General features: G+C 62.7%; 48 protein-coding genes, 1 tRNA gene and 2 pseudogenes (2 of these 51 only partly in view). 21 read left to right on the top strand and 30 right to left on the bottom strand.

The window, feature by feature from the left end:
• Positions 1 to 432, bottom strand: the beginning of a protein-coding gene (locus WOC76_RS05995; RefSeq protein ID WP_341431326.1) for a peptidoglycan-binding protein. The gene continues 3765 nt to the left of window position 1, outside the view; only the first 432 of its 4197 coding nucleotides appear in the window; it begins with the start codon at positions 430 to 432; the stop codon falls past the left edge of the window.
• 389 nt (positions 433 to 821) lie between these two features.
• On the opposite strand from WOC76_RS05995, the gene WOC76_RS05990 reads away from it, so the two are divergent.
• The 6 genes from WOC76_RS05990 to WOC76_RS05965 all read left to right on the top strand — a co-directional run bounded on the left by WOC76_RS05990 (position 822) and on the right by WOC76_RS05965 (position 9072).
• Positions 822 to 2615 (top strand): acyl-CoA dehydrogenase C-terminal domain-containing protein, encoded by a 1794-nt coding sequence (locus tag WOC76_RS05990; RefSeq protein WP_341108297.1) that lies wholly within the window; start codon positions 822 to 824, stop codon positions 2613 to 2615.
• Positions 2616 to 2702: 87 nt separating this feature from the next.
• Positions 2703 to 3911: an acetyl-CoA C-acetyltransferase gene (locus tag WOC76_RS05985; protein ID WP_341108298.1), complete on the top strand. Its 1209-nt coding sequence runs from the start codon at positions 2703 to 2705 to the stop codon at positions 3909 to 3911.
• 76 nt (positions 3912 to 3987) lie between these two features.
• Positions 3988 to 6195, top strand: a complete 2208-nt coding sequence (locus WOC76_RS05980) for a 3-hydroxyacyl-CoA dehydrogenase NAD-binding domain-containing protein (RefSeq protein ID WP_341108300.1) — start codon at positions 3988 to 3990, stop codon at positions 6193 to 6195.
• 176 nt (positions 6196 to 6371) lie between these two features.
• Positions 6372 to 7196: a prolipoprotein diacylglyceryl transferase gene (lgt, locus tag WOC76_RS05975; RefSeq protein ID WP_341108301.1), complete on the top strand. Its 825-nt coding sequence runs from the start codon at positions 6372 to 6374 to the stop codon at positions 7194 to 7196.
• A complete protein-coding gene (locus WOC76_RS05970; protein ID WP_341108302.1) occupies positions 7193 to 8275 on the top strand; it encodes a class I SAM-dependent methyltransferase in 1083 nt (360 codons plus the stop codon). Before lgt ends, WOC76_RS05970 begins: the two co-directional genes overlap by 4 nt.
• Before the next feature lie 17 nt (positions 8276 to 8292).
• The gene (locus tag WOC76_RS05965; protein WP_341108304.1) at positions 8293 to 9072 is read left to right on the top strand and encodes a polyphenol oxidase family protein; all 780 of its coding nucleotides are present in this window, start codon (positions 8293 to 8295) and stop codon (positions 9070 to 9072) included.
• A 6-nt stretch (positions 9073 to 9078) separates the two neighbouring features.
• Here the strand turns inward: WOC76_RS05965 and WOC76_RS05960 are convergent, their stop codons facing one another.
• On the bottom strand, positions 9079 to 10212 hold the full coding sequence (locus WOC76_RS05960; RefSeq protein WP_341431325.1) for a TonB family protein: 1134 nt from the start codon (positions 10210 to 10212) through the stop codon (positions 9079 to 9081).
• 152 nt (positions 10213 to 10364) lie between these two features.
• Between WOC76_RS05960 and WOC76_RS05955 the strand changes: the two genes are divergently transcribed.
• Positions 10365 to 12020, top strand: a complete 1656-nt coding sequence (locus WOC76_RS05955; protein WP_341387635.1) for a multicopper oxidase family protein — start codon at positions 10365 to 10367, stop codon at positions 12018 to 12020.
• A gap of 88 nt (positions 12021 to 12108) precedes the next feature.
• Here WOC76_RS05955 and WOC76_RS05950 read toward each other — a convergent pair whose 3' ends face one another.
• From WOC76_RS05950 to WOC76_RS05940, 3 genes are all read right to left on the bottom strand, one after another.
• Complete coding sequence (locus tag WOC76_RS05950) at positions 12109 to 12978, bottom strand: Spy/CpxP family protein refolding chaperone (RefSeq protein ID WP_341108309.1); 870 nt, start codon at positions 12976 to 12978, stop codon at positions 12109 to 12111.
• Positions 12979 to 13122: 144 nt separating this feature from the next.
• Positions 13123 to 16677: a transcription-repair coupling factor gene (mfd, locus tag WOC76_RS05945; protein ID WP_341108310.1), complete on the bottom strand. Its 3555-nt coding sequence runs from the start codon at positions 16675 to 16677 to the stop codon at positions 13123 to 13125.
• Positions 16674 to 16946 (bottom strand): FAD assembly factor SdhE, encoded by a 273-nt coding sequence (locus WOC76_RS05940; RefSeq protein ID WP_341108312.1) that lies wholly within the window; start codon positions 16944 to 16946, stop codon positions 16674 to 16676. Before WOC76_RS05940 ends, mfd begins: the two co-directional genes overlap by 4 nt.
• 292 nt (positions 16947 to 17238) lie before the next feature.
• On the opposite strand from WOC76_RS05940, the gene WOC76_RS05935 reads away from it, so the two are divergent.
• Positions 17239 to 17315 (top strand) — tRNA-Asp (locus WOC76_RS05935).
• 71 nt (positions 17316 to 17386) lie between these two features.
• Here the strand turns inward: WOC76_RS05935 and WOC76_RS05930 are convergent.
• The 5 genes from WOC76_RS05930 to WOC76_RS05910 all read right to left on the bottom strand — a co-directional run bounded on the left by WOC76_RS05930 (position 17387) and on the right by WOC76_RS05910 (position 20158).
• The gene (locus WOC76_RS05930) at positions 17387 to 17845 is read right to left on the bottom strand and encodes a hypothetical protein (RefSeq protein WP_341108313.1); all 459 of its coding nucleotides are present in this window, start codon (positions 17843 to 17845) and stop codon (positions 17387 to 17389) included.
• Between the two features lie 10 nt (positions 17846 to 17855).
• On the bottom strand, positions 17856 to 18116 hold the full coding sequence (locus WOC76_RS05925; protein ID WP_341108314.1) for a hypothetical protein: 261 nt from the start codon (positions 18114 to 18116) through the stop codon (positions 17856 to 17858).
• 359 nt (positions 18117 to 18475) lie between these two features.
• Entirely contained in the window at positions 18476 to 18691 is a 216-nt protein-coding gene (locus tag WOC76_RS05920; protein WP_341108315.1) for a hypothetical protein, read from the bottom strand.
• 198 nt (positions 18692 to 18889) lie between these two features.
• Entirely contained in the window at positions 18890 to 19342 is a 453-nt protein-coding gene (locus tag WOC76_RS05915; protein ID WP_341387630.1) for a hypothetical protein, read from the bottom strand.
• 591 nt (positions 19343 to 19933) lie between these two features.
• Positions 19934 to 20158, bottom strand: a complete 225-nt coding sequence (locus WOC76_RS05910; protein WP_341108320.1) for a hypothetical protein — start codon at positions 20156 to 20158, stop codon at positions 19934 to 19936.
• Between the two features lie 349 nt (positions 20159 to 20507).
• Between WOC76_RS05910 and WOC76_RS05905 the strand changes: the two genes are divergently transcribed.
• The 5 genes from WOC76_RS05905 to WOC76_RS05885 all read left to right on the top strand — a co-directional run bounded on the left by WOC76_RS05905 (position 20508) and on the right by WOC76_RS05885 (position 27107).
• On the top strand, positions 20508 to 20765 hold the full coding sequence (locus WOC76_RS05905) for a hypothetical protein (protein WP_341387628.1): 258 nt from the start codon (positions 20508 to 20510) through the stop codon (positions 20763 to 20765).
• 141 nt (positions 20766 to 20906) lie between these two features.
• A complete protein-coding gene (locus tag WOC76_RS05900; RefSeq protein ID WP_341108321.1) occupies positions 20907 to 21308 on the top strand; it encodes a FixH family protein in 402 nt (133 codons plus the stop codon).
• Positions 21305 to 22534, top strand: coding sequence for a TolC family protein (locus WOC76_RS05895; protein WP_341108322.1), 1230 nt, complete (start codon positions 21305 to 21307; stop codon positions 22532 to 22534). Before WOC76_RS05900 ends, WOC76_RS05895 begins: the two co-directional genes overlap by 4 nt.
• On the top strand, positions 22531 to 23919 hold the full coding sequence (locus WOC76_RS05890) for an efflux RND transporter periplasmic adaptor subunit (RefSeq protein ID WP_341108324.1): 1389 nt from the start codon (positions 22531 to 22533) through the stop codon (positions 23917 to 23919). Before WOC76_RS05895 ends, WOC76_RS05890 begins: the two co-directional genes overlap by 4 nt.
• Positions 23916 to 27107, top strand: a complete 3192-nt coding sequence (locus WOC76_RS05885) for an efflux RND transporter permease subunit (protein ID WP_341108325.1) — start codon at positions 23916 to 23918, stop codon at positions 27105 to 27107. Before WOC76_RS05890 ends, WOC76_RS05885 begins: the two co-directional genes overlap by 4 nt.
• Positions 27108 to 27155: 48 nt before the next feature.
• On the opposite strand, the gene ppk2 is transcribed toward WOC76_RS05885, so the two are convergent.
• The 5 genes from ppk2 to WOC76_RS05860 all read right to left on the bottom strand — a co-directional run bounded on the left by ppk2 (position 27156) and on the right by WOC76_RS05860 (position 33159).
• Positions 27156 to 27929, bottom strand: a complete 774-nt coding sequence (gene ppk2 / locus WOC76_RS05880; RefSeq protein ID WP_341108327.1) for a polyphosphate kinase 2 — start codon at positions 27927 to 27929, stop codon at positions 27156 to 27158.
• A 591-nt stretch (positions 27930 to 28520) separates the two neighbouring features.
• Entirely contained in the window at positions 28521 to 30797 is a 2277-nt protein-coding gene (locus WOC76_RS05875; RefSeq protein WP_341108329.1) for a copper-transporting P-type ATPase, read from the bottom strand.
• Positions 30798 to 30823: 26 nt separating this feature from the next.
• Positions 30824 to 31024 (bottom strand): DUF2933 domain-containing protein, encoded by a 201-nt coding sequence (locus tag WOC76_RS05870; protein ID WP_341108331.1) that lies wholly within the window; start codon positions 31022 to 31024, stop codon positions 30824 to 30826.
• A 505-nt stretch (positions 31025 to 31529) separates the two neighbouring features.
• A complete protein-coding gene (locus WOC76_RS05865; RefSeq protein WP_341108332.1) occupies positions 31530 to 32219 on the bottom strand; it encodes a LysR substrate-binding domain-containing protein in 690 nt (229 codons plus the stop codon).
• Between the two features lie 277 nt (positions 32220 to 32496).
• Complete coding sequence (locus tag WOC76_RS05860; protein WP_341108333.1) at positions 32497 to 33159, bottom strand: lipo-like protein; 663 nt, start codon at positions 33157 to 33159, stop codon at positions 32497 to 32499.
• A gap of 478 nt (positions 33160 to 33637) precedes the next feature.
• On the opposite strand from WOC76_RS05860, the gene WOC76_RS05855 reads away from it, so the two are divergent.
• The 4 genes and pseudogenes from WOC76_RS05855 to WOC76_RS24255 all read left to right on the top strand — a co-directional run bounded on the left by WOC76_RS05855 (position 33638) and on the right by WOC76_RS24255 (position 37715).
• Complete coding sequence (locus WOC76_RS05855; RefSeq protein ID WP_341431324.1) at positions 33638 to 35614, top strand: aconitate hydratase; 1977 nt, start codon at positions 33638 to 33640, stop codon at positions 35612 to 35614.
• Between the two features lie 129 nt (positions 35615 to 35743).
• Positions 35744 to 36076, top strand: a complete 333-nt coding sequence (locus WOC76_RS05850) for a hypothetical protein (protein WP_341108337.1) — start codon at positions 35744 to 35746, stop codon at positions 36074 to 36076.
• Between the two features lie 99 nt (positions 36077 to 36175).
• Positions 36176 to 36457, top strand: coding sequence for a PLP-dependent transferase (locus WOC76_RS05845; protein ID WP_341108339.1), 282 nt, complete (start codon positions 36176 to 36178; stop codon positions 36455 to 36457).
• A gap of 308 nt (positions 36458 to 36765) precedes the next feature.
• Positions 36766 to 37715: pseudogene (locus tag WOC76_RS24255) on the top strand (slipin family protein).
• A gap of 287 nt (positions 37716 to 38002) precedes the next feature.
• Here WOC76_RS24255 and WOC76_RS05830 read toward each other — a convergent pair.
• The 4 genes from WOC76_RS05830 to WOC76_RS05815 form a co-directional block, all read right to left on the bottom strand.
• Positions 38003 to 38350 (bottom strand): c-type cytochrome, encoded by a 348-nt coding sequence (locus WOC76_RS05830; RefSeq protein WP_341108340.1) that lies wholly within the window; start codon positions 38348 to 38350, stop codon positions 38003 to 38005.
• Positions 38351 to 38360: 10 nt separating this feature from the next.
• On the bottom strand, positions 38361 to 40478 hold the full coding sequence (locus tag WOC76_RS05825; protein WP_341108341.1) for an ABC transporter permease: 2118 nt from the start codon (positions 40476 to 40478) through the stop codon (positions 38361 to 38363).
• Positions 40479 to 40501: 23 nt separating this feature from the next.
• Entirely contained in the window at positions 40502 to 41716 is a 1215-nt protein-coding gene (locus tag WOC76_RS05820) for an efflux RND transporter periplasmic adaptor subunit (RefSeq protein WP_341108343.1), read from the bottom strand.
• A 152-nt stretch (positions 41717 to 41868) separates the two neighbouring features.
• Positions 41869 to 42399, bottom strand: a complete 531-nt coding sequence (locus WOC76_RS05815) for a flavin reductase family protein (protein WP_341108344.1) — start codon at positions 42397 to 42399, stop codon at positions 41869 to 41871.
• Between the two features lie 404 nt (positions 42400 to 42803).
• On the opposite strand from WOC76_RS05815, the gene WOC76_RS05810 reads away from it, so the two are divergent.
• The 4 genes and pseudogenes from WOC76_RS05810 (at position 42804) to WOC76_RS05795 (ending at position 44480) form a co-directional block, all read left to right on the top strand.
• Positions 42804 to 42974 (top strand): hypothetical protein, encoded by a 171-nt coding sequence (locus WOC76_RS05810; protein WP_341431322.1) that lies wholly within the window; start codon positions 42804 to 42806, stop codon positions 42972 to 42974.
• Between the two features lie 37 nt (positions 42975 to 43011).
• Entirely contained in the window at positions 43012 to 43353 is a 342-nt protein-coding gene (locus WOC76_RS05805) for a zinc ribbon domain-containing protein YjdM (protein ID WP_341108842.1), read from the top strand.
• Positions 43354 to 43475: 122 nt separating this feature from the next.
• A pseudogene (locus tag WOC76_RS05800) lies at positions 43476 to 44004 on the top strand (integrase); the annotation flags it as partial.
• 26 nt (positions 44005 to 44030) lie between these two features.
• Positions 44031 to 44480 carry a protein tyrosine phosphatase family protein gene (locus WOC76_RS05795; RefSeq protein ID WP_341108347.1) on the top strand — a complete coding sequence of 150 codons (450 nt, stop codon included), beginning with the start codon at positions 44031 to 44033 and terminating at the stop codon, positions 44478 to 44480.
• Positions 44481 to 44724: 244 nt separating this feature from the next.
• Here the strand turns inward: WOC76_RS05795 and WOC76_RS05790 are convergent, their stop codons facing one another.
• The 11 genes from WOC76_RS05790 to WOC76_RS05740 form a co-directional block, all read right to left on the bottom strand.
• Entirely contained in the window at positions 44725 to 45330 is a 606-nt protein-coding gene (locus tag WOC76_RS05790) for a hypothetical protein (RefSeq protein WP_341108348.1), read from the bottom strand.
• Positions 45331 to 45469: 139 nt separating this feature from the next.
• Complete coding sequence (locus WOC76_RS05785) at positions 45470 to 46648, bottom strand: hypothetical protein (protein ID WP_341108349.1); 1179 nt, start codon at positions 46646 to 46648, stop codon at positions 45470 to 45472.
• On the bottom strand, positions 46645 to 46962 hold the full coding sequence (locus WOC76_RS05780) for a winged helix-turn-helix domain-containing protein (protein WP_341108350.1): 318 nt from the start codon (positions 46960 to 46962) through the stop codon (positions 46645 to 46647). Before WOC76_RS05780 ends, WOC76_RS05785 begins: the two co-directional genes overlap by 4 nt.
• Positions 46963 to 47489: 527 nt before the next feature.
• Positions 47490 to 48686 (bottom strand): acyltransferase family protein, encoded by a 1197-nt coding sequence (locus tag WOC76_RS05775; RefSeq protein WP_341431321.1) that lies wholly within the window; start codon positions 48684 to 48686, stop codon positions 47490 to 47492.
• A 151-nt stretch (positions 48687 to 48837) separates the two neighbouring features.
• Entirely contained in the window at positions 48838 to 49335 is a 498-nt protein-coding gene (locus WOC76_RS05770) for a YaiI/YqxD family protein (protein ID WP_341108352.1), read from the bottom strand.
• 22 nt (positions 49336 to 49357) lie between these two features.
• Positions 49358 to 50035 carry a MotA/TolQ/ExbB proton channel family protein gene (locus tag WOC76_RS05765; protein ID WP_341108353.1) on the bottom strand — a complete coding sequence of 226 codons (678 nt, stop codon included), beginning with the start codon at positions 50033 to 50035 and terminating at the stop codon, positions 49358 to 49360.
• A 24-nt stretch (positions 50036 to 50059) separates the two neighbouring features.
• Positions 50060 to 50785 (bottom strand): energy transducer TonB, encoded by a 726-nt coding sequence (locus WOC76_RS05760; protein ID WP_341108354.1) that lies wholly within the window; start codon positions 50783 to 50785, stop codon positions 50060 to 50062.
• A 72-nt stretch (positions 50786 to 50857) separates the two neighbouring features.
• On the bottom strand, positions 50858 to 53383 hold the full coding sequence (locus WOC76_RS05755) for a TonB-dependent receptor (RefSeq protein ID WP_341108355.1): 2526 nt from the start codon (positions 53381 to 53383) through the stop codon (positions 50858 to 50860).
• An 85-nt stretch (positions 53384 to 53468) separates the two neighbouring features.
• On the bottom strand, positions 53469 to 53858 hold the full coding sequence (locus WOC76_RS05750) for a hypothetical protein (RefSeq protein WP_341431320.1): 390 nt from the start codon (positions 53856 to 53858) through the stop codon (positions 53469 to 53471).
• A gap of 153 nt (positions 53859 to 54011) precedes the next feature.
• Complete coding sequence (locus WOC76_RS05745) at positions 54012 to 54500, bottom strand: hypothetical protein (RefSeq protein WP_341108357.1); 489 nt, start codon at positions 54498 to 54500, stop codon at positions 54012 to 54014.
• A gap of 140 nt (positions 54501 to 54640) precedes the next feature.
• On the bottom strand, positions 54641 to 57671 hold the 3' portion of the coding sequence (locus WOC76_RS05740) for a PAS domain S-box protein (protein ID WP_341431319.1). The gene runs 71 nt beyond the window's last position; 3031 of the gene's 3102 nt are visible here — the last part of the coding sequence; its start codon lies beyond the right edge, outside the window; its stop codon occupies positions 54641 to 54643.

Genomic DNA, 57671 nt, shown 5'->3' with positions numbered 1-57671 from the left:
CCGGTCGAGGCGCGTCGTCCGCTCCCGGCGCGGCCGCGCGTCACGGCGCCCCTCATCTTCCGCGCGAAGACGGCGCGCGGGCGGCGCGCGATCTTCATCCTCGCCGGACGGGTCGTCGTTCCGTTTGCGGCGGGATTCTGTCTGGAGCGCCTGCGCGTCGTCGCGCCAGCGGCGCGGCGGATGGCCGTCGTCTCGCTCGCGTCGCCGCTCGTCACGCAAGCCCGCAGGTCCGGCGAGCCGCCTTGCGATGGCTTCGACCTGGTCGTCGTCGTCATCTTCGAAGGGCTCGTCGCGCAAATCCTCCGCCTCGGCGCGAATCGCGTCGTCGAGCCAGGCGCCGAGGCGTTTCCCGGACCGGCGCGCTTCGGCGCGGGCCGCGCCCCTCGCCTCGTCGTCGGCGCCACGGTTTTTGCGGGAAAGAGCCTTGGTCATGTGCGTGTCCGGCAAGCCCGTCTTTGCGGATGGCTCGAGAGAAGAGAGAACGAAAACAACCCGTGGAGACGGCTCGACAACGCCCGCGAATCGGAGCGTTAACCATAAAAGGCCGAGACGGCGCCGGAACCGACTTTCTGCTGTTTGCGGTAAACAAGCGGTTAAGCCGTCCGCCGATCCGGCGGCTTCCGTTCAGGTTTACGAAACAAGCGATTAGCCGAGCAGGAATCTTTCCCTTTTCGGGCAAGGCGCAGCGGTTATGAGCAAACCCACGAGCTACGTTCAAGCCCCTATTGCGCGGGCGATGCGGCCCCTCTACCTAAGACGCGAACGGCGTCTCATCCGGGCCGCGCCGGCCGTTGGATGTCGACCTTCAAAGGGAGAATTCGATGCCGAGCTACAGAGCGCCTGTTGAAGATACGCTTTTTCTGCTCAATGACGTTTTGCAGTTCCAGCGTTTCGGGAATCTGAAAGGATTCGCCGACGTTTCCCTCGACGTTCTCTCGCAAATCCTTTTCGAGGCCGGCAAGCTTTGCGAAGAGGTGCTCGCGCCGCTCAACCAGTCGGGCGACGCCAATGGCTGCAAGCGCGGCGCAGACGGCGCGGTGTCGACGCCCGCGGGCTTCAAATCCGCATTCACCGCCTATGCGAACGGCGGCTGGATCGGCCTGCCCGTGCCCGAGGACTATGGCGGACAAGGCCTGCCCTTCACGCTCTCGACGCCGATGAGCGAATACGCCTCGGCGGCGAATATGGCCTTCGCCATGTATCCCGGCCTGACGCAGGGCGCGCTCGCGGCGCTGCTCACCCATGGCTCAGAGGAGCAGAAGCGCCTTTACGTTCCCAAAATGGCGGAAGGCCGCTGGACCGGCACGATGAATCTCACCGAGCCGCAATGCGGCACGGACCTCGGCCTGTTGACCACCAAGGCCGTCCCGCGCGGCGATGGAAGCTATGCGATCACCGGCCAGAAAATCTTCATTTCCGCCGGCGAGCACGATCTCGCGGAGAACATCATCCATCTCGTGCTCGCCCGCATCGAGGGCGCGCCGGCGGGGGTGAAGGGCATATCTCTCTTCATCGTGCCGAAGATTCTCGTCGAGGCCGACGGTTCGCTCGGCGCGCGAAATGGCGTCTCCTGTGGCTCCATCGAAGAGAAGATGGGCATTCACGGCAACGCCACCTGCGTCATGAACTACGACGGCGCGCAGGGCTTTCTCGTCGGCGAGGCCAATCGCGGCCTCAACGCCATGTTCGTGATGATGAACGAGGCGCGGCTCGGCGTCGCCATCCAGGGCCTCGCGCAATCCGAGGTCGCGTATCAGAATGCGGTCGCCTATGCAAAGGAGCGGCTTCAGGGCCGCGCGCTGTCGGGACCGAAATTTCCCGACAAAAAGGCCGATCCGATCATCGTGCATCCCGACATTCGCCGGATGCTGATGGAGATCAAGGCCTTCAACGAGGCGGCGCGCGCCCTGACGCTTTCCGCCGCGCTCGACAGCGACGTGGCGCACCGCTCGGAGGACGCCGCGGCGCGGCAGGCGGCGGAAGATCGGCTGGGCCTGATGACGCCGGTGCTCAAGGGCGTGCTGACCGACGTCGGCTTCGACAACGCCGTGAAGGCGCAGCAGGTCTTCGGCGGCCATGGCTACATTCGCGAATGGGGCATGGAGCAGTTCGTGCGCGACGCGCGCATCGCCATGATTTACGAGGGCGCGAATGGCATTCAGGCGCTCGACCTCGTCGGCCGCAAACTGCCGCGCGACGGCGGCCGCGCCATCATGGCCTTCTTCAAGGACAGCGCCGAGCTGTTGCAGGCGCATGGCGACAGGGAGGCGATGAAGCCTTTCGTCGCGCCTGCGCAGGCGGCGCTGAACGATCTTCAGAAAGCCACCATGTGGCTCATGCAGAACGCCATGGCGAAGCCCGACAATGCGGGCGCGGCCTCCTATGATTACATGCATCTTCTCGGCCGCGTCGCGATGGGGCTGATGTTCGTGAAGATCGCGGCCGCCGCGATGGAGAAGAAATCGCGCGAGCCGGATCAGGCGGCGCGCATGGATGCAAAGCTTGCCACCGCGCGCTTTTTCATGGAGCGCATGCTGCCGGAGACGGCGCTGCGTCTTGCGCGCATCGTCACAGGGGCCGACACGATGATGTCGCTTCCGGCGGAGATGTTCTAGAGCCGGGCGGCTTCCCGCCCCGATACGGGGCGGCCCCGCAAAACGGGGTCGGATGCAGTCCCGGGCGAGATAGAAAGAGGAAACGCCATGCCCGACGCTTACATTTACGACGCCGTGCGGACGCCGCGCGGGCGCGGCAAGCCGGATGGTTCGCTGCACGAAGTCTCCTCGCTCGGCCTCGCCAATACGGCGCTGAAAGCGATCAAGGCGCGCAACAACATCGCGGGACCGGAGGTCGACGATGTCATCCTCGGTTGCGTCGATCCCGTCGGCGAAGCCGGCGGCGACATTGCGCGCGCTTCCGCCATCGCCTCGGGCTTTTCGTACAAAGTGCCGGGCGTGCAGATCAACCGCTTCTGCGCATCTGGCCTCGATTCCGTGAATTTCGCGGCGGCTGAAATCATGTCCGGCCAGCACGAACTCGCAATCGGCGGCGGCGTCGAGTCGATGAGCCGCGTCGGCATCGGCGCCTCGGGCGGCGCCTGGCCGGTCGATCCGACGATTGCGATCCCCTCCTATTTCATGCCGCAGGGCGTCTCCGCCGATCTCATCGCGACGAAATACGGTTTCTCGCGCGACGATGTCGACGCCTATGCGGTCGAATCGCAGAAGCGGGCGGGGACGGCGTGGCGCGAAGGCCGCTTCGCGAAATCCGTCGTGCCGGTGAAGGACGTAAACGGCCTCACGCTTCTCGACTATGACGAGCACATGCGGCCCGACACCAACATGCAGGCGCTCGCGAGCCTCAAGCCCTCTTTCGCCTTTTACGCCCAGCAGGGCGGTTTCGACGCCGTGGCCATTCAAGCCTATCCGGCGATCGAAAGACTCGATTACGTGCATCACGCCGGCAATTCCTCCGGCATCGTCGACGGCGCCGCGGCGGTGCTCGTCGGCTCGAAGGAAGCCGGGGAGAAGATCGGCGTGAAGCCCCGCGCGCGCATTCGCGCATTCGCCAATATTGGCTCTGAGCCGGCGATCATGCTGACCGGGCCGGTCGATGTGACGCGCAAGCTGCTCGACCGCGCGCGCATGAGCCTCGACGACATCGACCTCATCGAAATTAACGAAGCCTTCGCCGCCGTGGTGCTGCGCTATCTGCAGGCCTTCGATCTCGACCCCGCCAAGGTCAATCCGAATGGCGGCGCCATCGCCATGGGCCATCCGCTCGGCGCCACGGGCGCCATGCTCGTCGGCATCGCGCTCGACGAACTGGAGCGCACCGGCAAATCCACCGCGCTGGTGACGCTTTGCATCGGCGCCGGCATGGGCACGGCGACGATCATCGAACGGGTGTAAGTCCCCTCCCCGGCCCTTTCCGCTGTCGCGGGACAGGGTCTTGAAGATGAAGCTTTCAAGTTTCGGGAGCGAAACAATGAACCTCGCCAATTTCCGCTTCGAGACCGGCGCCGACGGCGTTGCGCTCCTGACATGGGACATGCCGGGCCGCTCGATGAACGTCATCACGCCGGAGGTGATGGACGACCTTCAACAGGTCGTGGACGCGGTCGCGGGAGACGCCGCCATCAAGGGCTGCGTCATCGCCTCCGGCAAGAGCGCCTTTTCCGGCGGCGCCGATCTCTCCATGCTGCAACAGGGCGCGGCGCAGCACGCCAAGGCGATGAAGGAGCAAGGCGAAGACGCCGCCAATCGGCTCTTCTTCGAAACCTCGAGCAGATTGTCGCGGCTTTATCGCAAGCTCGAAATCTGCGGAAAGCCTTTCGCCGTCGCGATCCACGGCGTCTGCCTCGGCGGAGCCTTCGAGCTCGCGCTCGCCTGCCATTACCGCGTGATGGCGGATGACGAGAAAACCAAGGTCGGCCTGCCGGAGATCAAGGTCGGCCTCTTCCCCGGCGCCGGCGGCACGCAACGCGTCTCGCGCCTCATGCAGACGGGCGACGCGCTGCAATTTCTCTTCCGTGGCGATCAGGTAAAGCCGAAAGCCGCGCTGGGCGCGAAGCTCGTCCACGAGATCGCGCCGCGCGACGAAATCGTGTCGCGCGCGCGGGCGTGGATCGCCAATGGCGGCAAGGCGCAGGCGCCATGGGACGCCAAGGACTTCAAGAACCCCTCCGGCAAGGTCTTCTCGCCCACGGGCATGATGATCTGGCCAGCGGCGAACGCCATCTATCGCCGCGAAACCTACGACAATTATCCGGCCGCCAAGGCCATTCTGCATGCGGTCTACGAAGGGCTGCAATTGCCGATGGATCAGGCGCTCGACGTCGAAGCGCGCTGGTTTGCGCATATTCTGCGCTCGAAGGTAGCGGCGGCGATGATCCGTTCGCTGTTCCTCTCCAAGACCGAGCTGGAGAAGGGCGCGCATCGCCCGGCGGAAATCCCGCCGACCACGCTGAAGAAAATCGGCGTGCTCGGCGCCGGCTTCATGGGCGCGGGCGTCGCCTATGTGAGCGCGCTCAATGGAATCGAGGTCGTGCTGATCGACCGCGATCGGGAGAGCGCCGACAAGGGAAAGGCGACGATCGACCGGCTGATGTCCGGCTCCGTCGCCAAGGGGCGCGCCACGCCGGCCGACAAGGAGGCGCTGATGGCGCGAGTGACGGCGACCGCCGATTACGCCGCGCTTGCGGGCTGCGACCTGATTCTCGAAGCCGTCTTCGAGGATCGCGCGGTGAAGGCCGAAGTGACGGCGCGGGCGCAAGGGGTCGTGGGCGGCGATGTGATCTTCGCCTCCAACACCTCGACGCTGCCGATCAGCTCGCTCGCCGAGACCTCGATGAACCCCGAGAACTTCATCGGCATCCACTTCTTCTCGCCGGTCGAGAAGATGCTGCTCGTCGAAGTGATCATGGGCAAGGAAACGGGCGACCGGGCGCTGGCGGCGGCGCTCGACTTCATCCGCATCATCAAGAAGACGCCCATCGTCGTGAATGATTCGCGCGGCTTCTACGCCAATCGCTGCGTGCTGAATTTTGTGCGCGAGGGGCAGATCATGCTGACCGAGGGCGTGCCCCCGGCGATGATCGAGAATGTCGCGCGCATGGCCGGCATGCCGGTCGGGCCGCTCTCGCTCAATGACGAGGTCGCGCTCGATCTCGGCTGGAAGATCCTCAACGCCACCAAGAAGGATCTGGGCGACAAGGCGATCGATCCCCGGCAGGAGCGCGTGCTGCGCTTCATGGTCGAGGAAAACGGCCGCTATGGGCGCAAGAACGGCAAGGGTTTCTACGACTATCATCCCGACGGCTCGAAGAGCCTCTGGCCCGGCCTCTCCGCGCTCGCGGAAGCGATGCTCGATCCGGACACGCTCGACGTGACGGAGTTGAAGGAGCGGTTCCTCGTCGTGCAGGCGGTCGAGGCGGCGCGCACCCTCGCCGAGGGCGTCGTCACCGATCCGCGCGAAGCGGATGTCGGCTCCATTCTCGGCTTCGGCTTCGCGCCCTTCACCGGCGGCGTGCTCTCCTATATCGACGGCATGGGCGCGAAAGCGTTCGTGGCGCTCTGCGACGCGCTCGCCGCCCGGCACGGCCCCCGCTTCGAGCCGCCGCCCTTGCTGCGGGACATGGCGGCGAAGGGCGAAACCTTCTACGGGCGCTTCCTGCCGCAGAAAAAGGCGGCGTAAGAGGCCCCCTCCCTCCCCCGCATCGCGGGAGAGGGGACGCGCCGCGCCTCTCCCGGCGGTTCTCGACCGGGAGGCGCGCGCGGGCGTCTGCGCGCAGGGCATGACATCCCCTTCCGCCGCCGCTAAAAGGTTAACGCGGCGCGGGCCTGAGTCGCGCGCCCGTCCGGACCCTGTTTATGCCCTTCTTCATCCTGCCCTTTCCCCTTATCGATCCGGTCGCGGTCCATCTCGGGCCGTTCCCGATCCGCTGGTATGCGCTGGCCTATATCGGCGGGTTCCTCTGCGCCTGGATGGGCATGCGCCTGCTCGTCGGCAATGACGCGCTCTGGGCGCCTGGACAGCCGCGGCCGAGCCGGGCGGGAATCGACGACCTCATCGTCAATACGGCCTTTGGCGTGATCATCGGCGGCAGGCTCGGCCATGTGCTGATCTACGACCCGGCCTTCTATCTTTCACACCCGCTCGAAATCCTTCAGACATGGAAAGGCGGCATGGCCTTCCATGGCGGATTGATCGGCGCCTTGATCGGCATGGCGCTCTTCGCGCGCAGCCATCGCCTGCCCTTTCTCACGATTTCCGATATTTGCGCCGCGGTTTCTCCGCTCGGCCTGTTCTTTGGCCGGCTGGCCAATTTCATCAAGCCGGAGATGTGGGGGCGCGAGACCGACGTTCCCTGGGCCATGGTCTTCCCGCCCGCCGGCGACGCGCCGCGCCATCCGAGCCAGCTCTATGAAGCGGGGCTGGAGGGAATTGCGCTGTTTGCGGCTTTGTGGCTCGTCGCGCGCGCCGGCGGGCTGAAACATCCCGGCCTCGTCACCGGCCTCTTCGGAGTCGGCTATGGGCTCGCCCGCATTTTCTGCGAATTCTTCCGCGAGCCTGATCCGGTGCAGGAGGCGCTGCCGCATGGGCTGACGATGGGCATGGTGCTCTCCCTGCCGCTGATCGTCGCCGGCGCCGCCCTCCTCCTCTTTTCGATGCGCCGCAGGAGCGCGCCCGCATGAATGCGCTGAAACAGGAAATTGCGGCGATGATCGCCCATGACGGGCCGATGACGCTGGAGCGTTATATGAGCCTGTGCCTTGGCCATCCCCGCCATGGCTATTACATGACGCGCGACCCCTTCGGCGCCGGCGGCGATTTCATCACGGCCCCCGAGATCAGCCAGATGTTCGGCGAATTGCTCGGCGTCTGGGCGACGGAAGCGTGGCGGCTCGCGGGGTCGCCCGCCTCGGCGCGATTGATCGAGCTGGGGCCGGGACGCGGGACGCTGATGGCCGACGTGCTGCGCGTCGCGCGCATCGCGCCGGGGTTCCTCGAGGCGGTTTCGGTCCATCTCGTCGAGATGAGCCCGGCCCTGCGCCGCATTCAGGAACAGACGCTCGCGCGGGCGGCCAAGCCCGTGAGCTGGAGCGCCGATGTGAACGACACGCCGCCCGGCCCCGCGATCATGCTCGCCAATGAGTTTTTCGACGCGCTGCCGGTGCGCCATTACGTCAAGACCATCACCGGCTGGCGCGAGCGGCTCGTGGGGCTCGACGCCGCGGGCGAACTCGTCTTCGGCCTGTCGCACCAGACCGAGCCCTCTTTGCAAATTCCCGCCCGCGAGGGCTCGATCATCGAGGTCAGCGCCGCGGCGCAGCGCATCATGGGCGAGATCGCCGCGCGCCTCGTGCAGGAGGGCGGCGCGCTCCTCGTGATCGACTATGGCTACGCCGAAACCTCGCTCGGCGACAGCCTCCAGGCGGTCGCGCGCCATGCCTATGTCGATCCGCTCGCCGAGCCGGGCGAGGCCGATCTGACCGCCCATGTCGATTTCGCCGCCCTCGCCCGCGCCGCCAGGGCCGAGGGCGCCAAGGTGCTGGGGCCGGTGACGCAAGCGCATTTCCTGTTGCAGCTCGGCATCGAGCGGCGCGCGCAATCGCTGATGAAGAAGGCGACGCCCGAACAGGCTCAGGCGATCGTCGACGCGCTCGACCGCCTGACCGGCGTGAAGGACCCCCGCCGCCATATGGGCGCCTTGTTCAAGGTCATGGCGGTGACGCATCCCGACATGCCCGACATGCCGGGCTTCGTCGTCTGAGGGAAACTGGAAGAAAAATGACCGCGACGCCCGCGCTTCATGCCGCAAATCTCGATCTTCCCGGCGTGCGCCACGCCTTTTTCACGCGGGAGGGCGGCGTCTCGGAGGGCGTCTATGGCTCGCTCAATGGCGGCGTCGGCTCGAAGGACGAGCCGGCGCGCGTGCTCGAAAACCGCGCCCGCATGGCGGGGCGTGTCGGCGTTGCGCCGGAGCGGCTGCTGGTGCCTTTCCAAATCCACTCCGCCGACGCCCTGACCATCCGCGAGCCCTGGGCGCCCGAGGCGCGGCCCCGCTGCGACGGGCTCGTGACGCGCGAGGGCGCGCTGGCGCTCGGCGTCACGGGCGCCGACTGCGGCATGCTGCTCTTCGCCGATGCGCGGGCGGGCGTGATCGGGGCCTGTCACGCGGGCTGGAAAGGCGCGCTGACGGGCATGATCGAGGCAACCGTCGCCGCCATGGAGACGCAAGGGGCGCGTCGCGCGGATATCCATATTGCGCTGGGCCCGGCCATCGGCGCCACGAGCTACGAGGTCGGGCCGGAGTTCTCCGCCCGCTTCCTCGAGGCGGACCGCGCCTACGCGCGCTTCTTCTCGCCCTCGCCGCGGGCGGGCCATTCGCTCTTCGATCTCCAAAGCTTCATCGCCGCCCGCGTCGAGCGCCTGGAGGTCGCCTCCTTCGAGGCGCTCGGCATCGACACCTACGCCGACGAGGCCCGCTGCTTCAGCTACCGGCGCACCGTGCACCGGCAGGAGCCGGATTACGGGCGCCTCGTCTCCGCCATCGCGCTGGCGGGCTGAGGCCCCCTATTTCGTCGCATAGGTGAACAGCATCGCGCGCGGAAGGCCGCGCGGCGGGGCGGGAAAAGGCGCGGCGGCGCGCACGGCGGCCAGCGCCGCGGCGTCGAGATCGGGCAGGCCGCTCGTCTTGTAGACCGCCTGATGGGTCAGATTGCCCATTTCGTCGATGTAGAAGGCCACGACGCCCCGGCTCGACATGGGGATCGCGCGCACGCGCGGCGGAATGCGCATATGCGGCATGATGAGCCCGTAGAGGATCGTCAGATAGGTCGTCTTGGCCTGGCCGCCGCCGATGGGCGAGGTCTTGGGCGGCGCCGCCAGCTTGAAGTCCGGCAGCGGCGCCATCGCCGCCACCATGTCGGCGATCGTCATCCCCTGCCCCTTCTTGGCCGCCTTCGTGTCCTTCGTCTCGGGCTGCTGCGTTGGCGTGGGCGTCTTTTCGGCGCGCTCGATGATCTCGGCGTCCGGCTTGTCCTCGATCTCCTTTTGAGGCGCGGGCTCGGGCGTCTTGTCGCCGTCGGCCTCGTCAGTCGCGTCCTTGAGCCCCTCGGGCTTCTCGTCCTTGGGCGTGACCTTCTCCGTCGGCGGCTCGTTGCGCGGCGTCTTGGCCTCCTTCTGCTCCTCGGGCGAATCCTGCTCGCTCTTCTCCTTGCTCTCGAGCTTGGGCGCGTCGGTCGCGGGCTTCTCCTCCTCCACGGGCGGCGGAGGCGGAGGCGGCGGCGCCTTCTGCTTTTCCGGCTCGGGCTGCGGCGGCTCCGGCGGCGGCGGCTCCTCCTGCTTCTTCTCCTCGGGAGGCGGCGGCGGTTCCGTGATCACCTCGACGGGGATTTCCTCCTGCGGCGGCGCAAACTCCGTGTGCCGGTCCTCCCACAGCAGGAAGGCCACGATGGCGAGGTGGAGCAGCAGACACAGCAGCAGAAAGGCGAGAAAGCGCGGACGCGGCGTCACGCCGCCGCGCAGGCGCGGATCGAAAAGCCGTTCCATGGCGACAGCGGCGATCGCTGCGGCGCGCGGCTTCTGTCTGATCGTCTCGTTCATCTCGCTGGAAAAAAACCCTTCACCCAGCCAACGCCTGCACGGCAGGCCGGCGGTGAAATCGTGGCGGCGAATGTGCCACAGGCCGCGCCTTTCGCAAACCATCTGGGATTTTTTGCGGCTCACGCCGGGCCGCAGCCGAGCGCGGACCCGAGCCCATGCCGCCTTATGCCGCAGCGGCGCAGGCTTCAAAACGGCTTATATTCGCATCATCTAATAAAAAGCGGCGTCAGACCGCGACAGAGGGAACGGGTTGAATGCAAAAGAAGTTCGGGCTCAGCCGGCGCGGCTTTCTTATGTCGGCCGGAGCGGCGATCGCTGCGCCGACCATGGCTTTTTCCGGCGGCGGCTCGGGGCGGCCCGCGCCGCGCGTCGCGAGCGCAAGCTTCAACCCCGATGTGGACCTGGAGCTCGTCTGCCGGCGCGACCAGGTCCCGATTCTTCCGGGCAGGCCGACGCAGGTCTGGCGCTATGCGGGCAATCTGTTGAAAGGGCCTGCCAATACGCTCGCCTCGTCGCCCGACAGCTATCTCGGGCCGCTGATGCGCTTCGTGAAAGGCCAGAAAGTGCGCATCAGGCTGCGCAACGATCTGCCGGAGCAGACCATCACGCACTGGCACGGGCTGCATGTGCCGATGGATGCGGACGGCCATCCGACGGCGGCGATCGAGCCCGGCGAGACCTACGTCTACGAATTCGAGCTGCGCAATCGCGCGGGCTTCAACTTCTATCATCCGCATACGCATGAAGCGACGGCGACGCAGGTCTATCACGGGCTCGCGGGCGGCCTCATCGTGGAGGACGAGGAGGAACGCGCCCTCGGCCTGCCCTCCGGGGAATATGAAATTCCGCTCGTACTTCAGGACCGTTCCTTCGACGACGCCAACCAGCTCGCCTATTGGGGCGGCATGCATCGCGACATGTTCGGCTTTTACGGGGATCGCGTTCTCGTCAACGGGCGGCCCGACTTCAAACTCGACGTCGCCAGCCGCGCCTATCGCTTCCGCATCCTCAATGGCTCCAATGCGCGCATCTACAAATTGCAGTGGGACGACGGGACGCCGCTCACCGTCATCGGCGTCGACGGGGGGCTTCTGGAGAAGCCTGAACGGCGCCCCTATGTGATGCTCGCCCCGGCCGAGCGCGTCGATCTGTGGGTGGATTTCAGCGGTCGCGCCGCAGGCTCCAGGCTCGTGATGCGCAGCGGCGAATTCGAGGGCCTGCTCCCGCCTATGGCGCAGCGCATGATGGGCGGCGAACTTCCCATGGGCGACGATTATCCGCTCTTCGCCGTCACAGTGGCGCGCGTGGTGAGCGACAGCCCGAAACTGCCGGAAAAGCTCGCCTCGATCCGGCGTTACCGAGCCGAGGACATCGCCAATCCCGACAAGCCGCGCCCGATCGCGCTCTCGATGGGCCACATGTCGGTCATGCTGAACGGCCGCGCCTACGATCACGACGACGTGATGGACATCGAGCGCATACCCGTCGACACGGCGCAGCTCTTCGAAATCTTCCACGACCATGGCGGCGGCATGGGCATGGGGATGGGGATGGGGATGGGCATGGGCATGGGCGCCGGAATGGGCATGGGCCGCGGCATGGGCATGCGCGGCGGCGGCATGATGGGCGGGGGAATGATGGGCATGATGAACATGGCCCATCCCATCCATCTGCACGGCCAGCCCTTCGAAATCCTGAGCCGGAGCTATAATGACGCCGCTCCCGACGCCTATGCGACCATTCGCGACGGACTGATCGACAGCGGCCTGAAGGACACCGTGCTGGTCGCGCCGGGCGAGACGATCCGCATCGCCAAGCCCTTTAGCGATTTCAAGGGCCGCTTCATGTATCACTGCCACAACCTCGAACATGAGGACATGGGCATGATGCGGGAATTCTCTGTGGAGTGAGGGCCGCGCACCCTCTCGAATTCTCCCTGAAATGCAAAGCCTCGCGCCCATACGGACGCGAGGCTTTCTTTCAGGAACGGCGCGGCGATCAGTGCTGCATGCCGTCGCCGCCGTGGCTCATGCCGCCCATTCCACCCATGCCTCCCATGCCCATCATACCGCCGCCGCCATGGCCCATGCCGCCCATCATGGACATGCCGACCTTCATGACGCTCGTGAGGGTTTCGCTGGCGATCTTCCTCTGCTCGTCGGAGAGCGCGGTGAAGAGCGGTTCGATCGCCGCCTTCTGCGCGCGCACGATGTCGAGATGGTCGACCATATGGTTTTCCATCTTGTCGAGCTTCTGCAGCACCGCCGGCTTGGAGTTGTCCGGGCGCTCGTCCATCGAGGCGCATTTGGCGTTGGCCTTTTGCGCGGCGGCGCGCCAGGCGTCGGCGAAATTGCTCCACGCCGAAATCTGCTGATCGGTGAGCCGCAATTCGGCTTTCAGATAGGCGAGTCGGCCTTCGAGATGTTCGGTGAAGCCGCACATCATGTGTTGCATCATCCCGCCCATTCCGCCGCCGTGGCTCATGCCGCCGCCCGAACCGCCGCCATGGTCCATGCCGCCCATCATGCCGCCCATCATTCCACCCTTGCCGCCCATCATGCCGCCGCCGTGGGACATGCCGCCCATGCCGTCCTTACCCATGCCGTCCTTGCCCATGCCCATGCCGCCGCCGTGATGGTTGGCGTGTTCATCGGCCTTGGGCGCTTCCGCCTTGCCGGCGTCCGCGGCAGGCGGCGCGGCCTGCGCCTTGCCGGGGTCCGCCCACTGCGTCGCGCCATGCGCGGAATGGTCCATCGCGCCATGGTCCATCTTGCTGTGGTCCATATCTTCCGCGTGGGCCGAGATGAGGCCCAGCGCCAGCGCGAGCGCCGCAAAACTCGTCGTCATGGAAAAGGCGCGACCGGTCATGCTTCCTCCCAAAAATCTATTGTTCTAATCGGCGCACGGATCGCCCGCCGCCGACTTTCGCAAGCGGGAGTGTAACAGAACGGCCGCCGAAGACACCCCGCGAATTGTCGCGCGTCAATTTTCGGCATGCCGTTCAGGCCAGGGTTATGAAGCTTTCTTCTCCGCAATGCCGACGAGCGCGCGCAGGATTCGGCGCGTGCCGGCGAGGCGCTGCTTCATCGTCTCGAATTCGCGGATGAAGACGATGCGCATATCCGGCCGGACCTTCGCCTGCGTCCCCTGCTCCGCGACATAGCGAACAAGGCCCGCCGGGTCGGCGAAATGATTGTCCCGGAAAGAGACGATGACGCCCTTGGGACCGGCGTCGACCTTCTCGACATGGGCGCGGCGGCACATGGCCTTGATCGCGACGATCTCGAAGAGCTGCTCCACCTCGGGCGGAATGGGGCCGAAGCGGTCGATCATCTCGGCGGCGAAGGATTCGATGTCCTGATCCGTCTCGAGCGTCGAGAGACGGCGATATAGCTGGAGGCGCAGCGTGAGATCGGGGACGTAATCTTCGGGAATCGTCACGGGCGCGCCGATGGCGATCGTTGGCGACCAGACCTCCTCCTCCGGCTCGTCGACGCCGGCTTTCAGCATGGCGATCGCGTCGCCGAGCATCTGCTGATAAAGCTCGTAGCCCACTTCCTTGATGTGTCCCGACTGCTCTTCGCCGAGCAGATTGCCGGCGCCGCGAATATCGAGATCGTGGCTCGCAAGCTGGAAGCCCGCGCCGAGAGTGTCGAGCGTCTGCAACACTTCGAGACGTTTCTGCGCCTGAGGCGTAATGGTGCGGTTGGCGGGCGTGGTGAAGAGCGCATAGGCGCGCGTCTTCGAGCGTCCGACGCGGCCGCGCAACTGATAGAGCTGCGCGAGACCGAACATGTCCGCCCGCCAGACGATGAGCGTATTCGCGGTCGGAATGTCGAGGCCCGATTCGATAATCGTCGTCGAGAGCAGAATGTCGAACTTGCCGTCATAGAAGGCCGACATCTTGTCCTCGAGCTCGCTCGCCGACATCTGCCCATGCGCGACGACATATTTCGACTCGGGCGCATGTTCGCGCAGGAAGGCCGCGGCCTCTTCGAGATCCTCAATGCGCGGACAGACGAAGAAGGCCTGTCCGCCGCGATAGCGTTCGCGCAAGAGCGCCTCGCGCACGATGAGCGGATCGAAGGGCGACACGAAGCTGCGCACGGCGAGACGGTCGACGGGCGGCGTGGTGATGAGCGAAAGCTCGCGCACCCCGGTCATGGCGAGCTGCAAGGTGCGCGGAATGGGCGTCGCCGACAGCGTCAGCACATGCACTTCCGCGCGCAGCTCCTTCAGTCGCTCCTTGTGGCCGACGCCGAAATGCTGCTCCTCGTCGATGATGACGAGGCCGAGATCGCTGAAATTGACGCCCTTGCCGAGAATGGCGTGGGTGCCGATGAGAATCTCGACCTTGCCCTCTGCAAGCTCGCGCTTCGTTTCGCGCGCCTCGGCGGCGCCGACCATGCGCGACAGGCGGCCGATCTTGATCGGCAGGCCCGCGAAGCGCGCGCTGAACGTCTTGTAATGCTGACGCGCGAGCAGCGTCGTCGGCGCGACGACGGCGACCTGCTTGCCGTTGATCGCGGCGCAGAAGGCCGCGCGCAGCGCCACCTCCGTCTTGCCGAAGCCCACGTCGCCGCAGACGAGCCGGTCCATCGGCCGCCCTGCGCCGAGATCGTCGAGCACGGCCTCGATTGCGCCCAGCTGGTCCTCTGTCTCGTCATAAGGAAAGCGGGCGCAAAATTCGTCGTAAAGCCCTTCCGGCGGGACGAGCTTGGGCGCCGGTCTGAGCTGGCGCTGCGCCGCGATCGCGATGAGGCCCTTGGCCATTTCGCGAATGCGGTTCTTCATCCGCGCCTTGCGCGTCTGCCAGCCGGCGCCGCCCAATTTGTCGAGCTGCGCCTCGGCGTCCTCGCCGCCATAGCGAGTCAGAAGCTCGATGTTCTCGACCGGCAGGTAAAGCTTGTCGCCGCCGGCGTAATGCAATTCGAGGCAATCATGCGGCGCGCCGGCGGCAGTGATCGTCTCCAGTCCGATGAAGCGGCCGATGCCGTGATCGACATGGACGACGAGATCGCCCGCTGTGAGCGCCGCGACTTCGCCGAGCAGATTCTCGGACGGCTTGCGCTTGCGCCGGCGGCGCACGAGGCGGTCGCCGAGAATGTCCTGCTCGCCGAGGAGCGCATAAGCGTCGGTCTCGAAGCCATGTTCCACGCCGAGCACGGCGAGCGCGAGGCCGCCCTGCCCCTTCTCGCGGCCCTGCGCCAGCGCCGCCGGCAGCGAGGCGACGGGCGCCAGATCGCGCAGCCCGTGTTCCTCGAGCACATGGCCGAGACGCTCGCAGGAGCCGTCCGACCAGCCCGCGACGATGACCGTCTTGCCGGCGCCGCGCAGTGCCTGCACATGCTCGGCCGCCGCCTGAAAGACATTCACCTCGGGCTCGTTGCGCTCGGGCGCGAAATCGCGACCCGGCGCGACGCCGCAGTCTATCGCCTCCGCGCTCTCGGAGGCGAAGGGCGAGAAATGCGCCGTGGCCCGCGTCGCCAGCGCCTCGCGCCACTCGTCGCGCGTCAGATAGAGCGCGCCGGGCTCGAGCGGCTTGTAGGTCGAATTCGCCGGATCGAGATCGTTGGCTTCCTTTCGGGCGTCGTAATAGTCGGCAATCTGCTTGAGGCGCTCGTCCGCCGATTCCTCGAGGAGCGCGTCGAGCATCAGCGGCGCGTCGCCGAGATAATCGAAGAGCGTGTCCATCCGCTCGTAAAAAAGCGGCAGCCAGTGCTCCATGCCGTGATAGCGCCGGCCCTCGCTGACCGCCTCGTAAAGCGCGTCGCCGCGCGTCTGGCCGCCGAAGCGCGCGGCGTAATTCTGGCGGAAGCGGCGCATGCTGTCGCTCGTCAGCCGCAATTCGCTCATCGGCGTGAGGTCGAGCGCGCGAAGCTGGCCCGTGGCGCGCTGCGTCTCGGGATCGAAGCTGCGAATCGATTCGAGCGTATCGCCGAAGAAGTCGAGACGAATGGGCGCGGGCAGGCCCGGCGGAAACAGATCGATCAGGCCGCCGCGCTGCGCATATTCGCCGGTCTCGCGCACGGTGCTGGCGCGCAGAAAGCCATTGGCCTCGAGCCAATGGGCGAGTTCGTCGAGCTTCACCACATTGCCGGGCGCCGCGGAGAAGCTTTCGGCCGCGACCGTCTTCTTCGGCGGAACGCGTTGCAGCAGGCAATCCGCCGTCGTCGTCAGGATGCGCGGGCGCTCGGCCGAGGAGCTGGCGCGGGCGAGACGCGAGAGCGCCGTCATGCGGCGGGCGGCGACGCCCGCATGCGGAGAAACGCGGTCGTAGGGCTGGCAGTCCCAGCCCGGCATGTCGAGAATCTCGACCTCCGGATTGGCGAATCGCAGCGCCTCGCGAAAGGCGGCCGAACGCGCGGCGTCGCGCGCGACATGGACGAAGACCGCCGGGCGTCCCTCCGCCGCGCGCGCCAGCGCCCGCGCGAGATCGGCGCAGAGAAAGGCGTCGAAGCCCTCGGGCGCGCGGGAGAAGATGAGCCTGCCGCCCGACGCGAGGCGCGCGCGCGCCGACTCGAGCGCCCCGGCCGCGCCTTTCGTCTTCGCCGCCACCTTGCTCAATGGATGGGTCCGTCGTGGGTGTGAAAGGAGATGATGGCTCTAAGTAGGGCCGTGTCGCGCTCGGGCGGGGGCGCCGCGCCGCCGGCGAGCCAGCTCAGAACTTCGGCGTCGGGGAGATCGAGCAACGCCTCGAGCTCGTCGAGCTCAGCCTCCGCCAGCGCATCGACCCGCGCGTCGACGAAGCCGCCCATCAGAATGTCGAGTTCGCGCATGCCGCGCCGCCAGGCGCGGACCTTGATGCGCCGGCGGCGGATGTCGAGATCGTCCAAGCGAAAAGCCTTTCGCAGATTGAGCGGCCCTTGAAAAAAGCCGCTGTGGCCAGATCCTCTGGCCCGGCCCGGCAAGGGGTCACGGTCGGGGGCACGGGCGCCTGCCCATCCACCCCGGAAAACCCGCGCTTCTTTCTTATGTCGGCGCCCGAGGGCGTTCAACATTTTTGGCCGATCGGCTCGGGCGGCGGGGACGCTTCGCGCATCGGGTTTCAATCTGTCGATCGAAGCCGCTTGACATCGGTCCGCGCCTGCCCTATCCCGCAGTCCTCGCGCGAACAACGCGCCGCGCGGGGGAGTAGCTCAGTTGGTTAGAGCGCCGGCCTGTCACGCCGGAGGTCGCGGGTTCGAGCCCCGTCTCTCTCGCCATGAAATCAACCCCTTGCAGCATGTGTTCGGCTCCTTTTCATAATGGTGCTGACGGACTTTTTCTCTGAATTTCAGACTTTGTTCCGCTTTCTTCCCTCCCTTCGCGCCCGATCGGCGGTCCGAACGATGCTCACGTCGACGGGCACATAAGTTCTTGCCAAATGCGCACTCGACGCCACGTCGTTTGCCAATTTCTGGCCGAGCGCTTCCATCGATGCGCCGCCCCGCAGCGCTTCGCTCGCGCCGCTGCGCCGAAAGTCCGCCAGCGTGCGCCGCTCGTTCGAACCGAAGGCAAGCGCCCGCACTTTTCGAAAATCGTCGCCGAGCGTGTCTTTGCTGTAGGGCGCGCCGGAGCGGTTTCTGAAAATTGCGGCTCCGGGGGCGATCTCCGCACCGAGCTGCGCGAGATACCCATCCATGATGCGCACCGCGGCCTTAGAGAGGGTCCCGACGGCCTCCCGGCCGGTCTTGGCGCGCGCGATGCGGAAAAACTCACCCTGTTCGTCGCGGGCGCGCTGCGCGGGCGTCAATGTACGGACGTCAACAGGGTAGTGAGCTGTCCCAAGATACCGTTATTAGCGCTGCAAGCCCTGGATACCCGGCGCGCAGCGCTGTCTTCACGAGCGTCGCCGCTTCCCGGTAGTGCCATAACTCCTGTCGGCGGGCCGGCTCAGTATTGACGACACCAAGCGCCGGATCAGCGTCCTTGACGCAATATTTGAGCGCGGCGGCAACGCGCCAGAGCGCGCGCCAAATTTTGATGCAGCGATGAGCTTCGCGTTGGCTGACCTTCTTCGCCATTCGTTCGCGGAAAATCGAGACGCATCGTCACGGCGGAAGGAGCAATGTCGCCGAAATACGGCTCCATCCATCTCCAGGCGCGCAGCCATTCTTCCCGGGTCCTTTCGGCCTTATAGCTCCACTCCGGCGTTTCACGATATTTGGCGAAGGCTTCGGCCATAGAGCCGCGCCGAAATCCGGGCGGACGCTGAACAACACGCTCGGTTTTATGCTTTTGCCATAGGTCATTTATTTCCTTGGCGCGCGCCCACGCCGCCGGTCCGTCCGGGCCGCAGGCTACGCAAGCAAATCCTGCCGCGCGCATTGCAGCGTTCGCCTGCCAATAACCGCGCCCGTATCGCACAACGTAATATGGGATTTTAACTCTTCCCATCCGCGTCCCTCTCTAATCGAGCGTCGAGTTCGACCACGCCAAGCGCATCATGCTCAGCCGCTAGACGCTGCGAGGAAGCAATGACGATCGTGCCGTCGGGCTCGACGCGCACTTCTTCAAACTTAAAACCGCCTGCCAGCGCGCTCTTGATGGCGCGAGAAACGTCCCCTTGCAAAAACTTCGACGGTTTCTTCATTTTCAATCGTCCGCTTCTGAGAATCCGCGCTCCTGTTTTTCGGACTCCCGCTACGACCTCGATCCTCGCGGACCCCTAGGTACTCTATCGCTCGATTCTTTTTCCGTGCCACTCTTGAGGAGTTCCCTGAGCGCAGCGGGGAGCTTTTCCGACGTCTTTTTCAGATCGACCAAAAGTGCGTTGGCGCCCATAAATTCGGGAATTCTATTTAAGTCTTCGAGGCGGATGAATTGAAGCTCGCCAATCGGCACGGGTTGGATAATGGTCCCCTCCGATCGGATCACCCCGGGCTTCTTTTTCCATCAGCGTGACCGAGAAAATGACCTTGCCTGTCCCGGGCACTCGGTCACAATATTCGTCGTATCGACTCATATCGTCCGTCGCGCCACCGGCGCTTTCCGCCGAGTCCGCCAGAAAATAAGTGGTCAGGTGAACCGAGTAGAAGTCGGTCACGCCCAACCATTCCGAGATCGTACGGTCCCCCGCCTTGACTGCTGGTTTCAGCGAATGCGCCTTCCAGAAATCCGCGGCATACTGATTGAAGGTGGGACCCCACAACGGATACGAGAAAACGACGCCGTTGACGCCAATGAGCGCGACGATGCCAAGGAATAAAATCAGATTCAGCCGGATGATCCGCCGCCCCCGTAAGGCCAAAGCTGCGCGCGACTTTCGCAGCGCAGAGGCCGCCAGCGCCGTCGTGTGCCACGCGTTGAGTTGCTTGCAAGGAACGAAGGAGGCGGGGCGTTTTGGAGGGAAAGGGAATGAATAGGGTCGCCGCGCTGCTCAGTTGCGCCGTTTGGGCCTCTTTGGGTTTGGCCTCCATTGAGCAGCCCTCAGGCGCGGCCGCCGCCCCGAGGCATGCGACTAAATATGTCGAGGGATGGCGGGACCCCCACGCCACGGCGCTTGGGCCACGCGTCAACTATCCCCGCCCTCCCAGCAACTCTGCGACGTCGAGCGAGCGCTATTTCACAGGAGGAGAGGTCAATTCCATTCCGTTCCGGTCGCCTGCTGAGGCGCTGGAAATCGTTCCGGGGCTTGCATCCGGACGATGACGCGCCGCCAAGAGAGAAAGGATTTTGGCCTCGTTGTTTTACGACTTTCTGCGCCGCTTTTGCGACAGGACGCCAGAGGGAATCGATTGAGGCCATAAGCGCGATATTGCAATCCCTCAAACATGCCTGAAGCATTGATATTCTGAGCTGGCAGCGCATTCCCAATACTCGCGTGCACTGCGCTGCTACTTTATAGCAACGCTGTAAACAACATTCGTGGCGATAGCGTCGCCTGGGGCGAGGAGCGCAAGGTTTCTCTGTGCACCCGAGCAAATGTGGCCGTGTCGAGTTGGGCGAGCGTTCCGCGATAGCCGCTGCCCATGGCGACCAGCCACCAGTCATCGGGCGAGTCGATAGGATGGCTTCCCGCTTCCGCGACAACTTCCGCATTCTCAATCCCAGCCTCGCCGAGCATCTGTCGTAGCCAGCAGGCGTTGAAATGCCGATTCCTGGGATATAGCAGCGAAGACATCCGGATCGCACGTGCCCTCCCCGAATTTCCCATAGCTTCAACCGAGAGGCGATCGTCTTCGTCACAGCAGCTGTGTTGACCAACGGTCAAATTGGGGCCAAGCTCATCCTCTTCTCTGCAAAGAAAGGGCTCGCCGGCTCGTCTGGCGGGCCCAATGTTTTTGCAATTGCTTTTACACGCAACCACTTGCTGTGCTAACCTTCAAAGAATTTCAGGGGTCTGCATGCAGCGAAGCTGGCTACGCCTTCTGGTCTGTGCCTTTGTCCTCGTCGCCGCCCTTGCGGCGGCGGGGATGAGTGCGTCCGCGGCCTCTGCAAACCATCCTTGCGCCGAGATGACGATCGGCAACAGCAGCCATCACAGCCATGGCGACCACGGTTCGACCCCCAGGCGTTGCGATTCGCTCGTCTGTGGCGCTGTTCAGCTGACGCCTGTTGTCATCGTCGGGGAAGCGATAGAGGTTTACGTCTCTCGCGTAATGCAGCCGCGCGACGACGATGCGCGTCTCGATCTTACCGGGCCACCCGACCTGAGGCCTCCGATCTCCTGACCGTCGTGCCGGCCGAGGAACCTCTCGGCGAATAGGGCCTCTGTCCGCCGGCGTGACGTCGCTGAAGTGCGCGACGCTTTGCTTGCCGGAACCAGAGCCCCGTCCGTCACCGTGCTTCCATCAGGGAGCAGGAGATCATTCATGACCCGTTTCGTTTTCCGGCAAGCCGCAAGGGCTCTGCTTGCCCTGGGGCTTCTGTCGGCCACAACGTCCGCCTTCGCAGACATCCGGGACTACGAGTTCAAGCTCGTAAAAGAGCAGATCCGAAAGGGACAGGCCGTCGTCGACGTTCGATTGATCCACAAGCCTGACAAGAGGCCGGTCCCCGACGCCGTCATCTTTGCCTTGCGCCTCGATATGGCCCCAGACGACATGGAGCAGATGACGAGCGCCATCGAGCCAGTAAAGAGCCCGGAGCCTGGCGTCTACCGGTTCAAAGTCGACCTGACCGATGAAGGTCGCTGGCGCATCTCGCTGGCGGCGAAAGTCCAGGGGGAGGCCGAGACGTTGCAAAGCCGTCTGGTGTTGAAGGCGACGCCATGACGTTACGTCGCCTCGTTTTGTCCGCATTGATCTTGACCGCCTCCTCGGCGTTTGGCGGCGAGCGCGAGGCCGTCCCCGGCGCGAGCGTCGAGAGCGTCCTGGGGTTCGCAAGGCGCCTCAGTCCGGAGTTGGCGGCGTCGCTGCTCGACGCGGACGCTGCGGCGCATCGCGTCGGCGCGGCCGGCGTCCAGCCAGATCCCACTGTCACCTTCCAGGCCTGGGACGTGAACAACAAGGGCGTCGGTCAGGTCTGGGTCGGCGCCGAGCAAACCTTCCGCTTGTGGGGAAAGACGGATCTCGAGAAAGGCATCGCGTCGGCGGACGCGGATATGGCTCGGCATCAGAGCGAGGCCATCGAGCTCGATCTCGTTGCGCGCATCAAGTCCGCTTATGCCCAATACGCCGCAGCCCACCGCGCCGTCGAGCTTTCCAAGTCGCTGCAACAGCGTGTCGACCAGCTCGCCGAGGTTCTGCGGCTGCGTTATGGCGCAAGCTCGGTCAATCAGCAGGAGCTGATCAAGGCGGAGCTCGAGGCCGCCAACGCTGCTGCCGACGTGGCGCGCCGGGAGGGTGACGAAAAATCTGCGGGCGCCCGATTGAATGCGCTAATCGGACGCAAAGCACAGGCACCGCTCGCTCCGCCGAAAGGCTTTCCCATGTTGAAGGCGAAAATGACCTTGGCCGGGGTGCAGGAGCTTGCGAGATCGCGCAATCCTCAGCTCGCCGCAACGCATGCGCAGGTGCGTTCCGCGACCGGAACGAAGGAACTCACCGACCTCAACTACTATCCAGACATCACCGCCGGCGCGAATGTGGTGCAGCGCCGGAATCGCGACACCAGCGGGATGTTCCTGCTCGGCTTCAAGGTGCCGCTGCAATATGAAGCTAAAGACGCCGAGCAGCGCGCGGCGAGCGCCAGTCTCGGCGCCGCGCAGGCGCGCAACGACGCGCTGCGCATCCGCATCGACGGGGAGGTGGCCGAAGCCTGGTTCCGATTGGAAGCCATCCGCAAAGCGCTCAAGATCTTCGAGCAGCGGCAGCTGCCGCCGGCCCGGCTCTCCGTCGAGACCGCCCGACAAGGCTTCGACGCGGGAACAACGGACCTTCCGACGCTTCTGGAGTCCGAGCGGCGATTGCGCGCAGTCGAATTGGAGCTTCTTGCGCTGCGGGTCGAGGAGCAAAGCAAATACGCCGACCTCGAACGCCTGGCGGGAGGTTCGCTATGAAACGCGCTCACATCGCCTTCGCTTTTATTGTGGCGCTATTGGCGCTCGGCGCGGCCAGTTACGTCGTCACGCGCGGCATCCGGCATGAAGCCAACAACACGGCGCGACATGCGGCCGTGGGCGCCGGCCCGATCATCTATTACCGTGATCCAGAAGGGCCGTTCTTCTCCTCTGGGCCGAAAAAGAACGCGGCAGGCAAGGACTATGTCGCCGTCCGGGCGAGCGAGGACGTCGGTTTTGATGAGAAGCCGTGGGCGGCCGCAGAGCCCGCACAGCAGCAATCCTCGGGCCGCCGTATCCTGTATTACCGCAACCCCATGGGGCTGCCAGATACGTCGCCGGCTCCCAAGAAAGACCCCATGGGCATGGATTACGTGCCCGTCTATGAGGATGAAGCGCAAGACGCCTCGACGGTCACGATCAGCCCCGGAAAGCTGCAAAGAACTGGCGTTCGCTCCGAACCGGTCGAACGGCGGGCCATCACCCTCCCCGTTCGAGCGGCTGGCCGAGTGGATTTCGATCCGCGTCGGACGTCGGTCGTCTCCTTGCGCTTTGAAGGTTTTATCGAGTCGGTCCAAAAGGTCGCCGAGGGCGACTATGTCCGCAAAGGCCAGGCGCTCATGCGCGTCTACGGGCCGGATCTTTCCAGCGCGGCGGCCGAATATGTCGCGGTGCTCAATTCAGGGCCAGCCGCGCGGGTGGAGGGCGCGCGTCGCCGCCTCGTCAATCTCGGATTGGACGACAAGACGATCGCCGGGATCGCGCGAAGCCGCCGCGTTCCCCGCGCCCTCGATTGGCCCGCGCCGCAAGACGGGCATGTCATCGAGCGGACGGCGCTCAGCGGCATGCGGGCGGCCCCGGGCGAGACGCTGTTCCGCATTGTCGACCATAGCCTGGTCTGGGTTCTGGCGGATGTCCCCGAGCGGGATGTCTCCTCTGTCAAACCAGGGGAACCGGCGATCATCCGTGTCCGCTCCTATCCGGACGGGCCGTTCAAGGGTCAGGTCGCCCTTGTCTATCCGCACCTCAACATGGAAACGCGAACGGCGCGGGTGCGCATCGAGCTCCCCAATCCGGACGGCCTGCTGCTCGGCGACATGTTCGCCGACGTCGAAATCGAAGCCGGCGGGAAGCAGAAGGTCCTCGCGGTCCCTGAGAGCGCGGTCATCGACGCCGGCAAGCGGCAGGTCGTGATCCTCGATAAGGGCGAGGGTCGTTTCCAGCCACAAGAGGTCAAGATCGGCCGGCGCGGAGAGGGCTTTGCCGAGATCACGAGTGGCGTCGCGGAAGGCGACCGCGTGGTGACCGCCGCGAACTTCCTCATCGACGCCGAGAGCAACCTGAAGGCCGCCTTACAGGCGCTGGGCCAGGGGCCGGGCAAATGATCGGGCGCCTCATCGCGTGGTCGGCGCGAAACCTGATCTTGGTATTCGTCGGGACGCTCTTCGCGATTGCGGCGGGTGTCTACTCCTTGCGAAGCCTGCCGCTCGACGCCATTCCCGATCTCTCCGACGTGCAGGCGATCGTCTATACGGAATATCCGGGCCAGGCCCCGCAAGTGGTCGAGGATCAGGTCACCTATCCCCTCGCGAGCGCCATGCTCACCGTGCCGCGATCGAAAGTCGTGCGCGGCTTCTCCTTCTTCGGCGTCTCCTTCGTTTATATGATCTTCGAAGACGGCGTCGACGTCTATTGGGCGCGCTCCCGCGTGCTCGAATATCTGAGCTCGGCGACGAAGCGCCTGCCAGTCGGCGCGACGCCGGTGCTCGGTCCAGACGCGACGGGCGTCGGCTGGGTCTACCAATACGCGCTGATCGCCAAGAACATGACCCTCGCGGAGCTTCGCTCGCTGCAGGACTGGACCTTGCGCTATGGCCTCGCCAAAGCGGAAGGCGTGGCGGAGGTCGCGAGCGTCGGCGGCTTCGTTCGGCAATACAATGTGGTCGTCGACCCCAATCGCCTGCGCGCGCTGGACATACCGCTCTCGCGGATCCGGGAGGTGATCCGCGCCAACAATGCTGATGTCGGCGGACGCACAGTGGAGCTTTCCGAGTTCGAGTTCATCGTCCGGGGGCGGGGCTACCTCAAGGGCGTTTCCGATATTGAAAACATCGTGTTGAGAGCAGGCGGCGGAACGCCCCTTCTGCTGAAGGATGTGGCGCGGGTCGAACTCGGGCCGGACGAGCGGCGCGGCATCACCGAGCTCAATGGCGAAGGCGAGGTCGCAAGCGGCATCGCGCTGCAACGTTACGGGGCCAACGCCCTCACGGTCATCGACAATATCAAGGCCGCCCTGGCGCAGATCGCCCCGAGCCTGCCAAAAGGTGTCGAGATAGTCCCGGTCTACGACCGGTCGGAGCTGATCCATGCGGCGATCGAGACACTGCGCGGGACGCTCGCCGAAGAAAGCGTCATCGTCGCGCTGGTCTGCGTCGTCTTTCTCCTTCACTTCCGTAGCGCCTTGGTCGCCATCATCATGCTGCCCGTCGGCGTGCTGATGGCCTTTACGGCGATGAAGGCGCTGGGGCTGGGTTCGAACATCATGAGCCTCGGTGGCATCGCCATTGCGATCGGCGCCATGGTCGACGCCGCGATCGTCATGATCGAAAATGCGCACAAGCGGCTCGAACGGGCGTCGCCATCCGTGTCCCGGGTCGACGTGCTGATCGACGCGGCGACGGAAGTGGGGCCAGCCCTTTTCTTCAGCCTGCTGATCATTACAGTTTCCTTCCTGCCCATCTTCACGCTCGAGTCGCAGGAAGGGAGGCTCTTCAGCCCGCTCGCCTTCACCAAGACCTTCGCCATGGCGGCGGCGGCGCTTCTGTCAGTGACGCTGGTCCCAGCGCTTATGGTCGTCTTCGTACGCGGCAGGATTGTCTCCGAAGCGCACAACCCGATCAACCGGGCGCTTATCTACGTCTATCGGCCGATCATTCGCCTGGTCATGCGCGCGAAGATCCTGACAGTTCTGATGGCGCTCGCCATCCTCGGCATCACGATCCTCCCGGCGCGCCAGCTCGGCGCGGAATTCATGCCGGCGCTGAACGAAGGCGCACTGCTCTATATGCCGACGACCCTTCCGGGCCTTTCCGTGACGAAGGCAGCCCAGCTGCTGCAAATGCAGGACCGGATCATCAAGTCGTTCCCTGAGGTGCAATCGGCTTACGGCAAGGCCGGGCGCGCCTCGACCGCGACCGAACCCGCGCCTCTGGAAATGTTCGAGACCATCATCGACCTTAAACCCAAGGATCAGTGGCGTCCCGGCGTTACGCTCGAGAGCCTCGTCGCCGAGATGGACAAGGCGCTACAGTTCCCCGGCGTCTCCAATGCCTGGACCATGCCGATCCGCAACCGCATCGACATGCTGGCGACAGGCATCCGGACGCCCGTCGGCGTCAAAGTCATGGGGCGCGATTTGGGACAACTTGAAGTGCTGGCGCGCCAGATCGAGAAGGTCGTGAAGGGTGTTCGCGGCGCGTCTTCCGCCTACGCCGAGCGGGTGATGAGCGGCTATTATCTCGACATCACGCCGGACCGATCGGCTCTGGCGCGCTATGGCCTGATGATTGACGACGTGCAGGCGACCATCGCGACGGCGCTCGGCGGCGAAGTTGTCACGACGACAGTCGAAGGCAGAGAGCGCTATGGCGTCAATGTGCGCTATCCCCGCGATTACAGATCGAGCCCGAGAACTATCGCGAGCGACGTGCTGATCGCGCTGCCCGGCGGGGGAACCGTGCCGCTCGGCGAAATTGCGAAAGTCGAACTCGTCCGAGGGCCGACCGCCATCCGGACCGAGAACGGGCAGCTTGCCGTCTATATCTACATCGACGTCCGAGACCGCGACATTGGCGGCTTCGTGAAGGAGGCCCGCCAGGCCGTCGCCGAGGCGATCGAATTTCCACCCGGCGCCTACGCCGTCTGGAGCGGCCAGTTCGAATACTTGGAGCGTGCGGAAGCCCGGATGCGGATCGTGGTTCCGGTGACGCTCTTCATCATCTTCCTGCTGCTGTATCTCAACTTCCGCACACTCACCGAAACGCTGATCGTGATGCTGTCGCTGCCTTTCGCGCTGATCGGCGGCGTCTGGCTGATGTGGATGATGAATTTCAACATGTCAGTCGCAGTGGGGGTGGGCTTCATCGCGCTCGCCGGCGTCGCGGCCGAGACAGGCGTGGTCATGCTCATCTACCTCGACGCAGCCATGCGCGAGGTTGCCGCGGCGCGGGCCAAAGAGGAGAAAGCGTTTACAAAGGCCGACCTCCACAAGGCCATCATGCTCGGCGCCGTGGAGCGCGTGCGGCCCAAGATGATGACCGTCGTCGCCATCATGGCCGGGCTCGTGCCGATCCTATGGAGCACGGGCGCCGGGTCCGAGGTTATGCAGCGCATTGCCGTGCCGATGATCGGCGGCATGGTGTCGTCCACTATTCTCACACTCGTCGTGATCCCCGCGATCTATGCCCTGACAAAAGGCGTCGGCCTGCCAATTGGTATAACGGAGAGGTTCGTCAACTCAGAGAAGGAAACCCAGGGAACAAGCTTGACGGCGGCCGGTGGAGGCGGTTCGTGAGCTCATAGCCAGATTCCTGGGGGAATAGCACATGCTCCCTCAAGCTCTCTACGGCGCGATCACGCCTCTGGTATGCAAGGTTTCGTCAAAGAAGTAGACCTTGTTCGGATCGGGGTATTCGCCGTGTCTTTTGCCAGAGTAGGAGCAGCGGGACAACAAATCGCGAATGACATTAAGGCGAGTGGCTCGTTTATCGTCAGCTTTCACGACAGTCCAAGGCGCAAAAACACTGTGGGCTCTTTTCAGCATTTCGTCTCGGGCCTTCGAATAGGCCTCCCAATGTTCGAGCGCTGTCTCATCAATAGGACTAGCCTTCCATTGACGTAAAGGGTCGTTTCGGCGACGCTCAAGACGTCTCCGTTGTTCCTCCCGGCTGATGTCGAGAAAATATTTAATGAGCGTGAAGCCGCAGTGGACGAGTAATTGTTCGAACATCGGAGCGGTTCGCATAAACTGCTCGTATTCGTCTTCCGTGCAAAAGCCCATGACGCGCTCCACACCCGCGCGATTATACCAGCGTCGGTTGAAAATCACGATTTCGCCGCCGATCGGCAGATGCGGGGTATAGCGCTGGAAATACCAGGCTTTCTCATCACGGTCTGAAGGCTTGCCGAGCGCGACGATGCGAGATTCGCGCGGGGATAAATGCTCGATAATTCGCTTTGCCGTTCCATCCTTGCCGGCCGCGTCCCGCCCCTCAAGAATCACCAAGACTTTTTGCTCGCCTTTGATCACGTGCTTATGGAATCTGACGAGCTCCACTTGCACTTTGTGCATCGCCTCGGCGTAGGCTTCGTCTTCTTTTTCTGATTTCTTGCCCATACGGACTCCCCTATCGATCGACGCGCCGGCAACCTTGCTGCGCTGGGAGCACGCCAAACCCTTAGCCCAGGCGCAGTAGACTTATGGACCCCTCCTGCCACGATCATCGCAGGACCCGCGCGGTCCGAAGGGCGCGGGGAAGGCCCGCCCCCTATAGACACGCGCCTTTTATGGGTCTCTGCCGACTTCAGGGTCCTTGCTACTTCAACTCAATTTCTGCAGAACATACCCATCCGGCGCCTAGGTTCCATTCCCAGCAAGCGTTGTGCACATGGCGCCCCTCCTGCTGGCTCCAGTCACGGTGCATATGCCGGTAATGCCCGCCGATGTCCTGCTCATTCCCATTAACTGCGAGAGGCCGGAGCCATTGCTAGACTAGTCGTTGCGAGAAGCGATGCGGCAATCAAAAGGGTAAGCTTGCGCATTGATTTTTCTCCCTTCCGATTGTTTAGTCCAAGCAGCTTGTAGCAACTTGGGCATTATCATCACTTTTGACATGGTTTTCTTCCCTCGGACTCGCGAGACCGGGGCAAGCCCGTGTCTGAGGATACTTGACGTGTCGCCAACGTTCGGACGGCTAGGGTTTTCCCGCTAGTCACGTGATGCCGGCATGACCGGCAGACGTTTGGGCTCGACCCGGACCCGCCTGAGCCTCAATGAATTGGCGACGACGCTCACTGAGGACAGCGCCATCGCCGCCGCAGCGATCGTGGGCGACAGCAAGAGGCCAAAGGCGGGATACAGCGCGCCTGCAGCGACAGGCACGCCCGCCGCATTGTAGATAAAGGCAAAGAACAGGTTTTCTCGGATGTTTCGCATGGTTGCCTTTGACAGACGGCGACCACGGACGATGCCGCGCAGATCCCCTTTCAGCAGAGTGACGCCTGCACTCTCAATCGCGACGTCAGTTCCGGTACCCATTGCGATTCCCACATCGGCTGCCGCTAATGCCGGCGCGTCATTCACGCCGTCTCCGGCCATAGCGACAATTCGGCCGGATCGACGCAGTCGGTCGACAACCTCGCTTTTATCCTGCGGAAGGATTTCTGCCTCGACCTCGGAGATGCCCAGGCGCCTCGCGACCGCTCGCGCTGATGTCCAATTGTCGCCTGTGAGCATGACGATAGAGAGACCATCATCGATCAGGGACTGTAGCGCGTCGTGGGTGGTCTCCTTGATCGGATCGGCGATCGCGATGACTCCGGCCGGGCGTCGATCAACGGCGACAAAAATCGCCGTCGCCCCGTCCTCGCGCAGCTGCTCGGCGACGCTGTCGAGACGGCCGAGGTCCACGCCAAGCTCATCCAAAAAGCGCCTATTGCCAATCGCGACTGCGAGGCCGTCGATTGTCCCGGTCACGCCTTTTCCGACGGGCGAGTCGAAATCCCTCGCTTCGGAGAGGTTCAAGTTATGCTCGTGTGCAGCCTGAACGATCGCTTGCGCTAGTGGATGTTCGCTTGCGCGCTCAAGACTCGCGGCGACTCTCAAAAGCTCACTTTCTGCTAGGTCTGCGACGGGACGAAGGGCCGTTACACGGGGTTTGCCCTCCGTCAGCGTGCCAGTCTTGTCGATGACGAGCGTGTCAACTTTTTCCAGCCGCTCAAGCGCCTCGGCGTTCTTGATCAGGACGCCTGATTGAGCGCCGCGCCCGACGCCGACCATGATTGACATTGGGGTCGCGAGGCCAAGGGCGCACGGACAGGCGATAATGAGGACCGAGACGGCTGCAATCAAGCCGTAGCTCATGCGGGGTTCTGGCCCCCAGATTGACCAGGTGCCAAACGCAAATAGCGCGACCAGGATCACAAGCGGCACGAACCAGCCGGAGACTTGATCAGCGAGGCGCTGGATCGGGGCTCGGCTTCTCTGGGCGGAAGCGACCATGTCGACGATGCGGGAAAGCATCGTGTCGCTGCCGACCTTGTCTGCTCTCATGATGAAGCCGCCCCTCTGGTTGAGCGTGCCGCCGATGACAGTGTCGCCAACGCTCTTGGTCACCGGCATGGACTCGCCCGTCACCATGGACTCGTCCACCGAGCTTCGACCCTCGACGAGAGCGCCGTCGACCGGCACTTTCTCTCCTGGACGCACACGCAGGCGGTCGCCGACGCCGACCTGATCCAACGCAACCTCCTCGTCGGAGCCGTCGTCGCGCACGCGCTTCGCTGTGACCGGCGCCAGGTTGAGCAAAGCGCGGATCGCTCCCCCGGTCTGTTCGCGGGCGCGCAATTCAAGAACTTGCCCAAGGAGCACCAGCACGGTGATGGCGGCCGCCGCCTCGAAATAGAGAGGAACCGCGCCCTCCGTGCTGCGAAACGCCTTCGGAAAAATAGTGGGCATAAAAACGGCGATGACGCTGTAGATCCACGCTACGCCCGTGCCCATGGCGATGAGGGTGAACATGTTGAGGTTTAGAGTCAGAAGCGACTGCGCGCCTCTAACGAAAAATGGCCAACCGGCCCACACAACCACCGGCGTTGCCAGGGCAAACTGCACCCAACCTGATTCCTCTGGGGAAATGTAATCGTGGAGAGTCAGGAAGTGTCCGCCCATCTCGAGGAGGAAGACTGGAATCGTCAGCGCCAACCCAACCCAGAACCGCCGCGTCATATCTACGAGTTCGGCGCTTGGCCCCTCTTCGACGGTAGAGATCACGGGCTCGAGCGTCATCCCGCAAATCGGGCAGTTGCCGGGCCCGACCTGCCGGATTTGGGGATGCATGGGGCATGTGTAGATAGTGCCTTCACCCGGCGGCGAATGGCTCTGTTCAGCGCTTACAGCTTGGCTGGAAGACGCCTGCAAAGGTTGTAGATCAGGATTCGTCTCATGCTCGGCGGGGTCTGAGTGATGATGATGCTCGTGCCCCATGGCTTCCTCCGGCTCAGCTCAGCTGATCAGCTTCCGTTTCTTCTCTCCGGCGGCGCGTCGTGGCGATGGCCGTGTCCGTGGTGCATGAAAAGATGCATCAGCGGGCATGCCAGCACGACCAAAAATGGGAGGGCGTCGAGAATGTGTCGCCAGTGCCAATAAACAAGAAATGCGGCTGCCAGCCCGTATAGGAACAGGACGGGGGTTCGTGGGAGTGAAAATCGCATTTCGTCACTCCGGATCGTCAAAGTCCCAATATGGGAACTTAGGACTTAAGCACGGGCCAATCCAGAGACCAAGGCATCTAATGCTTACGTTCAGATATACGGGCCCCTTCCCGGAAGAAGATCGCCTGCTATCAGCAGAGCAGGCCCGTTCTCGCAACAGAGCCGTTCAGCTCAAGGAGAAGACGATTTTCACTGGGATTGTCCCGACCAATTTCTGAACTCCTGAGGCGAAGTTGCTAAAATCACGTTTAGGCGGCCTCTACGACGGCGCCAATGCAAGCGCTATTTCCTCGGCGTATGCTTCAAGAACCAGCGGTTCGCAGAAACAATCAGGCGTCTCGTCCGCCACGAAATGGCCGCTCAAATTTGACGGGCCATGACTTTAGTGCTCCAGCCGGTTGACGCGCCGTCACTTTTGCGCGGCTTCATCGACTTCATCGGCAAACAGCGAATGTAGGCCGAAGGGCCTAAACGCCTCTAAAATTCTGCCGATTCCTGGCAGGGATTACGATGGCCGTCGCCACTCTGTCAGGCTCTCCTGTTTCCCCGGCGCTTCCGACTGTCGACGCGACTGGATTTTGCCTTCGTATATTTCCTTGGACTCATCACGCACAAGCGCGCAGAACCACTTTAGCAGGGGGTCGCCAGCCCGAATTTGGGAGGAAACGAGGGTCATCGGCAATGCGGTGTTCTCAAAAGGCGGCTTCAACAAAACAAGGCCGAAGTGATCGGCAAAGTGGCGAGCGAACGTGGCCGAAAGAGTCGTCACCATATTCGTCGCCACCACGCAGGCGAGCGCGGCTGTAAAATGCGGCGCGGTGAAGGCCATGCGGCGGGAAACGCCTGCCGCGGCGAGCATGGCGTCAATTTCGGACGTGCCGTCGCCAAGCAGCGCGACGCCGACATGATCGAAGCGACCGTAATCTTCGAGTTTCCACCGGCGCTTCGTGGCCGGATGACCTCGGCGCAAGATAGGCGCAAGTTCATCGCGCGCGACGGTCTCGCTGACGGCCCCAGGCGGGAGAGGCGTGGTCGCCAACGCGAAAGCGAGATCGAGCGCGCCGCGCTCCAATCGCTTGAGAACGTCGCTGTAGGATTCGAAGCAAAGGTCGACCAGGGGCGCCTCGCGCGACAGCCGTCTCATGATCGCTGGGCCGAGCAAGATCGACTGCGTGTCGGCTGCGGCGACGCGCAAAACTCGGGCTCTTTTGCGGGATCGAAAGGCGTCGGATTGAATACTGGCTTCAGGCCGTCGAGCGCTGCGATGACGCGCGGCGCCAGCGCTTGCGCTTTCGGAGTCAACGCAAAGCCGTCGCGCGTGCGAACGAGGAGCGGATCCTCGAGCAGGTCCCGCACGCATACGCATTGCTCCTTACCGGGGGCCTTGGCGCGCTTTCCGCCGAAGCGGGAACCTGTCCGGCGCACGCGAGGGTTATACTGCGACTTCGTGGCTCGCTGACCAAAACCCAATGTCACTTCGTTCCGCCGGTCTGCGCATCTGACATCCAGGTCAGATCCTTGTAGTCGAATCCCTCCTCGACCGTGGGCTTTACAATTTCAAAATAGGGCGAAATGTCAAAATCGCGCGGAACGTAAAGCGCCGAATTTCGGATGTGGAGGATTTCGCGAACGACATGATGGTGCAGACGTGACGAAGCCTTTTCGTCGTCGATTAGCTCGATGATTGGCAGGATCGGGTAATTGATCGACTGGAATGCCTGCGCGAGCAACGTCGAGCACAGGGCTTGAGTCGGCGACGCCGCGCCGATCGAAATGAAGCGACGACGCAGGCGGGAAGGTATTGGCGGCGTCGGCATCAGGTAACGCAACAGATCGAAAAGGTTATGCAGATCGTAGCGGCAGCCAATTCGGTCGACCGCAAAGGCGACAAGCGTGGCGAGGTCTTCCGTACGCAGGTTGACCGGACGACAGATGCGGGTAGAAGAGCCTGCATATTTCGATAAGGGAGAAGAGCAAACTCCGGCGGCTAGATCAGCCTCTACGAGCACATGCGGTTCCCCGCCATTGTCCTGATAATTCTTGATCGGACCAACAAACAATGCCGCGTGCGACCAGGTCGACTGCGTGAGGTACTTAATCGGCCCCGAGACTCGTGTGGACCCTTCGATCAGCATTACATCTCCAGGCTTCAAGCATCTCCTCAACTCTGCTATGTTGGTCGGCGTCGTTAACGGGTCGCTCTCTATTTCCTGCATGAGATAGTTGGAAAGGGCGACTCCGAGCTTGTGTAAGAATGCCTTAAGCATCCAACCAGGCCTTATGCTGCTACGCTGTGACACGCCCCGGGCTCAGCTCGATTGCGCCACTACTATGTAGCTATCAGGAGCAAGACAGGTTGCAAGTACTGGTGACGCGCGGTCTACCACTGAGCTTGGGAGGAACCGACGACCGGCGCGTGCGCGCCATGCGTAAGAAAGACCAGGCTCGCAACTCGCTACCGTCGGGCCTGCCGGCGCCGTTCCGCAGGCGATAGTGCCAAGGCCCCATCGGGCGCTGATGCCGTTGGTTTTCTGTGCATCTGCCAATTCAAGCGCTTCGCACTATTTCTGGCCAAAAGGGACGGCGCTTAGAAGAGCGCTCTTCGGTGTCAAAATGGCCATGAACGTCGCCCAAAAACTAATTAAAAGCCATTGCGTCAGCGGGGGCGGCGACGTCGGCGCGCCCCTGATGTTGCGCATTGATCAGACGCTCACTCAAGATGCGACGGGCACCCTTGCGATGCTAACGCTCGAGGCTCTGCAGCTCGATCGAGCGAAGACAGAGGTGAGCGTGCAATATGTCGATCACAATCTATTGCAAATCGACAATCTGAATGCCGAGGATCATCTCTTCCTCGAAAGCGCGTGCCAGCGGTTCGGCATTTGGTATTCCCGGCCGGGCAACGGCATCAGCCATGTCGTGCACATGGAGCGCTTCGGGCGCCCCGGCGCGTCTTTGCTGGGATCGGACAGCCATACGCCCGCTGCTGGCGCGCTTTGCATGCTGGCGATTGGCGCAGGCGGACTTGATGTCGCGCTTGCGATCGCGGGCGAACCATATTCGACCACAACGCCCGCGATCTTCGGCGTGGAACTGAGCGGATCGCTCCCGGAGTGGGTCAGCGCTAAGGATGTCATCCTTGAGATGCTCCGACGCCACGGCGTCGCCGGCGGCGTCGGCAGGATTATCGAATATCATGGCGATGGGTTGCGGAACCTGACCGCGTGGGACAGGCATGTGATCGCCAATATGGGCGCGGAGCTCGGCGCCACCACCTCGATATTTCCCTCCGATTCGGTCACCCGAGCCTTTCTCGAGGCCCAGGGCCGAGGCCAGGATTGGCGCGAGCTCGCGGCGGAGCCGGGCTGCGGCTATCACCAGCACGACTACATCGATCTTTCGAAGCTGGAGCCGCTCATCGCCAAACCATCGAGCCCTGGCAAGGTCGTCGCGGTCCGAGAGGTTCAGGGCGAAGAGATCGCCCAGGCCTACATTGGGTCCTCAGCCAATCCAGGATGGCGAGACTTCGCCATCGCCGCGGAGATCGTTCGAGACCGAATGGTTCCGCCCGGCGTGTCGTTGGATATCAATCCCACATCCCGGCAGGTCCTTGAGATGCTGATTAGTGACGGTCGCCTTGGCGCGCTCGTCGCGGCGGGCGCGCGCGTCCATCAGACCGGATGCAACGGATGCATCGGCATGGGGCAAGCTCCAGCGATCGGACGAAATTCCCTGCGCACGACGCCTCGCAATTTCCCCGGACGCTCCGGAACGGAAGAAGACTCGGTATTTCTCTGTTCTCCAGAAACAGCGGCCGCCTCTGCGCTTGTCGGCAAAATTACCGACCCGAGAACATTGGGCATCACATATCCGCCGCTCCGACAACCGGCGATTCCTCCTTCATCGGCCTCGTTATACGAGCCACCGCTAGCGATTGAGCAGGCGCGTAAGGTCGCGCTGGTAAAGGGGGCGAACATCACTTCGTTGCCTCATTTCGATCCGCTCCCCGACGCACTGACGCTACCTGTGCTTCTCAAGATGCGAGACGACGTTTCGACAGATGAGATCCTGCCGGCCGGAGCAAAAGCCTTACCTTATCGTTCGAACCTTCAAAAGATCGCAGACTTTTCCTTCGAACGGATCGACCCCTCTTATGTCGATCACGCTCGAGCCATCGGCCAACCGCCGGGACATGCGGTTATCGCCGGCGAGAATTACGGGCAAGGCTCCTCGCGCGAGCATGCCGCCGCCGCGCCCCGTTATCTTGGCCTGAGGATGGTGATTGCGAAGAGCTTCGCCCGCATCCATCGCCAAAATCTCATCAATTACGGAATTCTCCCCCTCGTCTTTATCAATGAGGGAGATTACGACCGCCTCGCAGTCGGCGACACGTTGCGGGTGGAAGACTTGCGAAAAACGCTGGCAAACAGCGATAGGATCCTGTTGAGATCCGCTAACGCCGCGATTGAGGCGCACCATGATCTCACGCCCGATCAAGTCAAGGTTATCCTCGCCGGCGGCGTCGTAAATTTCCGTCGAAGTAACATGAACGAGGAACGTGAGGGCGCCGTGCTTACCCCGGCCATCTAGCATCTGAGCAACCTTTCCAGGCGGCGTGGACCGCTTGGAAACCTCTCAGCGCCAACCCCCTCGAGGCGAACGGCCGCAACAAAAATTTCGCCCGTACTCGTCCATCACCGGCAAAAGAGGAAGCAAAACATGGAAAGGCTAGGCTTACATCCGGGTCTCGAAAGTCGTCTCGAACTTCTTGCCGAACGCATCTTCGAAGCTCGCCGAAAAACAGCCCCCGCAAACGAGCTTGAAATGATCGAGATGCGGGGAAAAGTCTCTGAGATGCAAGAACGATACGATGCATGGGAAAAGAGATTACGGGCATTGAACGCAGAGGGGTCTGGCTTATTTGCACGGCTGAAGGCAGGAATGGCTCAGGTCGCATTTGACGTAGACGCCTCCTTCCAAAGCTTCGGAAATCGACTAGACGCGACTTTCAGAACTGGCAACGCCCGCGACCGAAGTCGCAAGGGGAAATGAGAGAGCGGCTATCATAAACCGCGAGTTCTGAGATGGCGTAATGGCCCGGCCCTGAGCCTGACCTAAGTAACCTGCCGGATTCACAAGCGGGGGACCAGCATGGGTGGCGCGAAACGAATTTTCGCTTCAATGGACCCGGAAAAGCAGCGGGGAAATCGCTCGCAATGGCGGACAAACCGCGGCGACCTCGTCGCCGGCGCGATTCTCGGCTCCAAAAAACACGTTGACGCCATCCGGCAGGAGGCCTTGCGCTGCATGACCGGCGAGAGAGAGCGATACGGGATCAGCGAGGGTCTAGTCCGGATCTCAGTCGGGCTTGAGACGCAGGCAGATATTGAAAGCGACATTCAGCAGGCGTTGCATGCAGCCTCGGAACCCTGACCTTGCGAAAGCTGCCGGCCTGCCGAAGAGTCGAAGGGATCGGGACCCTGCCCGGCCCCCACGGTCTGAGACAGGAACCCAGCTCAACTGGAATTGCTGCCGTATTTAATGGGTCATGTGTCTCGACATCGGATGAGGCCGCACGTTGAGCGGTCCGCTCTACCCACGTGCTCCTTGACCGACCCAGCGCCACGGCTCAGAATCAGGCGTCATGGACGCCATCTGTCCCCATCGCATAAACGCGGCCAAAAACATGCGCCGGTTCTATCGGCTCTATCGCGCCCGACCTGTTCGGGAGGAGAACCGAGATGAGAAACTCCAACGCCCTGCCTATCTTGATCTTCGTATTGCTGCTGGGCGCCGGCTTGAGCGTTTCCTACGCTAGTCTCGAGCTTGGCGACCCGCACAAAAGCGCGTTGATCGCCGTTGTCTCGGCAATGGCGGCCTTGATCGTCTCCTACTCGATCAAGATTGCCAATCAATGGGAACGGGTCGTGGTTCTGCGGCTCGGACGCTTTCGCGCCCTCAAGGGCCCCGGGCTGTTCCTCATCATTCCGATCATCGACGTCGTCGCCTATTGGATCGACATTCGTGTGATCACCACCGCGTTCAAGGCGGAAAAAACGCTTACCAAGGATACGGTGCCGGTCGACTTGACGCCGTGTTGTTCTGGAAGGTCGTCGACCCAAAAAAGGCGGCGCTTGACGTCGCCGACTATGAGAGCGCCATAAACTGGGCGGCGCAGACGGCGTTGCGCGACGTGATCGGCAAAACCCTGCTCTCGGATATGCTGGAGGGACGCGAGAAAATCAGCGTCGAACTCCGACGGATTATCGACGTCAGGACCGAGCCCTGGGGCATCAACGTTATCTCAGTGGAGGTAAAGGATGTGCTGATCCCGTCCGCCTTGGAGGACGCCATGTCTATGCAGGCGCAAGCGGAACGCGAACGCCAAGCGCGTGTCATCCTCGGCGATTCGGAGCGCCAAATCGCCGAGAAATTCGGCGAGGCGGCCAAGGCTTACGCCGATAATCCAACCGCTTTCCATTTGCGGGCGATGAACATGCTCTACGAGGGGCTGAAGAAGGAAAACGCCACGATCGTCATCGTGCCGAGCACGGCCGTCGAAACGATGCAGCTCGGCGGACTCGCTGGGGCAACGGCGTTATCGGCGCGCTTGAGTCAAAAGACGCCTGAATCTGAGGCGGCCGGCCCATGGTCGGGGGCGCCGTCGTCGGAGCCAGCTTCGGAACAGTAACGACGCTAAAGCACAACTGGAAAGACGGCCGCGCAGCCGCCGGCCGAAGAGGAAGCGACGGAAGCGCGCCACTACCCGCCGCCGCGAAACTATAAGATCCAAGCGGGCCACACACTCAGCGGCGTCGCGGGCAAGCTCTATGGAAATCCGGCTCGATGGCGCGACATTGCTCCGGCCAATCCGCAATTCGATCTGCGTCGCCTGCGCGCGAAGAAGATCATCAAGCTGCCGCAGACGGCAGATCGCGCGCGGGCTAGGTGGAGGCGCGCGTTTCTCCCTGTAAGGCGCTACCTTTTTGGCTTCAGGCTCAACAAATAGGCGACCACTTCGTCGATCTCGAAATTGGCAAGCTCGGGATTGGGCATCTTCCCATGCGGCTTGCTGAGAAACTGGCGCAGAGAGACCTCGGTTGTCGTTTGTCGGCCCGCGATCGAGAGAAAGCTCGGCGCCGGCGGCTTCAATATCGGCTTCGACGCCTGGTCCTTTGCGGCCACATGGCACGCCGCGCAGGCCTGAAGCGCGAAGTCGTGACCGGCCGCAACAAGAGCGCCGCTAGGCTTGGCTTCCTCGCCCGCGCAGGAGCTGGCCATCACGAGGCCGATGAGCGACCAGAGGACGACAATCAACGACCGCATGCCCCCCGCCTTATTCATATCGCAGCGCCTGTATGGGATCGAGCTGCGCTGCTTTTCTGGCAGGATAATAGCCGAAGAACACACCCACGGCGACGGAGAAGACAAAACCGATCGCGATCGCCCCGAAGGAAACAGGAGATGACCAAGCGGAAAAAATTGCGATCACCTCGGAGATCGCGACGCCCGCCGCTATCCCCGCCAGCCCGCCGCTGATGCTGATCAGCACGGCTTCCGCAAGAAACTGCGTCAGGACGTGCAGCCGCTGAGCCCCGACAGCCATGCGCAGGCCGATTTCGCGCGTGCGCTCGGTGACCGAGACGAGGAGAATGTTCATGATCCCGATGCCGCCGACAAGCAGCGAGATAGAGGCGACGATGGCGAGCAGAACGGCCATCACCTTGCTGCTGCCTTCCGCGGTCTCGGCGATCTGGCTCAGGTTGCGGATGTCGAAATCCTTGATGTCCGTCGGCCTGATCCGGTGGCGTCGCATCAGGATGCGGTTGATGTCGGCGATCGCCGCCGGAATTCTATTCTGCGCCGTCGCCTGCACATAGATGGAATTGACGTAGCCGGTCAGGCGCGGCTGCAGATTGAACGGATTGGGCGGCGGCGGATAGAGGCTTGTGAGATTTGTGGGCTGGTTGGGCGCGGCGACGCCGAGAACCTTCCGTTCCCCTGTCTTGAAGGGAATCATGACCAGATCGTCCTGGTCCTGCCCCCACATGCTCTGGCCCTTTGTCGCAAGCACGCCGACCACGCGCAACGGCGACCCTTTGACCAAGATCGTGGTCCCGAGTGGATTCTCGCCGCGCGCAAACAGCTGCTTGTAGACAGTGTGGCCGATGACGACGACGAGGGCGCCGCTTCTTTCGTCGTCGGCGCCGATCCCGCGCCCCTCGGCGATCCGCCAATTCGTGACGGGGGGATAATTCAGCGAGACCGCCTGGATGTTTGTCGTCCAGTTTTGGTTGCGCAGCTGCACCTGGCCCATCTGCCGCATCAGATAGGCAACGAGTCCAACCTCTGGGGCCTCGCGGCGGATCGCCTGCGCGTCCGCCACCGTCAGCGTGGAGGCGCTGCCAAATCCTGCGCGCGCCCCGCCTGTCAGCACGGCGCCGGGCAGCACGACGGCGAGATTGGTTCCCAGGCTTTCGATCTGCTTGCGGACCGCGGCGTTCGCGCCATTGCCCACCGCCACCATGGCGATAAGAGCGGCGACGCCGATGAACACGCCGAGCATGGTCAGGGCGGAGCGCAGCTTGTTGCGCGCGATCGCCTGAACGGCCGCTGTTACGATCATCGACGCGAAGGCGAGCGTCGAGACTTGCGCAAGCGCCCCTTTTGCCGGCCGCGAGGAATGAAGGATCGTCATCGCGGCCGACGCCTCTTTCTGCTGTGGCGTCGGCGGACGCGACGGCGCCGGGCCGGCGCGCCGCTCATCAGACGCGATCTGGCCGTCGCGCATCGTGATCACCCGGCCTGCGTAGGCGGCGATGTCCGGCTCATGCGTGACCACGATTACAGTCAAGCCCTGGTCCCTGTTCAACGAGAGCAGCCTCTCCATGATTTCATGCGAGGTCTTCGTGTCCAGGTTGCCTGTAGGTTCGTCTGCGAACAGCACGGAAGGCCCATTGATGAGGGCCCGAGCGATCGCCACCCGTTGTTGCTGGCCGCCCGAAAGCTGCGCTGGAGTATTCTGCGCCCGGTCGCCCAGGCCAAGCAGTTCAAGAGCGGCGCGCGCCCTCTCGAGCCGTTGCGCGCCCTCGATGGCCTCATCCGAATAGAAGAGCGGCAAAGCGACGTTCTCGATCGCGCTCGTGCGGGCGAGCAGATTGAAGCTCTGGAAGACAAAGCCGAGCTTTTCACGACGCAGCCTCGCAAGCTGCGGTTCGTCGAGCGCCGCGACGTCGAGACCTTCGAAAAAGTAGCGGCCGGCAGTCGCTGAATCCAGGCAGCCCAATATCGCCATGAGAGTCGATTTGCCGGAGCCGGACGCGCCCATGATCGCCACGAACTCTCCGCGCTCGATGGAGAGGTTCACGCCTCGCAAGGCGCGCACGTCCACGTCCCCCACTGTGAAGGTTCTGGTCAGGCCTCTAACCTCGATGATGATATTCGACGCCTTCACGACCGGTGCCTCATGTTCGAGGGTCAGGGCGATGGGTTCGGGGTCGCTTCGCCCACGATGACCTCGTCGCCGGCCTGAAGGTCTCCCTTGATGACTTCCGTGAAGGCGTCATCGTCGAGTCCAGTCATGATCACTACCATTTGCGGCTCGCCGCCGCGCAACACCCAGACTCTAACGCCGCCGTTCAGATCGACCGGCGGCGGAGCGCCGGTAAGGCCGGGAACGCCGCCCGGCTGATAGCGAAGCGCCTGGTCGGGAACCCGCAGGACATCCTGCCGCTCGTCGACGACGATGCGCGTCGTCGCCGTCATTCCGGGCTTCAGGGCCTGGTCTTGATTGCGCACGCCGACCACGGCGTCATAGGTCACGACGTTCTGAATGGTCTGCGGCGATTGCCTGACCTCGGTCACCTTTCCCGAAAAGGTTCGATTGGGGAAGGACTCGACCGTGAACGTCGCCTTATCGCCGCGCTTGACGGCGCCGATGTCGCTCTCGGAGACATTGGTGTCGACCTGCATCGACGTCAGATCCGTCGCGACGAGGAAGAGGGTCGGCGTCTGGAAGCTTGCAGCGACTGTCTGGCCCATTTCGACGCTGCGGCTGACGACAGTGCCGTCGACCGGCGACACAATGTCCGTGTAGCCGAGATTGATCTCCGCGGCGTGCAGCTGTGCCTGCTGCAAGGCGATGGTCGCCTGATCCAGTCCGATCTGGGCCATCGCCCGATCGAGCGCGGCCTTGGAGGAGTCGAGAACGTCCTGCGAAACGGACTTCGTCGCGACGAGTCTCCTGTTGCGCTCATAGGCGACCTTTGCATAAGCAAGATCCGCCTGATCCTTGACCAGCTGGGCTTGCCCCACGCCGAGGGTGGCGCGGCTCTGATCGACAATCACCTGATAGGGTCTTGGATCGATTTTCGCGCAGACCTGGCCCTTCGTGACTTTCGTATTGTAGTCGCAGTAACGCGCCTGGATGACGCCCGAGACATAGGTTCCAACCTGCACCGTGATGACGGGGTTCACCGTGCCGCTGGTGGTCACCGCCTTGACGACCGCTCCGCGCGTAACCTTTTGCGTAAGGTAGCGCACGCCCGCCCCCTTCCCCACGAGGCGGGATATTTCAAAGCCGGCAAACGCGATCGCGCTGGCGCCGAGAAGCGCGAGGACAAGCCCGAGGCCCTTTCGAGCGAGGCGTCTCTGTATTTTCGGACTGGCTGCTTCTTCGGCCGTCATGACCATGTGACCGCATCGGGCATTCACTGAGTAGATTTAACAGATTTTACGCGGGCATGACGCAAATTAAGATATGCGTCTCAGGCAGGCGCCGCGTCACACCGGGCGGCCTGGCCGGCGCGAGAACGCCTCGCAGCCGATCAAACAAGCGCGCCGGGTCAGGGCATCCGCGACGCCAACTCGATCGTGTCGCCGTCGACGACGAACCTGCCGAAGCCCTGATGATGGATCGTTTTTGAATTTTTCTTCGACGGATCGACCCACGCCTTGAGACCTTCCAGAACGAACAGGCCATATTTGTTCACGAGGCGCGTATCCACCACCCTGCATTCGATGTTGGCGAAGCACTCGGCGATCAGGGGCGCCGAAACACGCCTGGCCGCCTTTGGCGTCAGGCAGAAGGTCGCAAACTTGTCGATTTCCCGGCCGGAGCAGTTGCCGATCGCGACGACTTTCGCCGCGAGTTCAACAGCCGGGATCGCGATCACGCATTCCTTCGTCGCACGCAGCGCCACGAAACTGTGATCCCGGTCGCTGACGATGCAGGCGATCAGCGGCGGATTGAAGTCCACCATCATATGCCAGGACATGGTCATGACGTTCCGCGCGCCGTCATGCCCCGTTGTGAGCAGGACAACCGGGCCCGGCTCGATCAACTGATACACCTTGGACAAAGGCAAATCTCTCATGATGCATTTCCCACCCTTCGCGGTTTGAACCCGCGGCCCGGCGGACTAAGCGGTTAAATCTGCGCGTTATTCGCGGCCAGCACTCGGCGCGGCGTGCCCGCCGGAGGCGCTTGGGGGACGACGCCGGCGGCTGAGACGACTTCGCGCGCCAGCATCGAATCACGCAAATGCATGGCAAGAATCGTAACCGACGACGGCGCTTTGTCACCTGTTTTCGGCCGCTATCCGCCGGGCCCGTCGTCCTGTCTGGATGTCCGATAATGTGCGCTTATCGGACATAGGGCAAACCCCCTGCTATACTGGGCCGGAAAGCGGCTTTTGGGCCGCCCGCAGCGCGCCCAGGCGTCGGATTTTCGATCCCCGGGCTCGCCCCGGGAGCGCAAGCGAGGGCGAGAATGGCTGAAATGGGCAAGGACAAGACCGGCGGCAGGGCGCTCGCCGAGCCCGCCCCTCACCTCGCGGCGCGCACCCAAAAAGCGCGCGCCTACGCCCGCAACGCCCGCTCCGAGAACGCCTTCTTACCGGCAAACCCCTCAGAGTTGGCGCCGGTTCCGTTTCAGCCGCAGATAGAGTAGGACAGCGCGAACTCCCTCTAAGATACAGGAAATGAACATGAAGTGTCCAAAATGCGGTTCGGAATATCCTTATCAGGACGGCGCTTTGTGGACTTGCCCAGAATGCGCGCATGAATGGAGCGAAGCGGAGGCTGCGCCCGAAAGTCCGGCGCAAGACGAAGGCGTGCGCGACGCCAATGGCAATCTGCTGGTGACAGGCGATACAGTTAGTTTGATCAAGGATTTGAAAGTCAAAGGATCATCGTCCACTGTTAAAAGCGGCACCAAGGTCAAGAACATCCGCTTGGTTGACGACGCAGTCGACGGTCACAATATCGCGTGCAAAATCGACGGCATCGGCGCGATGTATCTAAAATCGGAGTTTGTCCGGAAAGCGTGATGCGCCGGGCCCGGCGCCAGCTATGTCGTCCAGCGTTCCGACCCCCGGCGGCTTCGCCGCCCGCAGACTTGATTTACTTATTTGGCCGCCTTGCCTAATGCCATCAGCTTCGCCCGCAGCCTCGACGCTCGGAAATCATCGGCCTCGACTGCGGTGCCGATCAGACCTAGGGCGGGACCGGGTGGATCGAGATCGTCGGCGCCGACCAAAACGGCGGCGGCGTGCTCCTGACCCTCAACGGCAAGACCGGCTGGCGCGAGGTCGAGATCGGCCGCGGCTCGTCCCCCCCTCACCTGCCCTGTCGTCCTGCTCGAACCTTGGCTCAAACTCGGTTGGGTCGCGCGGGGCCCTGTGTTTCGGCCCATTGCCCGCAAGAATGGCGGCGTCTGGCCCGAGCGGCTCTCCAACAAACATGTCGCCGGCCTCGTGCAGAAATGCGTGCTCGCCGCCGGCCTGCGCGGCGGTCTCTCTGAAGGCGAACGCCGACGCGCCTTCTCCGGCCACTCCTTACGCGCCGGCCTCGCCTCTTCGGCGCGGATCGAGGAAGCCCATGTGCAACAGCGCCTCGGCCACGCTTCCCCCGAAATGACCCGCCGCTACCAACGCAAGCGCGATCGCTTTAAGGTCAATCTCACAAAGGCCGCGGGGCTTCGACATAGGAGAGGGGTGATCCGCCCATGCGCGATCCTGAGTCCATCCATCATTGGCGTCGCCTCGACGACCGGATAACCACCTCCGGCCAGCCAACCGAAGCAGAACTGACGAACATCGCAGCGCTCGGGGTGCGCTATGTCATCAATCTCGCGCCGCACAGCCACGAAAAGGCGCTCCCGGACGAAACGGCGACCGTGGCGGCCTTGGGCATGAGCTACATCCACATCCCGGTGGATTTCCAAAATCCGACGGAAAGCGACTTCGCCGCATTCTGCGTCGCGCTCGAACAGACGGGCGAAGCCCCGACTCATGTGCATTGCATCGCCAATTACCGCGTATCGGCATTCTTCTATCGCTACCGCGTCAATGTGATTGGCATGGACCCAGAAATAGCGCGTGTGGACCTCGACGCCGTCTGGGGCCCTGACTCAATTTGGATGGCCTTTGTAAAACAATCGCACGCCGGCGAATGAGGGGCGCCACAGCCATAGGGGACTTTCCGGCCATCATCCCGCCTCTCTCTGCGGTCTCTCTCAAGGCGCCTTGCAGCGCCAAGCGCGGGCAGACTTCCAGCCGAGCCGATAGGCTTTGGGGGTTGTCCTGGGACGGGTGCGCGAGATTCGGCTTCCAGTCTCTGGGGTCCGAAGTCCATGTTCCATCCGCCACCGCTTAGTCTCTTCGGTCGCCCGACCTGCATAGAAGGTGGTCTTCGCCTGATTAATGAGTTTTTGTTGCTTCATCAGCAACATTACCATTCGCGGCGAGCTGCATCATTTCTTCGCCGATCGCGGCGATCGTTGCATCGACGAGGGCAAGCAACTCAATGTGAAGTGCTTCTTCCCCGCCTTTTGCGGCGGCGTAAAGCCTTCCGGTCTGCGCCTTCATGGCGTTCAACCGTTGCGTGATCTTCGTGCCGGCCTCAATCGTCGCCGCCTCTATCTCACGGACGGGGACAAGCTCGCCGCGCTTTTGTGCAAGCTGGATTTCAGCAAGTTCAGCCTTGGCGTTTTTCTCGCGGGCGGCCGCGTCATTAAATTTCGACGGCTCCGGCGGCGACTCAATGGGGAGCGATGTCGGGCTGCGAGCGCGACGCCTAACGTTCCTGTTTCGCAGCTCTTGCGCGGGATCGTGAGTTGCGGCCGCGAGGGCGTCAAAGGAGGGCAAATGTATTAGCTTGGCCCTGCCCCTTCGGCGGGTTGGAAGCTGGCCACGCAGCTCGAATGAACGAACCCGTTTCCACACAGCTTGGGGCGTTATGCCTCGCAATCTGGCGATATCGGACAAGCTCGCCCAGTCCTCTTCGTCTTCAACCTTAGTGTCCATATCAACCGGATTCCTTTAACCCGTCAGCATATTAAACCCTAATAAAAATATAGATTTCGTTTCCTCCCCCGGACCCCCGCCTTCTCCCTGTTGGCCAGGCGGAGGAAGGACCCGAGAAGGCAACCGGCCCCGGTAGTCGTCATGAGTCGTCAGTCGGCGGCCAGAGCGTCGGCCTGAAGCAGCCGCCCTTGGCTTTTCCAAACTGCCGCCGTTCCCATTCTTCCCGGGCGCTGAGCTCGGGTGATCCTGGCTTCAGAAAAATCTGGCCATTTGGAAGCGGTATCGCGTCGTGTTCGACGGCTCGGCCTTTCAACGGGTTCGTGAACTCGCATGGCTGCACATTTGCGCCCTTGCGCTGGAACACCCATTGCCTCTGTCGGATGAACGTCACGGCAAAGACGCGGCGCTCCGGAGGGACTTGCAGCGCTTCCGCGCCTTTAATACAAAGCTCCCGATCCAAAGCGCCAAGCGATAGGAAAGCACGCTTTGCCGCATCGATGTTCTCTCGGCCTGGCATGAATTGCCAAGCAGCGACGAAGCGCTCAAACCGGTCTAGATCGTCCTGGGAAACGCCCTCAGTATTCCTTGGAGAACTGCACCCTATGGCGATACCGCTCCCGCGTTTCTGACCGTTGTTTTTGATCGTTATCTCAGAACGGAATTGCTTGAACCGCCTCGCTTTTGGGGGCACGTCCTCTCGGCTCTGCTGCGGTTTCTCGATGATCGGCGGTCTCTTGGATTTCCTATCGAATGCCAAGAAAGCCTCTCCGCGGTCCTGGCCTCGGAGGATGAGGGCGGCCCTCTCCGCCTCCTCTTCGTCATCGAATTCCTGCGCTTGCGCATGCCCCCCAGTTTTTTCCTCTGCCTGATCGCGGGGGGAGGGAGGGTAATCTTTATTCAGTCTAAGATCGTTATACTCTATGGAGCCCCCTTTGCCGCCGGGCGATAAAAGTGACCTCTCGGTGTAAGCCACTTTTTCACTGTCAAGGCACAGACTTTTGCTCTTAACATCCTCCTGCTGGGCTTTTTCAAACAAGACGTATTTAGTTCCGACGAACCGGCCCACCGCGGATTGGATCGGTTGAAGCTGCAGGTAGCCAGCGCTACGCAGCTCGCGCATGACTCTTTGATATTTTTTGCGGCCCCATCCGAAGCGATTTCGAATGTGAGCCTCGCAGATTATCCAGTCGTCCGGCTTGCTCAGTAAGTAGTCGTGGACGCCGAGCGCCTCAGCAGAGAGACGACCAGAAAATTTCGCTTTGTCAACGGTAAGGAACCGTTCACGATGTTTCTCCCGAAAGATGTTCTGGCCGATCATGAGCGGCCCCCATCGCAAGAGGGCTCGGCCCCGACCGGCAGATTGACGCGGTAAATATTCGTCTTCTGATAACCGCGTGCGTCGCGCTGACGGGTGACAGTCAGGTATCCAAGCTCGCAGAGATCGGCGACGCGCCGAGCAACAGTGTTATGGGTCACACCGACCTTCCGGCCGATCTTGTTTTGGCTGATCGAGCATGTGAGGGCGCGGTCGTGCTCAATCTCGTCACAGATGGCGACCAAGACGAGCCGGGAGCAGGGCGTGAGTTTTTCGTTCCGAATAGCGAACGCGCGCTTGATGGCGAGCTTGCTCATTTCCGCCACCCTGAGCTAGAGGGTGGGGCGTCAAAATCGTCCGAAGCGATCCTGATCAAGCGCTGATCAAGGTCGCAGCGCGAAACCGTGATCAGCTTCTGCAAGGTGTCGTCCGCCGGAAAAACCGTTGCCGCCGCAGGCAAGTCGGTATAGGTTTTCTGGTGAAGCTTGCCTGGTTTCCTAATCGAATTGTTGGCGCCGTGCTGGACTCTCATCCCCAGCACGGCGTTTTCTTTTGCCGCGTTGCACCCCCTGCCGCTTTTCAGACTGCGCGAAATGCGCGAACTGAAAGTAAAGGGACTTCCCGTGAGCAAACTCTCTGAAAGCCCTTGATCTGATTGCGAAACCTCCGGCCTGTCACGCCGGAGGTCGCGGGTTCGAGCCCCGTCTCTCTCGCCATGAAATCAATTATCCGTTATCCGTCTAAGGCAAAATCAGGGGGTTTTATCCCCTTTCGCCCATCACAGCATCATTCCTCCATGGGGCAGAGAGCTACCTGCTAACAGCGCCGCCCCAGCCTGTCATTCTCATCGATCCGCCCGTCGACTCGCGCGCGCGACGGCCAGCCGAGCGGCAACGCCGTCATCGCCTTCCGGTCGTTTCAGAAGGCCGACGAGATGTTTTCCTGCATTTATTCCCGGCTTTTCGACGAATCGATGCACTATTATTGACGCCCCAACTGTCCCGACAAGGACGCTGACGAAAAGAATAGCTGTCCTTGCATGCGGATCCAACGCCACAAATGCCCCGCTCCCAAATAACGCGCCGCCAATGATGGCGATGAAAAACCCGTGGAACAGATAAACCGGGTAGGAAAGATCAGAGCCAACTCGGGCAAACCTGTTGTCCAAAACTCGGCCTATCGCCCAATCCAATTGTCGAGCGACAGCATTGCCTGGAGTTGCACATTTGAAAGCGATCAAGAGCGGAGCCAGAACAAGAAGCACGCCGACTTTTCCATAAAATTGGACTTGCGTGAGAGTGAGGAGCAGGGCGACGGAATTCAGCGCCAGCTTTTCTTGTTTCTGGGACGAGACTGACGCAAAAAACAACAGCATCCCGGCGTAGAAGACCGGGAGTTTGAAAAGAATGAGTGACGGCTCGCGAAACCCGGGCGCCAAGAGAGCTGTAGCAATTAGGCATAACGGGACCATTGGAATGCACACCCTCAATACGCCCCACCGCATCGCGACAACTGTCAGCAAGGGAAATATGACGTAAAACTGCATTTCCAGACCCAAGCTCCAATCGGGCAACTGCGTCGAGAATGACCATTCAGGGAAAAGCCCGAAAAGAAACGTCACGTGCAATAAAATGTTCGTTGCCGAATAATCAATCGCTTTCCCATTATAGAAAGATTCAGCGAGACCGGGCAGTCGATCGGCCAATGTCGCATATCCAGACAGGAAGGGCTTCGACAGCAGCAGAGCGACAACCAAACTGGCGTAATAACCGGGTGCGATCCGGAAAAACCGTCTAATATAAAATTTCGACCATGAGTCCAGTCTGGTCATAGGTTCATTGATGCGTTTATGCGCGTTAAAGGCCATCAGGAAACCTGACAAAATCATAAATAAATCCACGGCCATCTTGGCCACTGCGCCGGGTCCGGGAAGCAGAGGCACCCCGAAACTCGACCAGCCCGACCAGATCATTACGTGGCAAGCCAAGACGCTAAAAGCAGCGAGCGCACGCAACCCATTCAGGAAACCGGTATTAGGCATGGCACCCAACTTTCGCGAAAAAAAAGTTCATAGTTCGCCCATAGCGGCCTTTTCATGAAAATAGCCGAAAAAAGCGACCGCCGCGCTACCCGTGGGGGATAAAAACAAACCTCGAAGAGAGATGAGGCAGACGTCCAGGATAAGCCCTCGGTTATGGTCCGCGTTCTTCACGTGTATGCCCAAGTTCTGGCAACGCACGCTTCCGTCTTTCGCGGGCGATCGTTTGGTCGAGGGCCTGAAGGAAACGCGACCGATTTGCGGCAGAAAATGGTGGCGGGCCGCCGGTCGTCTCGCCTGTCGAGCGGATATGCTCCATGAGAGAGCGCTGCGCCAGAGCCAAGCCGATCGAGTCTTCTGTAAAGAGGCGTCCATAGGGCGCAATTGCATGCGCCTTTTTAGCCAGGACGCGCGCGGCGAGGGGAATATCGCTGGTGATGACCACATCGCCCGCAACGACATGCTCCGCGATCCAGTCATCGGCGACATCCGGGCCGGCGTTCACGACGATCCTGGCGATCAGCGGCGAGGGCGGAATTTGCATGAAGCTGTTAGAAATCACGAAGGTCTGCAACCCGTAACGGATGGCGACTTTATAGGTCTCCTCCTTCACCGGACAGGCGTCAGCGTCGATGTAAATCCTGATGGTCACGACGGTAAGATAGCACGATTCATCAACGCATCTTTACGAAAAGCGGATCGCCCTCATCTACGGCCACTCTGGCGCGGCGCAAGGCCACCGATGGCGCGACATCGCCATTGGCGACGGCGGCGTTCATGAGGGCGGCGATTTCATCGCTCAGGCCCGACATGGTCGCGCCGAGACGATTATACCCGATCGCAGCGGGAATCGCCGCCGCGAGCCCGTAAGAAGTCGCCGCGAGCGCCTCCGCGATGCCGGGGGCGACAACTGCAAGACTCGTGTCCTGCGTCGCGGCGATCCCTGCGAAGCTCGACATGATTCCCCAGACCGTGCCGAAAAGGCCGACAAAAGGCCCGACCGAGGAGACAACGGCGAGGTTGGGCAAATCGCCCCTGGCGTCGATCAGGAACGCCTGCATGGCCTGATTCACGCGCTTCGAAATGCGGCGGCGCCTCGCGTCGTCGCCTTCGCCGGGAATGTGCAACTGCGCCGCCTCCCTTGCCGTGTCCATGATGGGCCAGAGAACTCCGACGCCGCCTCCCTCGCGCGCTGAGCGGATGGAAGCGGAAATCCGCCGCGCGACGATCGCCCCGTCGATGATGAGCGCCCAGGTCCAGACGGAAGCCAACAGCAGAATCCCCATGACGAACTTGCTGATGGGCCCCGCGTTGAGAAACAGGCCGAGCGGCGACAGTGTCGGAATGTCCATGTGATTCCCTCCACTCTTGGGGCGTCAATCGAAATAGATGCTCTGGGAGACAAAGGCCGCGCCGCATATGCCGGGCCCGCGCGCGGCGGAGACGATGCGGCGCGCGAGGGCCGCGTGACCCGGCGTCGTGCCCGAGGCCGAGACGACCGCAATGCCGCCGCCGGCGGCAATTCGGAAGGTGACGAAGGCGCTTCCGGGGCCGAGCCTCGTCGAGCCCGGCGTATGACGGCGCAAGGCCGCCGCAACATAAGCGAGACATGTCGCCTGGGACGCGCCCGCGCCCGCCGAACCGCCGCCGCCGGGCGCGCCGTAACGGCGGCGCGCCTGCGCCTCGCGTCGCTCATTTCCATAGGCGACGTTCCGCCGCTCTTTGCTCTTCTTCTCGCTCTTTGGAGTGGGTTTTTCGGTCGTGCGGTCGGCGTCCTTCCTTGCGGGCAGCCGCGGTGCGTCGGGAACGGCGACGACCGGCGGCGGCGCGGCGTTCTCGTCCGCCTTGACGCGCGCGTCCTCCGGCTCGGGCGCGTCGGGCGGCAAATCCTGTTCGCTGATCGCCTCCACTTCGAGGAAATCGCCCTCGGGCGCCAGCCCGGTGCCGATCGAGCCGAGCGGAATCAGATTGGGCCGCGCCGCCTGCATGAAGACCGCGAAAACGAAGACATGCGCGGCGACGACGAGGGCCGTCGCGACTGGAAAGATGCGGTCGGGGCGCAAGGGCGGGCGGCCTGCGGGATCGAAGTGCAGGAACATCATGATTGATCTCGCGCGGAAGGGAATCGATGAAAAAGAAAAGGCGGCGCCGAAGCACCGCCTCTCCAGAAAATCTTAAAATTTCACGGTGAGACCCGCGTAGAAATTCCGCCCCATTCCGGGCACGCCGGAATTTGCCCCCGCGCGTTTGTAGCCCGAAAAATAGAAGCCGCCCAAAGGCAGGGTGTAGAGCGTGTTCGTCACATTCTGCACCCCGAGATCGATTCGCAGGTTGGACCATTCATAGCCGGTCCGCAGATTGAGCAGCGCATAGCCGTTGGTGATCTGCTCGTAGCGCGGAACGCTCACGACATTCTTGCCCGCGACGATCTGGACGTCCGCGCCGCTGAACCAGCCGCCATATTTATGTTCGAGCCCGATCCGGGTGTTGAACGGCATGATGTGATAGAGGCCGGTATGGCCTCTCACAAAGGCGTTCGCATAGGCATAGCAGGCATTGTCGAAGAAGGCGCAGTTCTGCACCTGTCCCATTTCCAGATTCTGGCCATAGGCGTAGTTCGCCACGATCGTGCCGTCGAAGCGGCCGAACGCGGGATCCTCCAGAAGCTTCAGGCGGCCGGACAGATCGGCGCCGTAAATGATCGCCTTGTAATTGCGGAACTGGAGCATCTGGAAGACATAAGGCTGCGTCGCGGTCGGCGTCGGCGCATTGTAGAGTCGCGCGGCGTCGATGTAATTTTCGATGTAGCTGAAATAGGGATTGATGCGCGCCTCCCAATCGCCTTTCGGATCGGCGAACATGGCGGTCAGGCCGACCGTATGCGCGACTTCCGGCTGGAGATTGAGATTGCCGACATAGCCATTGGCGTCGCCGAACCAGTTGTTCATGAACATCGCCATCGGCGTCGGCGCCCAGGCGTAGAGTTCATAGAGATTGGGAGAGCGCGTCTTGCGCGAATAGCCGAATTCATATTTCGCAAGATCGTTCGGCTGATAGCGCACCATCGCCGTCATGTCGAAGTTCACATTGGTGCGCGAACGGTTCTGCGCGTTGAAGGCGTTGGCCGCGGGAACGTCCGGATTGTTCATCCCCATCGCGGCGCTCGGACCGCAGGGACCGATCTGCCCCATCGTGACGGGACAGACCGTCATCGGAACCGGATTTCGCCAATCGTAAGGCGAAACCGTCCCCGTATTGAACCAGACCGTGTCATTGCGAACGCCGAGCAGCGAGGACCATTGGTCGTTCCACTGCGCGTCCCACTCCAGATAATGGCCGAGGCGGTTACGTTTGCCGTTGTTGATGTTCCAGAAGGCGCCCGGCCCCATCATGTTCATCGCCGGCATGTAGCTGACCATGCCCATCATCGACATGAACCGTCCCGGTTGCCAGTTGGCCGGAACCGGCTCCCACCAATCGTTCAACTGGAAGCCGTGAAATTCGCTGCCGATCCGCAACACATCCTTTCGGGAGAATTTCTCGAAGGGGATTTCGGCCTTGATCGCATAGCCATAATCGGTCCCGATCGTGGCCATGGGCATGTTCGCAGGCTGCTTGTCCTGCAGAAAACCCATCTTGTGATTGACGTTGTTCCAATAGATGCGGGCGTCGACGGCGCCCCAGTCGAGCAGTCCCTTGTACCGGCCTTCGAACGTATAGGCCTGGTTGCGCGTCATATCCATGCGCTGATTCGGGAACCCCTGATAGGGGATGTTCTGGATCGCGCCCCTGAGCGAGAGGTAATGGCCGTCGTTCTGGAAGGCGAGGGTCGCCGCGTGATTCTCGGAGATGAAATTCGTCGAGAGAACTTTCTCCCCCACGCCGCCGGCATGGTAATTGGTGGCGCGCTGCCAGTCGCCGCTATAGAGCAGGCTCCAGTTTTTGGTCGCGACATTGGCCGTGCCCGCGACGCTGATCCCGTTGTTGTTGCCCCGAAAGAAGCTCGAGATCATGCCGGTGACGAGCACCGCGCCATCCTCGCCAAACCTCAGCTGCCCCGGCGCGGGCGCGGCAAGGAAGGGTAGAGGCGCGAAAGGCGTCTGCCGCGCGTCGAGCGGCCGCGCCGGGGGCCGCGTGACATCCGGCGCGAAGACGGGGGATTTCGGCTCCGCGATGATCGTGCCGCCGATCGAATCGCCGCCCCGGCTCACCGGCATCACGCCGGAATAGACTTCAATTTTTTCGACATTGCCCGGCCCGATGTAGGACAGCGGCGGGTTCATGTGGTTGGCGCAGGCGGATGTCGTCTGGACGCCGCCCACGATGATGTTGATTCGGTCGTCCGCCATGCCGTGGATCGCGGGAATGCCGGAGACGCCGCCCGCTTCATAGGTGCTGACGCCCGGAACGTCACGGATGAGCCGCGCCGTATCCGTCGTCGGCGGAAGTTCGCGGGCGATCTGCTTTTGATCGACGACCTCGGCTTCCTGGCTTGCGCCCGACGCTTCCGACGAATCGGCCGCGCCAGCTCCGTCCTGCGGGGCGGCGACGGGCGCTCCGTTCGACGCCGTTCCGGCGCCGACCGGCCTGTGCGCCGAGATATGAATGGGCGGCAGTCCGACCTGGGCGCTGGCGCCCGAGAGTACGACGAGGCTCATTGCGCCGGCGCTCGCGCCGCGCATCAGATAAGTGCGAAACATAAAGGATTCTCCTGCGCCGCGACGAAGTCGAGGCGTTCCCGTGACGGTCAGACGTTTCTATGTGGAGCCTTCGGACGAGGACGCGTCAGGAGAAGACAGGCGGGGCGCGTGGAGAATGGGGAGAGACGCGCTCGACGCCCGCCGTGTGAACGGGCGGCTGCGGATCGAATGACAGCCGTTTCGGCGCCTGCAATCGCAGAAGCACCGTCATTGGCGGAGCGATGACCGTCTGTGGAGCGACAGCGAACAGGCAATCCCCGCAGGCGTGGATATGCGCGCTTTTTACAGGAGCGCCGGCCTGGTCGACATGAAATGAAAGACAGATTTGTCCAGTGAGCGCCTGATCGTCCGCCGACAGATAGACCTGCGCGGGCGCGTGCGCTTCATGCGACGCCCTGGCGACGCCCGCCATGCCCAGCACCATCGCCAGCATGACGGCGAGAAAAAATCTCGCAAGTTTGGAAAAGGCGGGCATGGCGGCGGGATCGGCTTTGTTCGTATTCTTGTTTGGAGACTATCCAAGGTAGCCTCGCCGCCGACAAGGGTCCGGCTTGTCGCATCCCTGTCGCACCCTTGTGTTTCCGTCGCATGTGTTGCCCGACTGCAACGCCCTTGAACGATTCGCCGATTACCACTGATGATGAGCGCCGTAGTTGCGCTCCACAGCCGCATGACGCCGCGCATGACGCCGCGCCTCGATCGCCTCGTTGAGAAAGCGGATGACCTGGTGCCTGCTGCGATTGTCCGGAAATACGAACGCCACGCGCTCTGTCGAGCTGAGGTAGAAGAGAATCGCCCGCTGGCCCACAGAATCCATGCGGGATATCTTTCTTACCGAAATGCGTCGCCGCCAGACGGTCGGAAAGCCGATCCCCGGGAAAAGGCGGCGCGGAAACGAGATACTGTCCCTGTCGCACCTGACGCCGATCCATTCGGCGATGAATCCCTGACCGCAAAAAAGCGCGACCAGCCCCGCCAGAACCCGAGCGGCCCCCCCAGCGGGAAACACAAAAAAACTCGCCAAGGCGAGGGTAAAGCCAATGAACCAGTAACTTGCAACAAGAGACGACCGAGCGTTCATGGTCGCATGGCTCGGTCCTACGTTTTGCCCTTCCATGATAGCCCCGTCACGAAACTGCTCCCGGATTAGACTTTTAGAGAAATTATCATTTTGCGCAACTTTTAGTCTCTGCCGCCCAAATGCTCAGTTTCGCGGCTCGGCGCTCCAAGGAGCCCCCTCCCGGTATAGACGCCCGGTCATGACAGAGAGTCCAGCAACTTCTGTAGATCATCGAACGCCGCTGGCTTTGTAAGCTGGCAGTCGAACCCGGCGTCGTGGGCGCGGTCGCTGATTTGCTCCTGTCCCCATCCCGTAAGCGCGACAAGCTTGACCGCTTGCCCCTCCGGTAAAGCGCGCAACCGACGCGCTGTTTCATATCCGTCCATCTTGGGCATGCCAATATCGAGGAAAACCAGTTCGGGCTTGAATTGCCGCAGCGCCTCGAGCCCGGCTTCGCCCCCATAGGCGACACGGACCTCCACGCCGAAGGTTTCAAGGAACATGACGAGACTGTCGGCGACGTCGTGATCATCGTCGATGACCAGAATCCGCCGCGCCACAGGCTTACAAGGCTCGTTCATCATAGGCATGGGCGCCTGGGCTCCAACGCGAGAAAGGGGAAGGCGGACGATGAAGGCGCTGCCAGAGCCGAGGCCGTCGCTGCGCGCCTCGACTGTCCCGCCATGCAGGCCAAGCAGAGACTTGACGAGCGCAAGACCAATCCCGAGGCCGCCCTGGGCGCGCCCCAGGCTGCGATCGACCTGCGTGAACAGATCGAAGACGCGCGGCAGCATGTCCGCCGGTATGCCGACGCCGCTGTCGCTCACGGTGACGACCGCCTGATCGCCGACAAGCTCGGCGGTCAGGCGGATCGAGCCGCCGGCCTCGGTATATTTGGCGGCATTGTCGAGAAGGTTGGTGAAAACCTGCGCAAGGCGCACAGGGTCCGCCTCGAGCGCCATGGGGGCCGCGGGGAGAATCACGCGCAGTTCGTGCCCTGCACGGTCGATCATGGGCTGGGCGGTTTCTACGGCGTGACGCAGCACGTCCGCGAGATCCACCACCTGCATTTTCAGTTCGACTTTGCCGCGCGTGATGCGCGACACTTCCATCAGGTCATCGACGAGACGCACCAGGTGCCGTGCTTGCCGCTCGATCATTGCGAGCAGACCGAGATCGCGCACGGACATGGTTGGCGCGGTTTCGTGGAGAAGCACATGGGTGGCGTTGCAGATCGGAGCAAGCGGATTGCGCAGCTCATGCGCAAGCGTGGCCAGGAACTCATCCTTGCGGCGATCGGCAGCCATCAGCGCCTCTTCGGCGCGCTTGCGCTGGGTGATGTCGCGGCTGACCGTGGCGAGGCCAATCGGCCCGCCGTCCGGATCGCGAAGGAAGAACACGTTATATAGCATCCACACCGCCTCCCCCGTGTCGAAGCGACGGAAGCGAATCTCCACGCTGCCCTGCCCCTCCCGCAGCACGCCGGGGAAAAATTCTTCCATGACGAAGGGCCGGTCCTCCGGGAAGAAAAAATCCGCGACGTCGACCCGTACGGCCTCCTCTGCGCCTTTGAGGCCCACGAGACGCAAGCCAGCCGGATTAACATAGAGCGGCTCGAAGGAAAGGTTGCAGATGCCGATGAATTCGACGCTCTGCTCCGCCAGCGAAACGAATTTCTGGCGCTCGATCTCGGCGCCCTTGCGCTGTGTAACATCCTGAGCGGTGCCGACCATTCTGACCGCGCGGCCAGCCTCGAAGAAAACTGTCCCGGTCGCCGAGATCCATTTTTCGGACCGGTCGCCCGCGATCACACGGTATTCAACCTGCAAGCGCCCGCCCGTCTCCGGATCGAGGGCGCGGTCGATCCCGGCCCGAACCCGCGCCCGATCGTCTGGATGAATGCTTTCAAGGAAAAGTGCGAAAGTCGGACGCTCCAGGGGGGAGAGGCCCCATTGCGCGCGCAGACGGTCGTCCCAGATCAATTCACCGGTATCGAGCCGCCATTCGTAGATGCCGATGTTTCCGGAATCCAGCGCGAGTTGCAGGCGGAACTCGCTTTCGCGGTAGCGCTCCTCGCTGGCCCGCAGAGCGGCCTCCGCCCGCTTGCGCGCATCAATATCGACGCTCATGCCGAGCCATCGCCGGACCGTGCCGTCCGAGTTCAGCGTCGGCGTCGCCCGCAGATTGGTCCAGCGCCAGCCTCCGGCGCGGTCTTGCAGCCGGCTTTCGGCATCGAATTTGCCGCGCGCCGCAACCGCGTCCCTCCATCGCCGCCTGGCGTCGGCTCGATCCTCCGGGTGGACGGCGTTCAACCAGCCGTCGCCGAGCAATTCTTCCAGTGTCTGCCCCGTGGACGCGCGCCAAGTGGGACTGTCCGAGACGATGGCGCCCGTCTCATCCGTCTCCCAGACAGCCTGCGCATAGGCCTCGACAAGGCTGCGGAAACGCTGTTCGCTTTCCCGCAGCGCCTCTTCGGCGCGCCTTATCTGCGTGAAATCCATGAAGGCGCCGACTGCGCCGCGCGGCTTGCCGGACTCGTCGAGGATGGGCCTGGCCGTCGCCAAGGCCGTGACGACGCGACCATCCGGACATAAAATGTCGTAAATCTGCCCAGGGACCGTTTCGCCCCTCACCGCCCGCTGCATGGGCAGCTCGGCGACAGAGAGTTCCCGGCCGGACTGAAACAGGCGCAGATCGACGGACTGGCTGGCGACCTTTGAAAATTCGCCTCCTGCGGGGACGCCGAACATACGCTCGAGCGCCGGATTGCCTCGAATATGGTCGCCGCTCGCGCTTTGCGCGATAGAGAGCCCGATTGGCGCGGCGTCGAGGATCGCCTGAAGCTCGGCCGAACGTCGCCTTGCCCGCTGCTCGCTCTCCTGCAAGGCCGTCGCAAAACTCCCTCTCTCCGTCGTGATGTCGCGCCGGCAGAGCAGCAGCGCCAAAGGCTCCAGCGGCATTTGGCGCGCCTCCAGGGCGAACCATCGGCCCTGCGGCGCCTTGCCCGGCTTGTAATCCAGATGAAATTCGCGCCTTTCGCCGGCAAGAACCGCTTCGATTCCCGCGAGCAGCCGGCGCGCGTCGGCGCTGTCGGCGGCGACGCGCGATCTCAGGGCTTCCATGAGGTTGTGTTGAAAACCAACATGTTCGAGGCCATCACAAATAGGCTCGGCGCTCCCGATCCATGCGCTGTTCGCGGCCACGATGACGCCCTGCCGATCGACAACG

This window comes from Methylocystis sp. IM3, from assembly GCF_038070105.1.
Lineage (GTDB): Bacteria > Pseudomonadota > Alphaproteobacteria > Rhizobiales > Beijerinckiaceae > Methylocystis.
Note: the sequence above shows the minus strand (reverse complement) of the source record. Positions and strands in the feature narration are given on the sequence as shown.

What these genes read in the sequence shown, in the direction of transcription:
- WOC76_RS05990 (WP_341108297.1), top strand. Translation starts at nt 822, where the DNA reads ATGCCGAGCTACAGAGCGCCTGTTGAAGATACGCTTTTTCTGCTCAAT.
- WOC76_RS05985 (WP_341108298.1), top strand. Translation starts at nt 2,703, where the DNA reads ATGCCCGACGCTTACATTTACGACGCCGTGCGGACGCCGCGCGGGCGC.
- WOC76_RS05980 (WP_341108300.1), top strand. Translation starts at nt 3,988, where the DNA reads ATGAACCTCGCCAATTTCCGCTTCGAGACCGGCGCCGACGGCGTTGCG.
- lgt (WP_341108301.1), top strand. Translation starts at nt 6,372, where the DNA reads ATGCCCTTCTTCATCCTGCCCTTTCCCCTTATCGATCCGGTCGCGGTC.
- WOC76_RS05970 (WP_341108302.1), top strand. Translation starts at nt 7,193, where the DNA reads ATGAATGCGCTGAAACAGGAAATTGCGGCGATGATCGCCCATGACGGG.
- WOC76_RS05965 (WP_341108304.1), top strand. Translation starts at nt 8,293, where the DNA reads ATGACCGCGACGCCCGCGCTTCATGCCGCAAATCTCGATCTTCCCGGC.
- WOC76_RS05960 (WP_341431325.1), bottom strand. Translation starts at nt 10,212, where the DNA reads ATGGTTTGCGAAAGGCGCGGCCTGTGGCACATTCGCCGCCACGATTTC.
- WOC76_RS05955 (WP_341387635.1), top strand. Translation starts at nt 10,365, where the DNA reads ATGCAAAAGAAGTTCGGGCTCAGCCGGCGCGGCTTTCTTATGTCGGCC.
- WOC76_RS05950 (WP_341108309.1), bottom strand. Translation starts at nt 12,978, where the DNA reads ATGACCGGTCGCGCCTTTTCCATGACGACGAGTTTTGCGGCGCTCGCG.
- WOC76_RS05925 (WP_341108314.1), bottom strand. Translation starts at nt 18,116, where the DNA reads ATGGCGAAGAAGGTCAGCCAACGCGAAGCTCATCGCTGCATCAAAATT.
- WOC76_RS05910 (WP_341108320.1), bottom strand. Translation starts at nt 20,158, where the DNA reads ATGCTCGGCGAGGCTGGGATTGAGAATGCGGAAGTTGTCGCGGAAGCG.
- WOC76_RS05905 (WP_341387628.1), top strand. Translation starts at nt 20,508, where the DNA reads ATGAGTGCGTCCGCGGCCTCTGCAAACCATCCTTGCGCCGAGATGACG.
- WOC76_RS05900 (WP_341108321.1), top strand. Translation starts at nt 20,907, where the DNA reads ATGACCCGTTTCGTTTTCCGGCAAGCCGCAAGGGCTCTGCTTGCCCTG.
- WOC76_RS05895 (WP_341108322.1), top strand. Translation starts at nt 21,305, where the DNA reads ATGACGTTACGTCGCCTCGTTTTGTCCGCATTGATCTTGACCGCCTCC.
- WOC76_RS05890 (WP_341108324.1), top strand. Translation starts at nt 22,531, where the DNA reads ATGAAACGCGCTCACATCGCCTTCGCTTTTATTGTGGCGCTATTGGCG.
- WOC76_RS05885 (WP_341108325.1), top strand. Translation starts at nt 23,916, where the DNA reads ATGATCGGGCGCCTCATCGCGTGGTCGGCGCGAAACCTGATCTTGGTA.
- ppk2 (WP_341108327.1), bottom strand. Translation starts at nt 27,929, where the DNA reads ATGGGCAAGAAATCAGAAAAAGAAGACGAAGCCTACGCCGAGGCGATG.
- WOC76_RS05875 (WP_341108329.1), bottom strand. Translation starts at nt 30,797, where the DNA reads ATGGGGCACGAGCATCATCATCACTCAGACCCCGCCGAGCATGAGACG.
- WOC76_RS05870 (WP_341108331.1), bottom strand. Translation starts at nt 31,024, where the DNA reads ATGCGATTTTCACTCCCACGAACCCCCGTCCTGTTCCTATACGGGCTG.
- WOC76_RS05860 (WP_341108333.1), bottom strand. Translation starts at nt 33,159, where the DNA reads ATGCTGATCGAAGGGTCCACACGAGTCTCGGGGCCGATTAAGTACCTC.
- WOC76_RS05855 (WP_341431324.1), top strand. Translation starts at nt 33,638, where the DNA reads ATGGCCATGAACGTCGCCCAAAAACTAATTAAAAGCCATTGCGTCAGC.
- WOC76_RS05850 (WP_341108337.1), top strand. Translation starts at nt 35,744, where the DNA reads ATGGAAAGGCTAGGCTTACATCCGGGTCTCGAAAGTCGTCTCGAACTT.
- WOC76_RS05845 (WP_341108339.1), top strand. Translation starts at nt 36,176, where the DNA reads ATGGGTGGCGCGAAACGAATTTTCGCTTCAATGGACCCGGAAAAGCAG.
- WOC76_RS05830 (WP_341108340.1), bottom strand. Translation starts at nt 38,350, where the DNA reads ATGCGGTCGTTGATTGTCGTCCTCTGGTCGCTCATCGGCCTCGTGATG.
- WOC76_RS05820 (WP_341108343.1), bottom strand. Translation starts at nt 41,716, where the DNA reads ATGGTCATGACGGCCGAAGAAGCAGCCAGTCCGAAAATACAGAGACGC.
- WOC76_RS05815 (WP_341108344.1), bottom strand. Translation starts at nt 42,399, where the DNA reads ATGAGAGATTTGCCTTTGTCCAAGGTGTATCAGTTGATCGAGCCGGGC.
- WOC76_RS05810 (WP_341431322.1), top strand. Translation starts at nt 42,804, where the DNA reads ATGGGCAAGGACAAGACCGGCGGCAGGGCGCTCGCCGAGCCCGCCCCT.
- WOC76_RS05805 (WP_341108842.1), top strand. Translation starts at nt 43,012, where the DNA reads ATGAAGTGTCCAAAATGCGGTTCGGAATATCCTTATCAGGACGGCGCT.
- WOC76_RS05795 (WP_341108347.1), top strand. Translation starts at nt 44,031, where the DNA reads ATGCGCGATCCTGAGTCCATCCATCATTGGCGTCGCCTCGACGACCGG.
- WOC76_RS05790 (WP_341108348.1), bottom strand. Translation starts at nt 45,330, where the DNA reads ATGGACACTAAGGTTGAAGACGAAGAGGACTGGGCGAGCTTGTCCGAT.
- WOC76_RS05785 (WP_341108349.1), bottom strand. Translation starts at nt 46,648, where the DNA reads ATGATCGGCCAGAACATCTTTCGGGAGAAACATCGTGAACGGTTCCTT.
- WOC76_RS05780 (WP_341108350.1), bottom strand. Translation starts at nt 46,962, where the DNA reads ATGAGCAAGCTCGCCATCAAGCGCGCGTTCGCTATTCGGAACGAAAAA.
- WOC76_RS05775 (WP_341431321.1), bottom strand. Translation starts at nt 48,686, where the DNA reads ATGCCTAATACCGGTTTCCTGAATGGGTTGCGTGCGCTCGCTGCTTTT.
- WOC76_RS05765 (WP_341108353.1), bottom strand. Translation starts at nt 50,035, where the DNA reads ATGGACATTCCGACACTGTCGCCGCTCGGCCTGTTTCTCAACGCGGGG.
- WOC76_RS05760 (WP_341108354.1), bottom strand. Translation starts at nt 50,785, where the DNA reads ATGATGTTCCTGCACTTCGATCCCGCAGGCCGCCCGCCCTTGCGCCCC.
- WOC76_RS05755 (WP_341108355.1), bottom strand. Translation starts at nt 53,383, where the DNA reads ATGTTTCGCACTTATCTGATGCGCGGCGCGAGCGCCGGCGCAATGAGC.
- WOC76_RS05750 (WP_341431320.1), bottom strand. Translation starts at nt 53,858, where the DNA reads ATGCCCGCCTTTTCCAAACTTGCGAGATTTTTTCTCGCCGTCATGCTG.
- WOC76_RS05745 (WP_341108357.1), bottom strand. Translation starts at nt 54,500, where the DNA reads ATGGAAGGGCAAAACGTAGGACCGAGCCATGCGACCATGAACGCTCGG.